Genomic DNA, 57,364 nt, shown 5'->3' on the forward strand with positions numbered 1-57,364 from the left:
GAATACCGAGCACTCAAATTGTGAAATATCGGGATTTTCTTCTTTCACCGCTTCAATCAAGTCATTGAGATCTTGGAAAATTAAGGCATCCGCTTTGATCAATTGGCAGATCTCATCCACTTCACGACCATGCGCAATCAACTCATTCACGCTCGGCATATCGATACCGTAGACGTTAGGGAAGCGGATTTCCGGTGCTGCAGAGGCTAAATAGACGCGTTTGGCTCCTGCTTCACGGGCCATTTCAATAATTTGCTCTGAAGTGGTTCCGCGAACGATAGAATCATCGACTAACAATACGTTCTTATCGCGGAACTCTGCGCGGTTAGCATTCAGTTTACGACGCACTGCGCTGCGACGTAGCTGCTGACCCGGCATGATAAAAGTTCGTCCCACATAGCGGTTTTTCACAAATCCTTGACGATAGGGCTTGTCTAAGATGCGGGCAATTTCCAGCGCGACATCCGTCGAGGTTTCAGGGATAGGAATTACCACGTCAATGTCGAGATCACTCCACTGACGAGCAATCTTTTCACCGAGCTTGGTGCCCATGCGAATTCTTGCATTATAGACGGAGATTTTATCGATAAAAGAGTCGGGGCGAGCGAAATAAACGTATTCAAATAAACAAGGATTATTCTTCGGCGCATCGGCGCATTGACGAGTAAAGAGTTCACCCTGTTCCGTGATATAGACCGCTTCACCCGCCACAACGTCACGGATAAATTCAAAACCGAGTGTATCCAAGGCGACGCTCTCTGATGCCACCATATACTCGGTGCGGCCATCTGGCAGTTGACGCTTACCTAAGACTAATGGACGGATGCCATTCGGGTCGCGAAAGGCAATCATGCCGTGGCCAATTAACATCGCCACGACAGCGTAAGCCCCACGGATCTGGCGGTGCATACACTCAATGGCGGTAAAGATATTATCTGCCGTCAGCGGATAATCTTGAAAACGGTCGAGCTCTTGCGCAAAGACATTGAGCAGGACTTCAGAGTCAGACGTCGTGTTGATATGGCGACGGCCCTGTTCGAATAGACGCGTTCTTAACTCATGCGCATTGGTTAGATTACCATTGTGTGCCAGCGTAATACCGTACGGAGAGTTCACATAGAAGGGCTGTGCTTCCGAGGCACTTGAGCTACCTGCAGTAGGGTAACGAACGTGGCCAATACCCATTGTTCCTTGAAGACGTTGCATATGGCGTGCTTCAAACACGTCGCTGACGAGTCCATTCGCTTTACGTAAGCGAAAGCAATTAAGCTGATCAATCGTACAGATGCCAGCGGCATCTTGACCACGGTGTTGTAGCACCGATAACGCATCATAAATTGCTTGGTTTACAGGTAAAAAACCGCTGATACCGACAATCCCACACATGGTGTCATTTCCTCATAGCCGCTTGTCCCGACTCATTATCGGGGTAAAAAACTCGATGTGCTCTGCAGATAGTCAAAAAACCATCTGATGACGATACTGAACTGTGGGATCAATTGTGATTGAGTCCAATCGACACTTTTGGAAAACCCCGTAAAGGTGTAGCGGGAATCGAATACGCTTTGAAGCCCGCGCCTCGCAGCTGTTCAACGACCTCAGTTACCCGTGAAGCATTCCGTAGAGCACCCAATTGGATCACATAAGCCTGGCCGGTTGGCGTTGACGAGGCGGTATTTTGAGTCGCAGTTTGTTGACGTTGCTGCGCCTCCGCCTGTTGCTGTGCGGCCAACTGTTGTTGCTTCGCTTGCGCTTGACGCTGAGCTTCTTGCTGTTGACGCGCTTGCTCTTTTAAACGTTGCGCTTCACGCTGTGCCAGCTGCTCTTGAGCCCGTTGCATCTGTAGCTGTGTTGGGTTTGTCCCTGCGTCATGAGGTTGTGTCGCGACACTGCCGCGTGACGCCTCTTGCGTGCTACCCTCATCCGGAATGTGCTGGGCGGCCTGCTGACGAATCGTTTTAGAAGGGATTGGCTGAGTGACGGGGGGAACCATCTCATCATTCAGTTGGTCACCCGGTTTAGGGACTAAAGGGATGGCAGCAAACTCTTCATGATAATGCTTTTTTTTACCATCCAGTAAACCGGGCAAAATAATCACGCCGAGTGCCACCAGAATGATGGTTCCCGCCATACGATTTTGAAATTTACTGGCCACGTTACTGCTCCTTATCGCTCAATGCCATCACCGCCGCAACGGTATGAAAAGATCCACAAACCAACACCAAGTCTTCTTTATCGGCCCGCGCCAAGGCTGCACGCCAAGCTTGCTCTACCGTCTCATAACATTCAGCTTCTGGCAAAGTTTGCTGTAACCGCTGTGCCGTGGCACCGCGAGGTCCCTCTAAGCTTGCGCAATACCATTGATTTACTGCTTCGGATAATATCGTTGCTGTCCCGTCGATATCTTTATCGTGGAGCATCCCTAATACGCCATGCACTGTTCCCACAGGAGCAAGCTGTTGGATTTTTTCCACTAAATAACGTGCCGCATGGGGATTATGCGCAACATCTAAGATAACCAAGGGTGAGTGTTGCAGGATTTGAAAGCGGCCGGGCAACGTTGCGGTCGCGATGGACTCTCTGAGCACCGATTCGCTTAGCGTTAATCCGGATACACGCAGTGCGGCAAGCGCGGTTGCCGCATTGGCCAGAGGGATCTGCGGTAGAGGTAATTCTGTCAATCTCCCTTGAATATCCTGGAACTGCCAGCTTTGCGATGAGGCGCTATAGGACCACTCCCTGCCGCGAGCGAATAAAATAGCCCCTTTGTCCTGTGCCACCTTACTGATGGTGGCGGGCATATCCGGTTCGCCGACCACTGCGGGTTTACCTTGACGGAAAATACCGGCCTTTTCACGGCCTATGCTTTCTCGGTCAGGACCGAGCCAATCGGTATGGTCAAGCGCAATCGAAGTGATCACCGCAACGTCCGCATCGATGATATTGGTCGCATCGAGTCGGCCACCCAACCCCACCTCAAGGATCACCACATCTAAATCAGATTGCTTAAACAGTTGTAACGCTGACAAGGTGCTAAATTCAAAAAAGGTTAACGAGGTCTCACCACGCCCTTGGTTGAGGCTGTGGAAACTGGAAATATGCTGTGAGTCACTCAGTTCTTGACCGTTGATCCGTACCCGCTCAGCATAGCGAATAAAGTGCGGCGAACTGTAAACACCCACCCGATACCCTGCTGCCATTAATAAGACTTCTAAGGTACGGCACGTTGTTCCCTTACCATTCGTGCCCCCTACCGTGAACACAAATGGCGCAGGCTTGAGAAGATTCAGTTCGGTCGCAACATCACGGATACGATCTAGGCCAAGTTCAATGGCTTGACCGTGCAACTGTTCAAGGTAAACCAACCATTCCTCAAGCGAGGAAGATGAGTGTGGGTGATGAGGCTTAGACATGGTATGAATTTTCGCTAAAACAATGATAAAAAAGACGCTACCAGAGCGTCTTTCAATGTGCAATATAGAATTAAGCGTCGCTAGGCGTTTGCTCAACCTTCTCAGGCTCTGGCGGCAGCTCTTCAGGAAGCGGTGCCGGAAGATTCATCATCTTCGCCAGTAGGCTTGCCAGCTTGAAGCGTAATTCCGGACGACGAATGATCATATCGATCGCCCCTTTTTCAATTAGGAATTCACTACGCTGGAAACCAGGAGGTAACTTCTCACGCACCGTCTGCTCGATGACTCGCGGACCCGCAAAACCAATCAGGGCTTTCGGTTCACCGATATTCAGATCACCTAGCATCGCAAAGCTTGCTGAAACACCGCCCATCGTTGGGTCAGTCAGTACCGAGATATAAGGTAGGCCACGCTCTCGCATTTTGGCTAGCGCCGCACTGGTTTTAGCCATCTGCATTAATGACGTTAATGCTTCTTGCATCCGTGCCCCGCCACTGGCGGAGAAACAGATGAGTGGGCAACCCTCTTCTAATGCTTGTTCTGCAGCTCTTACAAAACGCGCCCCGACGACTGCACCCATCGATCCGCCCATAAAGGAGAACTCGAATGCAACGGCCACTACTGGCATACCATGAAGTTGACCTTTCATTGCAATCAGAGCGTCTTTTTCACCGGTCTCTTTTTGCGCCGCGACAATACGGTCTTTATACTTTTTTGAATCGCGGAATTTCAGTAAATCACGCGGTTCTAATTCGCTTCCCAGCTCAAGAGTCGTACCTTGATCCAAGAAAGTATTCAGACGATCACGTCCATGCATACGCATGTGATGATCACATTTAGGACAGACTTCTAAGTTACGTTCCAGCTCAGCACGATAGAGTACCTGGCCACAACTTGTACACTTTGTCCAAATCCCTTCAGGAATACTCGCCTTACGGGCAGGGGCAACATTTGTTTTGTTAAGAATGCGTTCAATCCAGCTCATTGAGGACCTTTCTGTTTGAACCTGGTTTTACCAGTCACTGTGTTTCTGCTGAATGATTACTCAACAGCCAATAAATAGCGCTCATTAAACCACAATCGCGAGGATCTGTGGATAAAAATATGGAGCAATTATACAGATATCAGCATTATGCTAAAGGGTCTGTATTATTCTTCTTTGCACGATGGCGGATCACTTCAATCACGCCAGGCAGAACCGAGACCACGATAATCACCACGATCAACAGGTTGATATTACTTTTCACCACCGGTAAATCACCAAAAATGGCACCGGCATAACTGAATAATACGACCCAGCACACGCCTCCAACCAGATTATAAAACCCGAATTGGCGATAACTCATTCGCCCCATCCCTGCAACAAAGGGGGCAAAAGTCCTAATGATTGGAACGAAGCGCGCTAGGATAATGGTTTTACCCCCGTGCTTATCATAGAACTGGTGTGTTTTATCGAGATAGCTCTGACGAAAAATCCGTGAATTTGGCCGGCTAAACAGTTTTTCACCAAATAAACGCCCAATGGTGTAGTTCAGCGCATCACCCAGTACGGCAGCAATCACCAATAATCCCACCATCATATGCACATTTAACGCATTACTGGGTAACACGGCGAGCGCACCTGCAATAAACAGCAGGGAGTCACCGGGTAAAAATGGCGTCACCACCAGCCCAGTCTCACAAAAAATAATGAGAAAAAGGATGGCGTAGACCCATAATCCGTAATGTGCGATCAGTGCCGTTAAATGAACATCTATATGCAATATAAAATCAATAATCATTGATAGCATTGCATAACTCCTTATAAAGGAAAGTGATTTTCGTCTGCGAGGAATAGTGGTCCTAACGCAGGTGTGGGTAGTGCAAAATGTTCGGGATAGTCTACCGCCACAAGGTAAAGCCCTTCCGCTCTCGCCGTTGCCGCAGCTTTAGTACGATCCTTTAACGCCAACAGATCCGCAATCCACTTTTCAGGCTGGTTGCCCATCCCCACTTCCAGCAGACTGCCGACAATATTCCGCACCATATGGTGGACAAAGGCGTTCGCTTTGATATCGATAATGACAAAACTGCCTTGGCGCACGACATGAATATGTGAAATATTGCGCCATGGCGTTCGCGATTGACACTGCACTGCCCGGAACGACGTAAAATCGTTCTCTCCCAGCAGGCTTTGTGCGGCCCGATGCATTTTTTCGGTATCTAAGGGATGATAACAATGCGTGAGTCCCTTCCCTAAAATCGCTGGACGTAGGCGCTCATTATAGATCACATAGCGATAACGACGCGCAGTGGCGCTAAAACGTGCGTGAAATTCATCCGGCACCGCTTTAACCCAACGTACCGCAACATCGTCGGGTAAATTAGCATTTACCCCTAATGTCCACGCAGCATCCGCCCGTTTAGCTTGCGTTTCAAAATGGACGACTTGTCCCGTACCGTGTACCCCAGCATCCGTTCGCCCAGCACAAAACACATCAATCGGATGGTTGGCAACTTGGGTAAGGGCTTTTTCAAGCACCTGTTGGACACTGCGTACTTCGCGTTGGCGCTGCCAACCGTAATATCGGCTACCATCGTACTCAATCCCCAGTGCAATTTTGTACGGGGCTTCAGCTGTCGACATTACAGATAATCCTCAATTAGGCGCTCTGCCGTTTTCACCGCCATTAAGGCCCCTCCGTAACGGACGTTATCCGCGACTGACCAAAACTGTAACCCTTCCGGCTGACCGTAATCTTGACGGATGGCACCAATATACAACTGGTCTTGGCCTGTACCTTCGCTTACGGGCGTTGGGAAGTCGTGTTCCTCACTGACCGCCAAATCAGCTTGCCCAGTCAAGACTTGCTGTGCCTCGTCAACGTCCAGTGGACGCGCAGTAATCACACGAACACTTTGCGCATTGCCATAAAACACCGGCGCTTGCAGCGAGGTCACACTCAATGAGAAACTTTCGTCTTGTAAAATTTTACGTACCTGATCCACGACCCGGCGTTCGGCCGCGACACTTCCTTGATCATCGATTGCCAGCGGCATCATATTGAAAGCTAGCTGACGACCGAAGTGATAACTTTCGGGCGGGATACCATTGAGTAAGCGTGCGCTTTCACCCGCTAATGCATCGACCGCGGCTTTACCTTGGGCAGAAACAGATAATAGTTCGGTAAGCTGGATAGATTGAACGCTTGCTGCCTCGTTGAGCGGTGCAATAGCATTCATCAGTTGGCTCACTTGGCTATCGGCTACCGCAATAATATTACGGTTACGGTAATCGGCAAGGGTGCTGTCATTGACGCCAACCACCGCGAGGGGAACATCGTGGGCTAGCGCAAATAAACCGCTGCTATCGATGACAATGCATCCTGCCTCAGCAGCGAGATCCGCATAGTCAGCACTCGCTTGTTGTCCCGCGACAAAGAAGGCTAATTGGCTGTCGCTCCAGTCATGATTACGCGCAGCCTGAACAAGATAATTTTTCCCGGCAAAACGAATCGATTCACCCGCACCCTCTTCGCTGGCCAGCAGGGTGACGTCACCTACCGCAAACTGACGCTGTTCTAAACATTCAATTAATGCACGGCCAACGGCACCGGTCGCACCTAAAATAGCAATATTCCAACCCTGGGACATGGGGTACTCCACACTAAATTAACGGGATGAGTGATGCCCATCCCAACAACAACTGAGCCTAAGCACAGTACAAGGTATTGAATCCGAGTTGACGAAGTCGCTCGGCCGTCGAGACATCCGAACAGCTAACGGTTAATGAAGACCATTCGCGGCGCTCTTGATACTGTTTTCTTAGCCGATCGAATCCCCCTTCATCAGCGATATGCAACCTGAGCAACGCATCATCGCGGCGCACATCATACACCAGATGCGCTAAACGTTTTAGAAGTGACTGCGAAAACTCACCTGTTACGTCAACAGCACTAATATCAGGCTGAGGTAATAGCTCACTCAGGGCGATGCTTTCTGGTTGTCCAATAAACGCGGTCCACGCTTCATAAAGCTGAGTTGTCCCACGAACTTTACCTTCTAAGGTATAGCCCGCAATATGGGCGGTAGCGATGTCGACCTGTGCCAGTAGTTGTTGGTCTAGATGGGGTTCTGGCTCCCAAACATCCAATACCACACTCAAATCATGACGTTCAGTCAGTACCTGCTTAAGGGCTTGATTATCGACCACCGCTCCCCGACAAGCATTGATCAGTACACAGCCTAAAGGTAATTTTTCTAACAGATCGCGATCAACACAGTGCCATGTTGGGTAGGCCCCCTGTTTAATTAGCGGTGTATGGAACGTCAGGATATCGGCTTGCGTTGCGACACTTTCTAAGGAAAGGAAGTCTTCTTTTTCGCCACGATCTGCACGCGGGGGATCACATAATAAAACCTTCATCCCCAAGGCTTCACAACGCGCTTGAAGGCGACTCCCGACATTGCCGACACCGACGATACCAATGGTCTTATCACACAATGCATAGCCATCACGCTCAGCCAGCAGTAGCAACGCGGACAGTACATATTCCACCACCGCAATGGCATTGCACCCGGGTGCGGCTGAAAAGGCAACACCTGCCGCCTCCAGATCCGCCAGTTCCACATGATCGGTTCCCGCCGTCGCCGACCCCACAAATGCCAGTGGCGTGTTAGCAACCAGCTGCGTAGTGACTGGCGTGACCGAACGCACCATCAGTGCTTGGGCATCCTGTAATTCGTCTACCGGCAGGGGCCGACCAGGGACGCGTACCACCTCTCCTTTACGACTGAATAACTCTTGCGCATAAGGCATATTTTCATCGACAACGATTTTCATGATTAGGCCTAGAAGGAAAAAAAGAAGCGTTAAGATATTCTGTCATATTCTTAGGCTGAAAACACCTGAGATCGATTCTCATCAACAGGACAAATAATGCGGTGAAAAGCAGATTGCTGCTTGGGATTTTATTGGGGGGTTGCTATGATAGCCGGCTATTCTCCGGTCATCCGGTTCTAAGCTTTTGTAAGGATGTTGCCATGCAGCCACTTAGCGGCCCTCGCGGATTTACCGACGGACCCCACCGTCATGACTTAACCTCCCCGAATAGCCTAAAAGCTAAGCCGTTGCACAGTGAAGCGCTTACCTCCGCGCAACGCACTGCGTTAGAACGCATCATCGTTAAAATTTTGGCGATCAGTAGCCTCAAAGCACCCGCGCTGTGGGCAGGGATCCGTCACCACGTGAATGTAAGTGGGGAGGCTGAACTGCTTTCGTCTCATTTTCCTGAGGCAGAAAAGTGGTTACAAGGTGTCCTCAAGCAAGAACAGAATAACCATCTGGCGCGTCGTCAATTACAGCAGCTCACCGATTTACTTCCTCAAGGAAATAATCGGCAAGCCGTCAGCGAATATATTCGCCATCAATTTGGACAAACGGTGTTGAGTGCCCTGACTCAGGCACAACTTCAGCAAGTATTAACTTGCCTGCAGCAAGGGCAGATATCCATCCCCCAACCCGTGCAGACCACCTCCACTGCGCGGAGTTTACTGCCTGCCGAACATTCGACGCTTAGCCAGCAAGTGGTTAAATTGTCAGTCGCCAACGGCGAGTCGCTGATCAGTGTCTGGGAAACGCTGCACAGCTTAATCGGCATAAAGGACGGCGATCCTATCCCAGCTAAACATTACCCTTTATTAATCCAATATTTGCAGGCTCGCCAGCAGATAGTGGGACAACACAGCCTCTCACTGCCTCAGCTGTTACAAGGTTTGAAACACCCCGCTAGTGGCCAAGAACTGGAGCAAGCGGCAATGTACTGCCAACAACATTACCAATTGGCCGTGGACGCCTCGTTATCACGAGTGCAAGCACAAGATCTCCTTAACGTGCTTTTTTGCCACCGTGCGGGTTTTGGCTGGCACCCGCCTCATGGTGCATTAACCGCAGGTCCGATCCCGATTTATCATCCGGCACCACCACTTGCTGGGCAGACTGGGTTTTGGCCTCTCTCTCCACGGGTGACCGTAACGATTATTGGGATAGTACTGCTCTTCCTATTGTTCGTCTGGCTATAATCTAGCACCCACATTGCACTGTCTCTGCGGCAAGGGGCCAAGTGTCTGGCTCACTGCCTTCTATAATCGGGTGGCTATCTCGACGCCAAAAGTCTAAGCCGCCAATTAACTCCTTTACCTTAAATCCGGCTTGCGCGAGTTTAAACGCGCCCTTGGTTGAGCCGTTACATCCTATGCCATCGCAATAGGTGACGTAATTGGCCTGTTTCGATAACTGAGCCAAGGTCAGCGCAGTCATCTCGCGGTGCGGAAAGTTAATCGCGCCGGGAATATGGCCGAGGCGATAGTGTTCGGCGGAACGGACATCTAATACAATGCATTCTGCAGTATTACGCTGGCAGCTTTCTGCCAAGTCCCAAGCGTCAATATAATAAGCCAATTTAGCCGTTAAGTAGGCGGTGCTCTCAGCAGGGTCAGCGAAGTTAAACGTTAAGTCTGTCATAATGAATCTCCTTGAATTGTCATAGCAGAATATCGCACTATAGCGGTTCGAATCAGACCCATTTCCGATAAAGAATAAGACCACTATGTCGCAACGCTCTTCGATCTGGTTGTCCCTGACATTAGCTGAACGCGGGAATCGTGTCACACAGCTTTGCCGGGTGATAAGAACAGCAATTGAAAAGGGGCAGTTAAGCGCCGGAGAGCGTTTACCCTCTAGCCGCCAGTTAGCCAATGATTTACGCTGCTCACGCACCACTGTAGAGTCGGCTTATCAACGATTAACCACACAAGGCTATCTTACGCGCCTTCTCGGTCAAGGGAGTTTCGTGGCGCAACACGGCTTACCGACGACATCGCCACCTTACCACGGACTCCCCCCTACTTTATCTACCCGGGGACAAAAGCTGTTAGCTCAGCATCAGTGCCTCGATCCACGCACGATACAGCCATTCAGTGCCGGCGTTCCCGACGTTCAGGCCTTTCCATTGAAGCAGTGGGCGGATGTTACCCGTCAAGTTATGGCGACATTATCGCCTGAGCAGTTACTTTATGGTGACCCGCAGGGGATGGCTAACTGTCGTAAAGCCATCAGCCATTATTTAACGCTATCACGCCAAGTCAATTGTACCCCTTCACAACTCATCATAATGAACAGCTCACAACAGGCTCTACAATTACTTGCCCATCTTTTATTGGAAGAAGGTGATACCGTTCTGACCGAGGCATTATGCTATCAGGGCGCGGTCAATGCCTTCCGTCAGGCGGGTGCGGTGCTCGCCCCACAGCCTATGGATACGGAGGGTGCGCTCCCCCCGACCCATACCGCTAAATTGGCGTATCTTACGCCAGGACACCACTATCCATTGGGTATGACGATGAGCAAACCCAGACGTCAGCAGTGGCTGGACTGGGCAACTCGACAACAAAGCTGGATTATTGAGGATGATTATGATGGTGAATATCATTATGGCAATGATTCACCGCCCTCCTTGCAGCGGCTCGACCGTACCCAAAAGGTTATCTACCTCGGGACATTTTCTAAAACGCTGTTTCCGGGGATCCGGCTTGCCTATATGGTCGTGCCCCCTTCTCTGGTTCTCCAGATCGTGAACGCACGACAACGACTGGACAGTCATACCGCCGTATTATCACAAGCCGTGGTGGCGAGGTTTATTTCGGAAGGCTATTTTGCGAGTCACTTACGCTTGATGAAAAAACTCTATGCCGCCAGACGTCGTCTACTGATTGAATTACTGGAAAAGTGTCCCGAAGATACCTTGCGTTTATTTCCCTCTGAAGGCGGACTCCAACTGGCTGTCGAGTATCTTAAAGGAAGTACCTCAGCGATAACGGCCGCCGCGGGACGCAAAGGGTTGGTACTCACTGAGCTTGCGCCACTGTGCCTGACCTCTCCGCCCATCAATGGCTGGATACTCGGCTTCGCGGCGCTCACCCCACAGGCGATACGTCGGGCAGTTACGCTGTTGAACGAGGTGCTCCAGCATGCAGCATCGTCAGACTGACCCTATTAGATCAGACGACTCGCCAAGCGTTATCTCCTCTGTAATAATTTTATGGAGCTCAGTAAATTACCGGATTAAGGCTCAGAAATATTTATCTTCCCCCCTCAACGTCAAGGCTGAAACGAAAAGAAACGAAAAAAATCGTATTATACTTGATTCCTATTAAGCAAAAGGATGAATACACATGCTGTAGCGTAAAAAAGGGAAACTAATATTGAGAGCCGGAGGTAATAACTTTAGGGCAAGTAGGGAGTATTCAAGAAAATTACACTGTTGATGGAAATTTTTATCTTGTCAGAGAAACAATTCAGGGGCTACGATTGGAGGCTGTTGAAACAAACTATCTGGTGATAACTTCACTCGGGGAGTAAATTACTCTAAAAATTATATTTCTTTAACTAAAATCCTTTTTTCCAAGGGTAGCGCAGTACTGATTAAAATAGAAATGAATCATTAAAAGAGACCGATAATAAATTTAAAGAAAACAGAGTTACTCAAGAAAAATCTCAATCTCGTGTTGAAAGAAGAGATCGCTAGCCTGCTCACGGAAAAATAAATACCTAAAGTTGCATGAGCTATGAAAGACAGCAACTAAAAAGAAATATTGGTTTGCTCTACTGGAGTCATTAAACTCTGGTGCATAAATGGCACGTCAATAGGGTGACCTAGTGAATGTATTAACTTAATAGACGACTTTCTAACAGTACAGACTAATAACGGTTTAAAAAATTCTTTTTAGCGGTTGATAAAATATTAAAAGCCTCTAGCTTATGAACTAAACCTACCTATTGGTTTTAGCAGAAAAGTATGCAGTGATAACCCCCCCTTACTCACTCGGAAAGGACGTTGCCTCTATTTCACCTTGCAGCACCATTGCTTGTACCGGAAAAATATAGAGTAAAATAGGTAAAAATAGATCTAGAAGATTGTCGCAACACACCCCGTGATTATTATCCATTCCCCTCGGGGGATGATTTTTATAATGTGCACTTATCAAAAGTGTACTTGGAATGAAAAAAAGGAAAGGAATCAATGGATACGGTAGAAGAATTAAACGGTACATATTTCTATGCGGGAAGATCGAATCTCACCGCCACTGAACTTTTATTCATGATCTTTTGTGAGAATACAGCAGGGCAATTCGGTATCGGCGTGGCGGATTTTGGTGCAATTATCGCTATTGTTTCAGAGAGAAATAACTTGAGCACACGAGGCAAATTAGCCAACACGACTAAAGGTACATCTTATGCGTCCAAAGGAGCGAGAGCTGTATTCGGGTAAACAAAATTTCCCTTTGGACTATCATTACCTACTTGGCTTGGCGGTTACACACCTTGGACAGCTCGTCGCGTTAGGGTTCATAACATTGCGCCCTTCGTTGGTCGTTCGATTCCGTTGCTCGGTGTGATTATCCTTGCCTCTGATATCACTCAAATTACCTACAGAACCCTTCGAGACTATAACACCATAGCGAGAGGCAACGATAAAGTATGGTAGAAGAAAGTATTGAGCAAAGAATCTATGAACTTGTGCGCCCTTATGCTGGCACTTATCTATTCAACGTAAAGAAAGTTGAGCTAACGCCTGACACTGATTTAGATACAGATCTCAGTATTGACGAGCTTGAAGTCGAAGATCTGATGAATGACTTTTTTGAGAAGTTTGATGTCACACGGGGTAATTTCAAACTTCAAACTTACTATCCTTATGAACCTTTCTTATGGAACCCATTCAAAAAAAGTCCTCCGATACCTGTGCCTGACTTCACTCTGCGCATGCTGATCGAATCAGCGAAAGCCGGACGGTGGTTATACGACTAAACTTTTTCAAGCAGTTACGCTGTTGAACGAGGTGCTCCAGCATGCAGCATCGTCAGACTGACTACGACCCCGATAAGGGCGCAGCAGGCACCCGCTAAGTAAACTGCGCCATAGCCTGCGCTGTTTGCTAAAAATCCTGCCAGCGGGCCTGTTGCGCCATAGGCAATATCTTGAAAGGCTGAGAAACACCCTAAGGCAGTACCACGAACCTGCGCGTCGACACGCTTCATGATTTCGACGCCCATAGCCGGGAAGACCAATGAGCACCCTGCCCCTGTCAACGCCGCGCCGACTAAAGCATGCCATGCCTGCTGGCTAAAACAGAGCAGTAATAGTCCGGCGGTTTCCACCAATAAGGAGATAATTGTGACGTTGACGCCGCCCATTTTATCGGGGATCCCGCCAAACAAAACGCGTACTAAAACATAAGCCAGTCCGAAAATCGTTAAGGTATATCCTGCATTGCCCCAATGTTCAGCGGCAAAATAGAGTGAAATAAATGCGCCAATCACTGCAAAACCGACTCCCTGAAGCGCTAATACTGCACCGGGGGTCAAAATCTGTTTCAATACAGTCGAAAAGCGAGGACGATCGCCTCCACTAATGGGGACCGCCGGAATGTTCGCGTTACACAATAACGCCACAATAGGACAGACTATGCAGGCGATACTCACCCCGAGGAAATCGAAATGATGGTAGAGATACAGACCGATAGGTGCGCCCGCCGCCAGCGATCCGTAGATTGCCATGCCGTTCCAAGACATCACAATCCCCGAACGTGGCTGACCAATAAGGCCAAGTCCCCAGGTAAGGTTTCCCGTCAGCAGAAAGCTCTCACCCAGCCCCAGCAGAATACGGCCCAAAAGTAATAAACCAAATTGCAGCCAAAGAGAGTGGCTAGCAAAAACTGACAGTAAATAGGCCACACCCACTAAGACAATCACGCCCATGCCCAGTCGGGTAGTCTGCTTAGCACCTTGCTGATCGGCTTTTTTGCCGGCAAAGCCTCGATTGGCTAATGTTGCAAAAAATTGGATACCTACGGCAATGCCAACCATCACATTATTCATTCCAAGGCCATCATGAACGAATAAAGGGATGACCGGTAAGGCAATGCCTGCAGTAAGGTAGGTCAAAAATACAGCAAAAGATGTCATAGCTACGGGCTTTACAGAGCGGTCTTCAGGACGGCACTTATCCTCTGTCATTAACATAAGTCCTTATTACTACGAAAAATTTTATTTACTCCAATAAAAACGGCAGCCTAAGCTGCCGTTTTTTCTACGATAAATTGATTATGACGTAAATTTACGCATCGTCAATGTCGCATTAGTCCCACCAAAGCCGAAGCTGTTTGACATAACGGTAGTCAATGCGCGCTCGGTCGGCTGAGTGATGATGTTCATCCCTTCTGCCGCTGCATCCGCTTGTTCAATGTTAATGCTTGGCGCAATGAAGCCGTGCTCCAACATCAACAGGCTATAAATCGCTTCTTGAACACCGGCGGCACCCAAGGAGTGACCTGTCATCGCTTTGGTTGCAGAAAGCGCTGGCGTGTTGTCACCGAAGACTTCACGAATCGCGCCCAGCTCTTTCACATCACCCACTGGGGTAGAGGTACCATGCGTATTCAGGTAATCGATTGGCATGTCGAGACCTTCCATCGCCATCTTCATGCAACGTGCCGCGCCTTCACCAGAAGGAGCAACCATGTCGGCACCATCAGAGGTTGCGCCGTAGCCGACGATTTCTGCGTAGATGTGTGCACCGCGTGCTAAAGCATGCTCAAGTTCTTCGACCACGACCATGCCGCCACCGCCTGCGATGACAAAGCCATCACGCTCGGAATCGTAAGTACGAGAGGCTTTTTCTGGTGTGTCGTTATATTTAGTAGATAACGCACCCATTGCATCGAACTCGCAAGCCAGTTCCCAGCACAGCTCTTCGCCGCCACCCGCGAAAACGATGTCTTGTTTGCCCAGTTGTATTTGCTCAACAGCATTACCGATACAGTGCGCAGAGGTCGCACACGCTGAGCTGATTGAGTAGTTTACACCGTGGATTTTAAACGGCGTTGCTAAGCAAGCAGAGACGCCCGAAGCCATCGCTTTGGTCACGACATACGGACCGACCGCTTTCAAGCCACGTGGGCTACGCATTGCATCAGCACCGAAAACTTGGAAACGTGGAGAACCGCCGCCTGAACCCGCAATTAAGCCCACACGTGGGTTATTTTGATATTGCTCTTCAGTCAGCTTCGAATCTTTTACGGCTTCTGCCATAGACAGATAAGCATAGATTGATGCATCGCTCATAAAACGAACAACTTTGCGATCAATTAAGCCTGTGGTATCCATTTTAACGTTACCCCAGACGTGGCTGCGCATGCCTGCATCTTTCATTTCATCAGAAAAAGTGATTCCTGAACGCCCCTCACGAAGAGAAGCCAGCACTTCCTGCTGATTATTACCAATGCTGGAAACAATCCCCAAGCCAGTGATCACTGCACGTTTCATTCACATTCCTCATAACAACTATCATCTTATGGGGATCACTTTAGCGTACAGTTGTACGCCGAACAACCCCCAACACAAAAACTCTTTGTAAATTTGCCTATAAATTGTGATATCGCTAGACTATTCCTAAGTCTTCCGCAAAGAGCCCTCGACGTGAAATCACCCACAATTAACTATGCAGACCTCGTTTGGAACGAACAAGGTACACCTGTTTCACAATTTTTCGATGACGTCTATTTTTCTAACGATAACGGGTTGGAAGAGACACGTTATGTCTTTTTAGAGGGTAATCACCTCTCTACACGCCTACTCGACTCGCAGCAGGATACCTTCGTCCTCGCAGAGACCGGTTTTGGAACGGGCTTAAATTTTTTGACATTATGGCAACGCTACCAACCGCTAGGTTGCCAGAATAGCGCTAAAAAATTACCGCGATTACACTTTATCAGTTGCGAAAAATACCCGTTAACGCTGGTAGACCTTGAACTCGCCCATGCTCATTGGCCTGAACTGGCCACCTTCTCGCAGGCGCTCCGTCAGCAATGGCCTGACGCATTGCCCGGCTGCCATCGTCTGATTTTTGCGCAAGGACAGATTACTCTCGACCTGTGGTTCGGCGATATCAACGACATGTTAGAGGATCTCAAAGCCAATTTAGTTCAAAAGGTCGATGCATGGTTTTTAGATGGCTTCGCGCCGTCTAAGAATCCAGATATGTGGACCAACGCGCTGTTCTCGACATTAGCGGCCACAGTTAAGAAAACAGGCACCTTTGCGACCTTCACCGCCGCGGGCTTTGTACGGCGTGGACTCGAGCAAGCGGGCTTCAACGTGACACGTCGTAAAGGCTTTGCGCATAAGCGCGAGATGCTAGTCGGGCAACTCGCCACGCCTCCTGATTATCAGCACCCAACGACTTGGTATCCTCGCCCGGCGGCAAATAAAAAAGAGATCGCTATTGTTGGCGGCGGAATTGCCAGCGCCTGTCTTTGTCTCGCGTTGGTACGACGCGGTTGGCAGGTAACGCATTATTGTGCCGATGCCAAACCCGCTGAAAATGCGTCGGGGAATCGGCAAGGTGCAGTTTACCCACTATTGCACGCACAAGACCCTCATCTTGCGACCTTCTTTAGCGCGGCTTTCACTTTCGCAAAGCGATTCTATCAAGCCCTTCCCTTTTCCTTCGAACATCAGTGGTGTGGCGTATTACAACTAGGGTGGGATGAGAAGAGTCAAAAAAAAATCGACCAACTCGTAGCACTCTCGTTGCCGCCATCATTGGCAAAATATGTGAATGCTGATGAGGCGAGTCAGCTTGCGGGATTAGACATTGAACATACCGGTATTTTCTATCCCGAAGGGGGATGGTTATCGCCCGCCGAATTGACTGCGAAAATTTTTGACTGGGTAAGCTCGCAGGGTGTGGTGTGTCACTGGGGATGCGGTGTAGAAAATCTTCAACAACAACCCAATGGCGACTGGCAACTCGGTTTTGTCCAAGGCGGCTGCGCTCAGCATCATCAAGTGGTATTAGCCAATGGCCATCAGTTAAGCCACTTTACGCAGACTGAGTCCTTGCCAGTCTATCCGGTTGCCGGACAAGTGAGCCACGTTGACGAACAGCAGCCGTTAAGCAAGCTCTCTACGGTTCTTTGCTACGAGGGATACTTGACCCCCTTGAGTGCCACTCATCAAAGTCATTGTATAGGCGCGAGCTATCGCCGTGGTCAGACAGCGTGCCATTATTCGCACGATGAGCAACTGATCAATAAACAACGCTTAACACAATGCCTGCCTAACAGTGCCTGGGCATCATCGCTTATAATAGGCGATCTCGCACGCGTCGCCGTACGCTGTGCGACACGCGATCATCTTCCCATGGTCGGAGTATTGAGTCATTATCAGCAATTTGTAGCCGAGCCTGCTAAGCCTAAAGAAGAAATGCTAGAAAGCTACCACTCAGGTATCTATCTACTCGGTGGATTTGGATCACGAGGACTGTGTAGCGCGCCGCTCACAGCCGAAATACTCGCCTCGCAACTCGCAGGGGAAGCGTTACCGCTTGACCAATCCACCTTAAATGCGTTGCATCCCGGTCGATTCTGGATACGCAAACGCATTAAAGGCAAACCGATTACTTAGTGGTTAATAACGCTGCTACCGCGCGGTGGTAGAGATCTTCCCACAACTGGGTCACTAATTTTTGATCAGGAGGGGAGAGTTCGCCGGCTTTAATGGCCTGGGCGAGACTCTGTTCAACTTGAGCTTTCAAAGCCTCCGGCTCGGCGGATGATTGACTTTCCAACTCCGCCACCGCCAAGGTCAAATGCCCTCGTAGGTATCCTCCGGCAAAAAGCTCATCGTCAGAACCCTGTTCCACGGTCTTATCAATACTGTCGAGAATATGCTCTTCGAGATCTATAATCATTACTTTTCCTAAAAATATTGGCCTCACTTATCACGATTCGGGCCACGGAAATTGTCCGCTATGTAAGGGTTCCGTATGGTAAAAATCCCGTAATGCCGCAACGAGCCGAGCAGGACGTTCCGGTAAACCTTGCTCAAGATAGTGCATCACTTGCGCATGCACTTTTCGTTGAAAGGCAACGCGATCCGGTTCACAGGTGCCTTCGAGATTGTCGCAGCTGATAGTAAACCTAAACCCGGCAGCCACCGAAAATATCCATTCTAACGCTTGAGGTTTGATTTCAACCTGTTCAAATTGCGCCTGGGTCGCTTCATCGCGTCCGTCTGGGCAATACCAATAACCAAAATCGACTAATAGCCTGCGCTCAGCCCCCGCGATGCACCAATGCGAGATCTCATGAAGCGTGCTGGCATAATAACCATGAGCAAAGATAACTCGATGATAATCACACTTATCATCAGCAGGTAAGTAGAGTGGTTCATCCTCACCCTTTATTAGTCTTGTATTGAAATCATCATAGAAACAGTGATCAAATAGCCTGATCATGTCTTGATAATCGTGTTGCTGGGTCATAAAGTATTCTTCGTATAATTAGAAACCGATACTCTGCATTAGGGCAGCACCATGGCTGTCCCACAACAGTTTTGCACTCATCACCATCGAAACCACCACGACCATTGGCCTGATCAACTTTTGTCCGCGGCTTAACACCAAGCGAGCCCCTAACCTAGCACCACAGACTGCACCGATCAGCATGATGGCTCCCAGACCCCAGACCACTTTTCCCCCTACCATGAAAAACAGTAAGCTGGCGAAGTTAGAGGTGAAATTGAGCACCTTGGCATGAGCGGTGGCCTTGGCGAGGTTAAAGCCCGCTAAGGTGACAAACCCTAGTGCGTAAAAAGAACCCGCTCCCGGACCAAAAAAACCATCGTAGAAGCCAACGCACCCACCGCCTACACAGGCGTAGGCCAGTCCTTCGAGCCGGGCGACCTTATCCACCTCACCCAATTTAGGCATAAAGAGGAACCACAGCCCAATGCCGATCAGCAGTAATGGCAATACCTGACGGAGAATATCCGCCTTCAGATGCTGGATAGTAATGGTTCCAGCCACCGCACCGATAAAGGTGAGTAATATATTCAACCACTGACGACGAAGGTCAACAGCCTTACGTCGAACAAAATAGAGGCTCGCTGAAAACGAACCGCCTACGGATTGCAATTTATTGGTGGCTAACACTTGTGCGGGGGATAATCCCGCGGCTAATAAGGCCGGTACCGTTAATAATCCCCCACCCCCGGCGATCGAGTCGATAAAGGCGGCAAGTACCGCCACGAAAAACAGTATGACGACCAGTCCAGGCGTCACGACAAACCAATCCATGCGCATTCCTTACAGTAAGTGTTTATCCAATAATGCTTGGCAATTGGCAGGAAGGACCGGTGGTTTAGGTTTTACCGGATGCACGCCAGGCTTCGGCGGTTCGAACCAGCTTTGTAACTCAGCGCCACATCCATCACCTGCCGGAGGCGGAGCCTGTTCGATACATTGCGCATCATTAGTTGGGCAATGTAACCTCACGTGCATATGGGCGCGGTGGGCAAACCAAGGTCGGACTTTTTGTAACCACTGACGGTCACTGCCAGCATCCAAGCATAACTGCTGTTTGATCGCCGGATTAACAAAGATACGCGCAACCTGCGGATCCTCAGCGGCTTGACGCACCATCGTGTCAATATCCCGGCTCCAAAGTCGGTTCACTACCGACTTATCATCGGCGGTGACCAAATCGAGAGGCTGCGGATGTAACAACTGCTGCGGTGTCCAACGTTGGCGAGGAAGCTGTAGCCAAATGTCGACATCTAAGCCAATTTGATGGCTGGCATGACCGCTGCTAAAGCGTCCCCCCGCAGGCATGCCCATATCACCAATTAACACTGTGCCGGATGTCTGCTGAGCAATATCTTGGCTAAAACGCTGGATAAATTGAATTAACAGAGGATGACCGAAATAGCGGTGTTGATCTTGACGCATCACCTGATAATGCTCCGCCTCAAGCGGTAGCGCTTGCGCCCCGACAATACAGCCATTCGCGTAGCTACCAATCGGTTGCACAGGCCCCGCGATCGGTTGCTGAATTTTTTGCCAAGGCGTCTGCGCAAAGGCCGCACACGTCGAAGCAATAAACAGTGCACTGCCGGCCACCCAATGTTTCATCATAGTCGTCGCCTTATTTCTGAGAGTGGGATACATCGCCGCATTGCGCACGATGTCTTAGCAAATGATCCATTAACACAATGGCGGTCATCGCCTCGGCAATCGGCACGGCGCGGATCCCGACACAAGGATCGTGACGACCGCGAGTAATCATATCCACCTCTTCACCTTGGCGAGTAAGAGTTTTACCTGGCACGGTAATACTGGACGTCGGTTTTAGCGCGATGGAGGCGGTAATGGTTTGTCCGCTACTAATGCCGCCTAAAATACCCCCAGCGTGGTTACTTTGAAAGCCGTCTTTACGGATCTCATCACGGTGTTGACTGCCGCGCTGAGCCACCACATCAAAGCCATCGCCAATTTCAACACCTTTCACGGCATTAATACTCATTAAGGCATGAGCGAGGTCTGCATCGAGGCGGTCAAATACCGGCTCACCTAATCCGACGGGGACATTTTCAGCGACCACGCTGACTTTCGCACCGATTGAATCGCCCTCTTTTTTCAAGCCACGCAGTAACGCGTCCAGTGCCTCAAGTTGATCACTGTCCGGTGAGAAAAAGGGATTTTGTTCCACTTGCGACCAGTCTTTCAATTCGCAGCAAACATCACCCATTTGTGCCAAATAGCCGCGAACCACCACATTGTGCTGGAGTTGGAGGTACTTCTTCGCAATTGCACCGGCGGCGACACGCATCGCGGTTTCACGCGCCGAGGAGCGCCCGCCCCCACGGTAATCACGAAAGCCATATTTTTGGTCGTAGGTAAAATCAGCATGGCCCGGGCGGTATAAGTCTTTGATTTCACCATAATCTTGTGAACGTTGATCGGTATTTTCAATCAATAAACCAATCGAGGTTCCTGTCGTTTTGCCTTCAAAAACCCCCGATAAGATTTTGACTTGATCAGGTTCACGACGCTGCGTAGTGTAACGTGACGTACCCGGACGACGGCGATCTAAATCATGCTGTAAATCAGCTTCTGTTAACGGAATACCGGGCGGGACACCATCGACAATACAGCCGAGTGCGATACCGTGAGATTCACCAAATGTCGTCACACGGAAAAGTTGACCAATTGTATTTCCAGCCATGTTTTATCCTTATCGTTTATCTATGCTGAAAAATCGACTTATTTCGCCGAATGCTTTTCAAAGATAGGCTTACATTCGAGTAGTTGTTGATAGTCCAACATAAAGACCCCATCGCCCCCTTGTTCAAATTCCAACCAAGTGAAGGGTACCTCAGGGTACTGTTCAATCATATGCACCATGCTGTTACCGACTTCGCAAATCATCACGCCCTCTTCGCTCAGGAATTCAGTCGCTTGTGCCAGCATGCGGTTGACTAATATTAAGCCGTCATGGCCAGCCGCCAAGCCCAGTTCCGGTTCGTGACGATATTCATCGGGTAAGTCATCCATATCCTCTGCATCAACATAAGGAGGATTCGTGACGATCAGCTCGTATTTAATCGGCGGAATATTATTGAAGAGGTCTGAACACAGTGGCGTGACTTGATGCATCATGCCATGCGCGTCAATATTCTGCTCGGTAACCGCTAAGGCATCCGGCGAGATATCGGCCGCATCGACTTCCGCATCAGGGAAGGCATAAGCGCAGGCGATAGCAATACAACCGCTGCCCGTGCACAGATCAAGGATATGGCGCGGTGAACGATTGATTAATCCGGAGAATCCATGGTTAATTAATTCGCCAATCGGGGAGCGTGGGACTAAAACGCGTTCGTCGACATAGAACTCATGGCCGCAGAACCACGCTTTATTAGTCAAATAGGCCACTGGAATACGCTCAAATACACGACGCATCACACGCTCAACAATCATTTCACGCTCTGAACGCGTTAATCTTGCCGTGCGCATCTCTTCAGGGAGATCGAGAGGAAGATGTAGGGTAGGTAAAACGAGTTGGACCGCTTCGTCCCACGGGTTATCCGTCCCATGACCATACCAAATATCGGCGGCGGAAAAACGGCTAATTGTCCAACGTAACATATCCTGGATGGTATGCAGGTCGCTTACCACCTCTTCGGCAAAAAATTTATCCACATGCCCTCCAGGGCAACTAACAAAACTTTACCTAGTTTGCCACGAACTTATGCTAAATTCAGCTTCATTAGACGGCTATTTTCACCTATGCCTGGTAATTGATAAGAGAAATTTGATTTTTGAAGCATTGCCGTTAAAAATGTCAGGATGATAATTCAGTAGCTGGAACGACGATGAGCCGTAAAGACCCCCTCGATAATGACGATCTTGACCTATTTAGAACATTGATGGGTGACACTCGTCGTCTCAAGCAAGATACGGTTTTACACCCTCTAGCGAAAAAAATTGAACGCGCCCTCCCCCAAAAAAGACTCATTAGCGAACAAGTCGATAATAGCCACTATTTTTCAGATGAGTATCAGCCACTGCTAGCGGAAGACGGGCCAGTGCGCTATACCCGAGCAGATGTGAGTCCCTATGAGGTCAAAAAGTTACGTCGGGGAGACTATACCCCTGAAATTTTTTTAGATTTACACGGGTTGACTCAACAACAAGCGAAAAAAGAGTTGGGTGCCATGATCGCGGCATGCAGAAGAGAGCGACTTTTTTGTGCGTCTGTCATGCATGGACACGGCAAACATATCCTTAAACAACAAACGCCTTTGTGGTTAGCCCAACATCCTCATGTAATGGCCTTTCATCAGGCCCCGAAAATGTTCGGCGGCAATGCGGCAATTTTGATGCTGATCGAAGTTGACGAGCTGGCAATGCCGCTGTTTTAGCGATCAGCCCTAACGGTTACATTGCCGTGGCAAGGCGTGACGGGCTTTCCTGCCAGCAAAGGGTACCGCGAGCCGTCTTGGCATCGTAATCAATATGCGCAATACCTGCCGTGGCAAACATGGGTGGGCACTGCTCTGGGCACAAGGTCGATACCAAGTACCCCACCAGAGGCAGGTGGGAGATGATCATTACGGTCTCAACCCCTTCGCTGGCTAAGCCTTGTAAGTAGTCACCCACCGCTCGAGCATCGCCTGATGGCGTTAGCATCTCCAAGGTTTCAACGTGGCCACTGCGCGTGATATTTTCAGAGAAAGCGTTGTATGTCTGCTGCGCACGCAAGAAGGGGCTGACCAACGTCAGATCAAATGAAGGCTGTTGTGCTGCTAGCCAACGAGACATTTGTTGAGATTCAACAACGCCGCAATGTGTCAACGGGCGTTGCGCATCACTTGCCGCATCGAGAGCTGCGTCGCCATGACGCATTATATAAACATGCATAAAGCACCGTTACTGAAAGGGAAATTGATTCAGCGCCTGTCACTTCTTGCGCGTGAACCTGCTTTTTTACCTTAGCTCTTAAACACAGTCAACCCTAGTGCAAGCGAATACTGTGCAAACCGCTGTAATCGCGAGTAAAAAAAATACCCAAAAAAAGAAAAACGCCCACTTGGGGCGTTTTACATGGGCCGAATAAAGCCTAACGAGAACAGTATTATTCCGAGTCGATATCTTTTAAATCGCCCTGGATAGCTTGTGCGTTAGGGTTATCTTCTGGCTTCAATTTTCCGCCGTTGGCTAAGAAGTCATAACGTTGGAAGTATGCATTACGGATAAAGGAATAAGGATCGCTTTGCTGACGTAAAATACCATCAGAATCGAGTAACTGCGCACGGGTTTCTACGCCTTCGAGTACCCATTTTCCTGCTGACAACCAAATAGTTAACCAGCTGAGCGGTGCATAAAGATTATCGACATAGTCACCACCATCTTGACGAACAGTGAAACTGCCGTAGCCTGGTAGCTCAACATAAGGGCCATAACCTACCCCATAATGCCCCAGGGTACTTCCGAATCCGTGGGAATGTTCACGGGCGAGTTGTGGATTGGCTTTACCCGCCACATCGATCAGCCCGCCTAGACCTAGGGTCGAGTTGAGGAAGAACCGCGTAAAGTGAATAGCAGCGCGTTCAACGTCCCCTTCCAATAGATAGTTAACCATTGACGACGGCTCGTCCAAGTTACCCAGCACATTACTGATCCCAGTACGCGCCGGAACGGGAACGTAATCCCGCCATGCAACAGCAACCGGACGAACAATATACGGGTCCAGCACATCATAGTTGAAATTAAACATCTTACGGTTAAACCCTTGCAGAGGGTCAATGCGTTGTGCCGCCTGCTGAGTATCATCGGGTTTTGAACTCGCACATCCTGCTAAAATTAGCGTGGCTAGACTTAATGCTGCAAGCCGGTAAGAGAGGTTATTTGCCATGTTTCGCACCGTTATTATTTTAAGGTTCTTGCTGATCAATGATGACAGAAAGCGACTGCTTACCGGTGAAGCGAGCCACTGGATTCAAGCCAAACCAATCATCTTTTTGCGGTTTAGCGCTACCATCCCGAGAAATACGTGCACGTACCTGTAACTGATGTTGAGCAGAAAGGAGCCGCTCGGGCACCATTGCATTACTGTCATCCAGTACCAGACTCAATGGAAAATGGCTTAACGGAATGCGTTTAACCGCGACAGGAACGGGTGAGATACCATCGGTTACAGAAATATACAATACACCATTTTGCGGTAACATTCTTTTAGCAGAAGTGCTTAAATCGACATTAACGGTTAATTGGCTGGTTTGTAACCCGGCGTTAGTTTTCGCTTGCTCAATCCCCTTCTCGACCGCGTCTCTCTGTGCCGAACCCGGTGCGAGATTCGGTAACAATTGTTGCCAATAGCGAATTGCTTCAGGGTATTTCTGTTGTGCGAAGAAATCGGCCGCAAGTAACGTCAGTAGACGAGTATCCTCAGGCTGTTTTACTCGCATATCTTGTAATAACAGCTGGGCTTGACGATTATCTTGTGGATCTGGCGAGCGTACCAACACTTCGGCATAATCGCTTTTTAACCCGGTATCATCTGGGGCAAGGCGCAATGCTCTTTCGAACGCTTGGCTGGCCAATTGGCTATTATTTAATACCATTCCCAAACGGCCTAACATCGCCCAATCTTGCACATTAGCAGGGTCATTTTGTAACGATGCGCGTAACCCTAAGGAGAATTGCTGTAATTCACCCTGGGTTAAATGCTCAGCCTGTGGATTCATTAACCGGTCACGAAGCTGGGGATAATCTTGCTCGACTTGATTGAGCTCCATTTGTTGCATCAACCCGCCGGTTTTCAAATACATCGCCAGTGAGACACCAATCACCACCAGAATAATCGGTGCCATCACCCAAGATTTACCCAACCGCACGGTGCGTGACGCCTGTTCAGGGAGATCCGCTAATAGCGAATGCTGTAGCTCTGTCACCAACTCCGCTTTTTCGGTAACGATCCCTTGCGCATCGTCCTCTTCAATTTCTTTTAATCGTTGTTGATAAAAGAGCGTATTCAATTCATCGCGTAATTGTGCATAGTCTCGCGGTTTACGGCCAAGGGCGATAGCGATCCACACACAAGCTACTGCCAGTAAACCGAGCAGCACTAACCATAAATTCCCCATTACAGTTGCTCCTTATCGGCAATCACTTTGGCTAAACGTTGTTGCTCTTCACCCGACAGCTTGGCTGCTTGGGGTTGACGTTTAGCACGAAGAAAGATGACGACGCCGCCACCGATCACAAACAGTAAGGGCCCCAACCATAAGATGAGCGTTGAAGGGGTAACGGGGGGGTCGTAGGTCACGAAATTTCCGTAACGCGCGACCATATAATCGATTATTTGCTGGCGCGATTGCCCCTGCTCCATTAATTGATAGACTTTTTCGCGCATATCGGCGGCGATCATCGCCGAAGAATCAGCGATACTGTTATTTTGACATTTCGGGCAACGCAATGACTGGGTCAGCTCTCGGTAGTGCTCTTCTTGCTCTACCGACGAAAAGTGATAGGTATCGATCGCGGCCCAGACCGAGGTCGTCAGTAACATGCCGGCGATCAACATTAGATATTTTCTGAACATTAGTGCTGCCCCTGCTGTGAATATTTATCCCACAATGGCTTCACCTCTTGCTGCCAGACGCGATCATTGATATCTCCAGCATGGCGATAACGAATAATGCCTTGACCATCGATCAGGAAGGTTTCGGGTGCACCATACACCCCAAGATCCAGTCCCAACATCCCGTCGCCATCATATAAGCTCAGTGAGTAGGGGTTACCGAGCGTATTCAACCAGTTAATGGCTTTGGTCCGGTCGTCTTTATAATTGAGTCCCACCACCCTAACACCTTGTTCAGCCAGATGATTCAAGTATTGGTGTTCAGCGCGGCAGGTCGGACACCACGTTGCCCAGACATTAAGGAGTAATGGTTTCCCGTCGATCAAAACATGTTGATCAACGCGTTTGCCGGGTTCGAATAGCGATTCCAGTCGAAAAGTTGGCACAGGCCTGCCTATTAGGGCAGACTCCAAACGGGTAGGGTCATCGCCCTGTGCGTTACGGGTCAATTGCCAAAGCAGCGCGGCGGCAAGTAACAGAAAAAGGACTAGAGGAATAAAAAGAATTTTTTTATTCATACTTTATCTCCTTTCTTTTGTGCCTTTTTAACCGAGCGATAGCGCGGGTCTGCGATACAGAAAATGCCGCCTATGGCCATGAATACCCCTCCAAACCAGATCCAACGAACGAAAGGTTTATAATAGATACGGACTGCCCAAGAGCCATCGTCCAGCTCTTCACCCAACGCAGCATAAAGATCACGGGTCACTCCTCCGCTGATTGCCGCTTCGGTCATCATTGTGCGAGCAGCGGTATAGAACCGTTTTTCGGCATATAACACGGCCTCAATCTTACCCTGACGAGTGACATCGATCACACCGGCCCCCCCACTGTAGTTAGCGCCTTGCAAAGGTTTGACCCCGCGGAAGGTGAACCGATAATCGTGAATCGAGACGCTGTCACCGGCTTTCATCCGTACATCCCTTTCGACACTATATTGAGTACTGAAGGCAATGCCGATTACCGTGACGGCCACGCCCAGATGGCCTAATACCATCCCCCAGTGACTACGAGATAACTTTGTCAGCCCTTGCCAGAAACGGTGTCGGTGAGTGGCTCGCTCGTGTAATTCCATAATCGTCAGGATGATCACCCATAGCGACATCATTAACCCGACCACAGTCATACCTTGAATACGATCCTGCAACCACCATGGAATCAATATCGCGGCAATAAAGGTCGCCACCATAGCCAATACCAATCGCTTCACTAACTTTTGCGGTTCATCACGACGCCAGCGGACTAATGGACCAATACCTAGGAATAAGGCAAAGGGCGCCATAAGCCAACTAAACATAGTGTTAAAGAATGGCTCGCCAATAGAGATACTGCCCAGCCCTAATTGCTTATGGACCAGCGGCAGTAGCGTACCAAGCAAGACAACTAACATCGCGGCAATCAGTAAAACGTTGTTGCCGAGTAAAAACGATTCCCGGGACCAGAGTTGATTATCAACCCGGCTGCGGACTTTTCCACCTTTCAAGGCATACAGTAATAATGAGCTACCAATTACAATAACGAGGAAAATCAGAATAAACATACCGCGCGTCGGATCGGACGCGAAAGAGTGAACGGAAACCAGCACGCCAGAACGAACGAGGAATGTCCCTAATAGACTTAATGAGAAAGCGGTAATCGCGAGTAACACCGTCCAAGATTTAAAGGTTCCACGCTTTTCAGTTACCGCTAATGAGTGGATTAATGCAGTACCTGCCAACCAAGGCATCAGCGACGCATTTTCTACCGGATCCCAGAACCACCAGCCGCCCCAACCCAGTTCGTAGTAGGCCCATGCTGATCCTAAGACAATACCGATGGTTAAGAAAACCCATGCCGCGGTGGTCCAAGGCCGCGACCATCTTGCCCACGCCGTATCAAGACGTCCGGTCATCAGAGACGCGATAGCGAAGGCGAAGGCAACCGAGAATCCAACATAGCCCATATACAGTAACGGGGGATGAAAAATAAGCCCAATATCCTGTAGCATGGGATTTAAATCGCTGCCATCGACGGGGAAGTTGGGTAGCGTACGGATAAAGGGGTTAGAGGTTAAGGTGAGAAACAAAAGAAAGCCGAGGTTAATCATCCCCATCACAGCCAGTACACGTGCCACTGAGTCCAACGGCATTTTCCGACTAAAACAGGCTACGGCAAACGTCCAACCACTTAGCATCAATAGCCATAGGAGTAATGAACCTTCGTGAGCGCCCCACGTAGCCGCAACCCGGTACCAGACGGGTAGCAATGTATTCGAGTTCTCGGCCACATACGCAACGGTAAAATCATTTTCAACAAAGGCGTTCACCAAAATTAAGAACGCCGCAACAATGCATAAGAACAACGCATAACTTAGTGGACGCGCCAATGCCATTAATCGTAAGTTAAGGGTTCTTGCTCCCCACAGTGGCCATATACTCAGCACCAACGATAGCCCCGTGGCCAAGCATAATAGGAAGCTCCCAATCTCTGGCATCATTCGTTATTCCCCGCCTGGGCTACACCCGCTTGTTGGTGGTTCTTCTTCATCGCATCCTCAATTTCCGGTGGTGTATAGTTCTCATCGTGTTTCGCTAACACTTGTTGGGCATTAATCAGATGGTTTGGCGCTAAAACACCTTGCGCGACAACCCCCTGCCCTTCCCTAAACAAGTCAGGTAAGATCCCCACGTAGCTGACCGATACCACACCGTTTGCATCATACAATTTAAAGCTTACCGCTAAGGTAGTCGGGTCACGCTTAACACTGCCGGGCATTACCATGCCGCCCACACGCAGACGTTGTCCTGGCTGAGGGATCTGATGATCTTCCCCTTTACCATTGAGGATTTCGCTAGGGGTATAAAAGAGATCGATATTCGACCGCAAGGCATACATCACCAACGCTGTGGCAATCCCCAATCCGATCACGATGGCCAATACCGTGATCAACCGCTTACGACGACGAAGATTCATAGAGGCTCTTCCGCATTCTGCTTGCGTTTTTTCGCGGCCATCATCCGCTGCTCACGATCTTGCTTCGTCGCGATGCTCGCTAATAAGTAACGACGTTGATAAGTACTGTGCCCGATCAAAATAACCATCACCGATAAGGCAACGAATACCGACAACCACACATAAAAGCCGTAACCGCCCATCGCCCAAAATTGCGACCAAGAATGAAATGCAGGACTCATGTTTTTCTCTCCTGATGTGCCATTTCTCTCGCCCATGGCCGATGTTGCTCAGTTAACAGCAATAGATTTCGTAATCGACTTAGCGTCAAGGTGATAAAGAAAAGTAAATAGCCCAGAATCGACCAGCGTAGCGGGGTACGCATTTCAGGCGCGATCGCTTGTTGCAGCAGGCCAGAGGATCCCTGATGTAGAGTGTTCCACCACTGCACGGAATAATGGATGATCGGTAAGTTCACTACCCCGACTAAAATCAAGATACTGGCAGCCCGCCCAGCGGCCCGCCGATCGTCGAATGCATGATAAAGGGCGATAATGCCCATATAAAGAAACAGCAGAATGAGTTCTGAAGTTAGGCGAGCATCCCAAATCCACCAGGTCCCCCACATGGGTTTGCCCCAAGCGGAACCGGTGACTAAGGCTATGAAAGTAAATGCCGCACCGATAGGTGCCATGGCTCTAGCCACTAAGTCTGACATTTTCATCTGCCACACTAACCCAGTAAAGGCACTGACCGCCATTGCTGTATAAATTCCCATCGACCACATCGCAGCAGGAACATGTAAATACATGATGCGATAGCTCTCACCTTGCTGATAGTCCGGCGGCGCGAAGACAAAGCCCCATACCCAGCCTAAGGCAAGACTACTCACCGTGGCGACGGCAAGCCAAGGCAACCATTGGCCACAAAGCCGATACAGTCGATCGGGTTTTGCCAAGAGATGTAACCATTTCCACATAACAAAGCTCACTTTATAATTATGTTATATTTTTTTACTGCAAACTTACTCGTAGCGCGGCGGCAATCGCAAAGGGCGCCAAAACCACACTAGTGACTAACATGGCAGCTAAAATTGCCAGATAGCCTGAAATCGCTAACCCTTGACTGGCCGCGTCGACTGCACTACTCGCAAAAATAAGAATAGGAATCGCTAAAGGAAGAACTAAAAGACTGAGTAATACGCCCCCACGCCGCAGCCTGACCGTTAAGGCAACGCCAATTGCGCCCAGGAAGCTGAAAGTGAGAGTACCCAGTAATAAGGTTAAAACGAGTCCCCACCAGCCAGTAAAATTCAACGATAAAAATAACGAGGCTAAGGGTGACAGGATGATGAGGGGCAGACCGCTCGTCAGCCAATGCGCAAAGACTTTAACCAAAGCCACCATGGGTAAAGGTGTTGGGATCAACAGCAATTGTTCCAACGAGCCATCGAGAAAATCCTCCCGAAACATTCTTTCCAGCCCCAGTAGTGAGGCCAATAGCGCGGCTACCCACACAACTCCTGGTGCGATACGGGCTAATAATGCACTCTCGGGACCGATTCCTAGCGGGAAAAGCGTCACGATAATCAAAAAAAACCACAGCGGATTAATAATGTCCGCGCGATGGCGAAAGGCTATTTTAAGCTCACGAAGGAGTAACCGTTGCATTATTCACCGCCCCCACTCAGGCGGAGCTTTCGAATTGGCTGTGTCGAAGCAGGAAGGTCCTGATGAGTCGTCAACACGATTATGCCTTGATGCGCAAGATGTTCAGTGAATTTTTCATACAAAGTCCTTACACCCCACTTATCGATAGCGGTAAGCGGCTCGTCAAGGATCCAAAGTTTAGCCTCGGTTAACCATAAACGGGCCAAGGCTACTCGACGTTGCTGCCCTGCCGAAAAATTGGCGACAACTGTGTCTTCATAACCCGCTAACTCAACCTCTTCCAACGCTTGGTAGATAGCATCTCGTGTTGCCTGAGGATGATAAAAACGAAGATTCTCAAAGGCCGTCAATACTTGCTTAATCCCCGGCAGATGGGCCAAATAGATCATCTGTTCCGGCCACCCCTCGCACTGTTTAAGAATGGGGCGTTCATCCCAAGTGATCGTGCCTTCATCAGGTCGGCTCAAACCGGTAAGTAAACGCAGTAAGGTGGTTTTCCCCGCGCCATTCTCCCCTTCTATCTGCATGATTTCTCCAGCAGATAGCGTAAACGTTAAGTCTTTGAACAAGACACGTTCATCACGGTAACAACTGAGGTTTAGGGCTTGTAACATGATTAAATCAGTAATAGGCAATAATAATGGCCGAAACTATACCATAAGCCGCCTCATTGCCGAATCTTGTTTCAGGACAAATGTTACATAAAGGTTTAAAAAAAACGTTTTTTTGGCGATAAAAACGGCACTTTTAATGATTTGTTACGCAAACTCATACAATAGCGAAAACCTGCTTCACACATTTTGCGCAAGATAAAATTTCACACTACAATAACGGCTTGAAGCGAAGACTTTTGCACCTCAATATCTGATGAAATAAGGGTCTAAATTGTGTAACCTATTGTTTGGGTTTACCAATCATTATCTTATTCGCAGAATATTTGGTAGAGTGCTGACTCATTAACATCCTTCACTAGGATAATAAATGCTTACGACCATCATCTATAGAAGTCATATCGGTAAAAATACTTCCGAACCCGAAGTAGAAAAGTTTATTGAAAAGGCTAACCAACGCAACTCTGACGCAGCAGTAACAGGGATTTTACTGTTTGATGGTGATCATTTTTTACAATTGCTTGAAGGACCTGAAGAAGAAGTTGAAACTATTTATCGTGAGATCTGTGAAGATAATCGCCATTTTTCTCTGACAGAATTGTTGCGCGACTACTCAGTAGAACGTCATTTCGGTAACGCCGGAATGGAATTGTTCGATCTGCGTGATTATGAAAAATCTGCTGTGCTCGACGCAGTCCTCGCTCGCGCAACCTCTAAGTTCAAACTCACCTACGATGATCGGACACTACAGTTCCTTAAGACCTTTGTAGAGTGCGACAATAAAGACAGTTATCTCGAATTAGGCGAAAGTGAGCAATGGCGGTTCGAACTCAACGAACAACCCGAGTTGGTCGCGCAGCACAGCGAAGAATTGCCCTATACGTTCGGCTTTCAACCCGTTATCAACCCGACTTCTCGTAAGATTTTAAGTTATGAGGCCAAAATGCGTGCGGCCGATGGTCAGTCACCACTTAAGTTTTTCGCGAGTCTGCAGCGGGATGAGATTTACCATGTCGATCTTGTGTCGAAACAGACCGCATTAGAGATGGCAAAAAGCTTAGGGTTAAACGACTACACGCTGGTATTGAAACTACTGCCGATGACCTTAGTCAAAAATCCTGAAGCGGTAGATTTTCTGCTGAGCGCCATCGAGGCCAATGGTTTTATTCCGCAACAGATCGTTATATCGATCGCTGAAGACAGTGTTGTTAACGAACACGAGACCTTTAACGCCGAAGTGATGAAACTCAAGCGTGCCGGAATTCGTCTAGCTATCGATAATTTTGGGGCGGGCATGGCCGGGCTGTTACTGTTAACCCGTATCCAGCCAGAATTAGTGATGGTTGATAGCGATATGCTGCGTGATGTCCATAAAAATGGTCCTAAACAAGCGATCAATCAATCTATCATTAAAATTTGTTCGTCATTAGAAATCCAAGTCATTGCTTCAGGTATTACCCAGGTCGAAGAGTGGTCGTGGCTACGTTTAGCAGGCGTTAAAGCATTCCAAGGTGAACTGTTCGCGGGTGTACTTCCGCGTAAACTCCCGGCGATCAACTGGCCAGTTCAACATTGATAGACGAGTAATACATTATTCCCTTCGCACTGAGGGGAATAATGAACGGTTAACGTCAATTTCCCCCTCCCTCTCTCGCGGCAAATGTCTCAACGTCTACTAGTCTGATAATGTTTCCTCTATTACGCTAACACCAACTTCTTATGCTTGCCTTATCAAAGAGTCTTTTAAAAGGTGATTCTTATGGTCAAAGGTATCGAACATATTGGTATAACGGTTGAAGATCCCGATAAAGCAGAACTTTTTTTCAAACATACTTTTGGAGCAGAAGTCCTGCATCGTGTGATCCCGTTTGGGGAGGAAGATAAACATATTCCAGGTGAGAAATTAAGCTCCATTCAAGGCTTTCCGCCAGAACTGGCCATGACGTCCGTCACAATGTTACGTTTAGCTGATGGCCCAAATATCGAAATTATCGGCTTCAGTCCGGTTGTCACTAACCAGAAGCGGACCATCGGTAATTCCGGTTTTAACCATATCTCGATCTATACCGACGATATTACCGCGACGGGCGAGAGGATGAGACAGAATGGTGCCACGATGTTTGAAGGGCCTAACGACTGTTTCGGTTGTGAAGCAGGTCAAGGTAATCAAATCTGGTTTGGACTGACCCCGTTTGGCCTACTTATTGAGCTAGTTTCTTTCCTTCAGGAGTGGCAACGATCTCAACAACGCAACGCTGGATCCCAAGTGAGTAATCAACTCTAGAAAATTATCATTCGAGGGGATTGTCATAAATCCCCTCTTTGCTAACTAAGGTGCCTCAATAACAATCGCAACGCGTCTGTTCATCTCCCGACCTTGTGCCGTCTTGTTACTGGCGATAGGTTTGGACATACCGTAGCCCTTCACCGTGACATAACTAACCTTGTTGCCAGTGCTGTCCATCCATACCTGCGCGACACTTTTTGCACGTTGATAAGAAAGCTGTTGGTTGTAATCAGCCTTACCGTAGTTGTCAGTGTGGCCATTGATTGCCACGTGAGTAATACCGACTCGCTTTAAATTATTGGCGATGACATTAATTTTATGGCGACTCTCTGCGGTGAGTGAATATTGCTCAATCCCAAACAGAATCTTATCGTCAAGCCCCAATTCCCAATGTGAACCTAAATACTGAAATCCTTGCTGCTGCAACGTTCTTTTTTGTGCAGCATTAAAGGGGCCGTTAGTTTGGCATCCTGACAACAATAATGTCAGGACTACGGAAAAACCTACCAATATTAATCGCATGAAATTTACCTTTCCGTTTTCTTGTTCAAATACATATGAGAATCTGCTCTCAATAATATGTCACTCACTTCTTCATCCTTATCCGCCATGGTAAAACCAATTGTTAATGAAAAGGGGATAGCGTGGTCAGAGGCTATCTCAATAGGCTCTTCAAATTTACTATGAATAACGGATATAAACTCTTCTACCTGATGTTGATTTTCTGTCTTAGAAAGAATCATCGCAAACTCATCCCCGCCCAGACGGGCCACACAATCCTCTTCTTTCACCATAGTTTTTAATCTATTACCGACTTCTTGTAACACTTTATCGCCTGCGGCATGACCCCACGTATCATTAATGTGCTTAAACTTATCCCCGTCCATAAATAAGATGCAGAAAGTAGAATAAGGGCCATTTTCACTCAACATAAACTGCAACTGGTTGATGAAGGCCGCACGGTTATCGATCCCTGTTAACGAATCTTGGTAAGCTTTTATGGCTAATGTTTTATTTTCATGAACTAGATCATTATTAAGCCTTTCAATTTCACTGATAAGGCTATTTACATTATCAGAAAAATTCTGAAACTCCTTTAATGAATTGTCCGGTAACCGTTTTGTGAAATCCTTGGTATGAATGACATGATTTATTTTTGTTGTGATTTGGTTCATTGCGACCAAAATCTTTCTATACATGATAGAACTTAATACAAACGAAAAGATAAAAATCAGCACCATTCCAATCGTCAAGATTAATACTGAGTAAAGTATGAAGTTAAATAGATAACTATCATTCCCCACAATAAATAACCAACCCACCACTTGCTGATCATGAAATATTTCTACCTTCTTTTTATTGGGATAGAGCCAACTATGAAGATACTTCCAGAAGTAGGACGTCTGTTGGCTATGTTCCCAGCGAGCGATAACATGGCCATCTTTTGCATAAAGTACGGCTGAGTCAAACATTTGCTGCTGACCTAACGCATTAAATTTACGATTGGCATTGTAGCTATCATCAAAGACGGTTGCTGCGATTAAACTACTACTTAAACTGGTTGATAGCAGTTCCATATTACGCTGTTCATAGTCTTTGATAAAATAGATTGCCGTAGAAAATAGTAATACCCAACAAGCAAAAAGATTGAGAAGTGAATTGAGTAAACTCACTTTTCTAATTTTCTTCCTTATCGAGCTTTTCGCTTTTTTTTTCAGACGGAGCATTTTACTCATCCCCATCTTTAGATAATAGTAGTACATCTGCGTTTACTCTGACCCCTGATCGAGTGAGTGAGTCTAAGTTAACCGAAAATTTAAAAATGTGTTGTCGCCTATTAATACAAAATGATGCACCTGCAACACAATCGGCATTATTTTCAGTAATGGTGAGAATATTTCTTCCAGAAAGAGAATGTATAATATAATCCTGTTCTTTGACCGATTCTCGGCCAAAATATATTGCATTACATCCAGCAGAAAGGAATTCAGCAGGATCACTGATAGCAACCATTTTATAAATTTGGTTGCCCGCGGTCTTGGCCATATTAAAATAGTTTGCCTGCTGCGACACACAAAGCAATGGCTGCCCTTCTAAATTAGGCCAATAAGAAAAACTCAATATACCTTCAACTATTTTGTTGGTAGAGACTTGAGTTTCTCCATCGCCCGTCATCGATAAAGCATAGTGGGATAGAAAAATATAGATTAAAATCAAAGACCTACTAATAAGTTTCACTATCCCCTCTCTTAATAAGCCATTAAAATAACATAAAGTATTTTATCATTTAACTTGTACCAGTGCTATCTCTTGAGAGATTGACTCATTCTCACTATCCTGCTCACCATAATGAGGATGCCCTACCATACTCATCTAAACGCGACTTTCGTCACGGTTCCGCTGAGAGTATTATTATTTCGCTCTCCGTTGCCCCCCGCTGGAGAATGGAAAACTTTTATTACTCTATGGCCTTCCAATTTCTCTAATTCATCACCGGTAATATCAAAACTTTTCGCCAACCCTTCCTGATTTAGACTTTTTTTCCTTTTTCTTCTCTCTCGGCTAAAAAACAATTAATTGTATTTCGCCCACAAGATAAAGAGAAAAACATATATGAGTGCAAATAAAAAAATAATTAAGTAGTGTTGTCGCAGGTGAGACGCCTGAACGATATTGCTCAGAAAACAATAGCTGATATTCATGGAGAATAAGATAGAGAAATCCTCCCCACGCTATAATCGTCAGTAAACTGTCGACTATTCTTATCGAGAGACGAGGCTCAGTAATAAGGATCGGTTGCGAATTCATTTTAGTGTCCTCTCTATTCCACGACACGCCAATGATCATCGAAGTCGTGCCAGCCAGCGAGCTGAAAACCGGTATGCTCCGCCCCTGAAAATTGTTGATGGTTAACCTCCATTTCAGCCTGATAGTCTCGTCCCCGCCATTCAATACCCACCGAGCCGGTAGAGGCGTGTTTTTTACCCTCCTCAAAATGGCTCTGTTCGAATTGATAGCCACTAAAAAGTCGGTAATGAGTGGCGATCGGCGGTGTATAGAGACGACTTGTGGTCGTAACATCTCGGCTGCCCGTTACCGGACTATCGGAGTGCAGACCGTGACTCACCCCGACTTGAAGCTCCCAACTATGCTGTATTCGGCGAAAAGCGTCTAACTCTTGGATAGCGGGAGAGCTAGCCGAACGCGCGATAAGATCATCGGTTAATAGATCCATTTGTCGCCACTCTTGCAGGTTACCCGCCGTATAAGCTTGCTCCGTTTCCAGCGGAATATTATCGGGCATCAGGCCTTCGGCACGCTTAAGGACTTTCTCAGCATGACGAGCCGCCCCCGTGCAGAGAGAACTCTTGCGTATTGAATGGCAAGACCTTGATTACCCGGTGCAGTGGTGGCTAATCACTGGCTCAACTGCTGCGCGTCGATAAGATTCTGGGTATCGACGAGATAATCAGTTTTCAAAACCTGCAAGTTTAGCCAACTATCGTTAGGTTGTTGGAGAGGAAGCCCCCAGACAGCGGTTTTCCAAGGGGTATGCGCTGCGCTAAGTGCTCTCCTGCCTGGTGGTACTGATCACTCTCAAGTAATGCATAAAATTCGGTCGAGAAGCGATCATCATCTTGCTGCACAGGAGGGATTGGTATCGACGCTAACACCGTCAATGCTTGGCGTGGCTGTTTACGTGCCAACAAGGCGGTGGCGATCCAAGGTTTGGTGTAATCGGGTAACGGCCGATTTGCTTCTTGCAGCCGATGATATTCGTCAATGACTTGATCGTAATCTTCCCGCGCAACCAACGCCCTTAGGCGATCATAACGCAGACGCTGTAAATTTCGAGGATGACCTTCAAGATTTAAAAAGTGGGTATATAAGTAATCTGGCGGCTAATGATGTTGACCCACAAATTGATATTCCTATTCACCGTTTATATGCCGCCCCGCCAGTGCCGGAGATTAGTGACCTTGAAAATGATGTAAAAAATATCATTCAATTGCTATCAGACCGTGAATGGTCTGAGGTTGGCGCTGAAGGAGCTTCGCAAGCTGCGCGATGCGGATTCAATACCAGAAAGTTATGCACTGGTACCGATTGAGCCGACAGAGGACATGATTATTGCCGGGTTCGAATCCAAGCCATCGTCATTTAACTCAAGCCTCGAAGAAGTTGAAAAGTACGAAGCAATGAGTGGATGTGACCAGGCTGCTTATCGTACGAAGTTATGCTAGCAGGCGATGATTGATGTGGCATCGAAAGCAAAACCGGTAGGTGATTAATGATAGCAGTTGCCGGATATTTAGTTCTCGAGATAATCGGAAATAACCCCAAGCCCCTCACCGAAACAATCTTCCCCACCCAATCACAATGCGAGCATCAGATAGAGGCTATGAAAGATATTCAGCCTAAGTATGAGCTTGTGTGTGTGGAGAAGTGGTAAGGAAGGTGTAATTAATCCTAATCATTACCATATTAAAACTTACATGTACTCAAACTGTCAAACAATAGCTATTATCATCAACTTAAGTAGGCTCATGTAGCCTATCATTATTTACAATAAGGTAAGATTTTATGTTAGACGAGGCATTTTTCCATTCAGCACTAGGTGCTTGTGTAATCCAAATATCAAGCTTAGGTGAAGATGTGTCTTTCAGAAAAATAAGGGAATTATGGGGGGCAAGCGAATTTTTGAGTAATTCAGAGCGCGAATTCCTACTCCTCGAATTGACCAAGCTAGAGGCTAAAGCCTTTGAAAGCAACTATAATATTTTGACATTTAAAAAACCATTTGTTAAATAATTGTATTTAGTTGAAGATGATATTAGGATAGTTCTTTGCTAAATTTGAGACTCATGGTGATTTATAATAGGTTTTATAATGGAAATTAGATTACTAAAATCAGTTATTGGAAAAGCTACTCTTCAACTCCTAATTCATAAAGAGTCAGTCTCTAAGGAAGATATTTTATTTTACATATCAAGTAATCGCTTGAATCTTGGCGTTGATATTAAGCAAATAAAAAATATAAAAGCCATTCTTAATCGCAATCTCATAAATTGAATGTGAATACAGGGTATCTAATGAGTTTTGTATTACCCCAAGGGAACGACAATGTGCGCAGATATAGCAGACCAAGCTGACGCAGAAGCGGAACAGCACTTGAACGCAGCCCTTGCGAAAAGAGTTAGACCGGAGCCGGCATCTACAACTTGTTTAAACGGAGACTGCGGCGAACCATCGGTACCAAGCAAAAGTTATTGCTGTTGTGAATGCCGTGAAGATGCAGAGAAGATTGCCCGCGCTAAAGTTTTTAACCGTCACTAATCCCCACACTTAAATCAAACAACCCTATTCCCGCACCGATAATCGGCGGCATCGTCATGTCTGCGGGAAGGTAAAGGAGAATGCTATGAATATTAAATCAGGGGCTTTGGTAACGATGAATTTTATCGAGGCGAATACCGGCTATAAAAAAACATACATCTATGAGCAAATATCTAAAGGAAATCTCGCCCCCGCGATGAAGCGAGGACGGAAAAGCCTGTGACGCGTAGAAGACGTTCAACCGTTCCAGCGTTTTTTGTTAGAAACGGCATCACACCATTAAGCTTTACAGCAGTTATCAATCCAATCAGCCCACCATTGCATCATTTCCCTTCTCTTCTCACTGTACTGCGCATGGTTATAAATGCCACGGATGGCATTACCATCGGAGTGAGCAAGCTGCTTTTCTATTACCTCGGTAGGCCACCCGTTATCATGCAGTTTTGTACTGAACTGATGACGGAATCCGTGTCCTGACGCTATCCCCTCGTAACCTATCCTTTTTATCACCTGAAGCACCGCACCTTCACTTATCGGCTTTGAGCTATCGTTTCTACCGGGAAAAACTAGACCTGTGCTCTCGGTAATTGGCTGCAAGTTTTTTAAGTAGCTGATAAACTTGTTCGCTCATCGGGACAAAGTGAACCTTCCTGCCTTTCATGAATTCGGCATCTATGGTTATCATGCGGTTTTCGAAATCGACATTACTCCAACGCATCGAGCGCATTTCTAGAGTACGCATTGCAGTATATTGAAGCAGTCTTGTAGCGCTTATGGTAATCTGGCTGCCTGTGCGACTAGATAGCGCTCGGTTAAATCCCGGTATTTGGTCAGCGGTCAGATAGGGATAGTTCTTCTTTCGATACCCATGCATTGCATCCGCCAAGTCAGGTGAAGGGTTGTATTTTGCCCTGCCAGCTACGATCGCGAATTTGAATACCTCACCACATCGACGCCTAGCTTTATTTGCTCTTTCATGAGCGCCCCGGCTCTCAAATCTGCGAATAACCGAAAGAATATCCATTGGCTCAATAAGATTGATATCCTTACTCCCTATCATTGGCAGAATGTCATTGCGAAACATTCCAAATAGCTCGGTGGAATATCTTTCCGACCAGACCTGATTTTTATTCTGGTACCACTCATCGAAAATTGAGGAGAAGGAATTATCCATTTTGCTAAGCCTTTTCTCCTGCATAGGGTCATCACCTGCAGAGAGGTCTTTTTTGGCATCGAAAGCTTTTACCCTAGCATCTTGCAGAGTAACGAAGGGATATTTACCCAACGTCATCACCTTCTCTTTACCCGCGACTCTATAGCGCAGTTGCCATACCTTCTTTCCTGAAGCGGGTATGTATAGATAAAGTCCATCGGAATCTAGCAGTCGATACGGCTTATCTTTTGGCTTGGCTGCTTCTATCTGTTTGACCGTCAGCATGGGTCAAAAGTCTCGGCTGATTTATTTTACCCAACTTTTACCCAAAATAGAGTGCGGCTGTCAACGGAACTTGGCGGAGGTCAACGGAGGTTGGCGGAAGCGTGAGAAGTGTCCCCTGCAGGAATCGAACCTGCAACTAGCCCTTAGGAGGGGCTCGTTATATCCATTTAACTAAGGAGACCTTGCGCGTTAGTGTTTCACTTCGTTTCGAAGCGTTCCGATGATACCGCGTTTACAGCTATTCTTTCAATCGTTGACAGTACCATTTTGACCGCTAGCTGTGGTTAGGATAAGAAATCGCTTTGATTTGTATATTTTCTAACCACAAAAACAGAGTGTTGATATAAAACCCTGATAAAATGTATTCCTCCGCCAGCTCCGCAGCTCTGCTTGCTAAACCATCGACTAAGAGGAATTTCATGATAAATTATCGGGTTGTTGGGTATTCAATAAACTGGGATTAGCAATCACTTAGAAACTCTCCCTACCTATGATAGGTATAGTGAGGACAGCGAGAATATCAAATTAGCGGTGATAAAATTCAACCACTCCTACCTAGACTAAGTACTCTACCCCGACAGAATAAAATAGCGAAAAATTAAGAATGATTACCTAGTGGTTAATAAATTGAAGACAATCATTTATTAAATCACTCTCTGGAATACCGAACGAATTGAATAACTGACTTCATTCCCGCAAAAGAGACCGGGGACTAAAATTTACTCTTGACCGCAACTTTTTTTAATTCGGTAGGAAAAAGAGAAAGACTCACTGTCGTCGACAGCGCTCTGAACATTTTTTTACCTCACCCCAGCATTTTTCCCATTTTTTTCGCCATGTAAACGGCCGACCGCAGACGATACAGATCTTTGTTGGACGTTCGCTTTTTTTCATAAATAGACCTCTGTCAGAGTGAGTTTCCTTTTATTCTAGTGACTTAAATAATCGTTTTTTTTGCACAAATGGAAAAGTGTAGGCAGTACCAAGCTGTAATTGGTTCAATACTTTACAACGGGCCTAATAACATAGCGGTATAACGAAAACTGTTTACGATAACTGCTCATTATGTAATAGTTATTCTCTACGAAATATAACCAACATTGATAACTTGACTTATTGAAGGGTTATTCTATGCGCAGCAAAATAGAATCAATGCACTCATTGGATTAGCCACCGTTGAATTACTTAGCGATGCTAGCAGTATATCTAAAAATGATATTCTACATTTCCTCTCGCAACAACGTGATGCGGCCCGTATAAGCCACCACGACTTTTATACAATCCGAAATACGCTCGAACTGATTGATAAACAGTGGTCTATACTGAACCAGATGTATTAACCTCTGCATAGAATGTTTTTAATGAGCCATTTATTTTTGGCACAGATAAATGGCGACATGACTGCTAAGTAGGGACTTCACAAAAATACTCACTCGCCAGCTTCGACATCATAATCGTATCCTGGTAGCGCCCATTCTTTAAGGCGGCTTGTCGCTGAGTCCCTTCCACTACGAATCCTAAATGCTGATACAGTGCAATAGCGGCTTGATTGTCGGTGAATACACTTAATTCAACGCGTTGCGCGGCTAACCAATTAAAGGCGTAGTCTAAGCCAAAATCGATTAACTGCCGGGCAATCCCACGACGAGTATAATGGCTATCGACGGTAATGCCGAAGGACACCACGTGTCTAAGCCTAACGACTTTCTGCGTGAATAAGGTGATGTTCCCCACCACCAGCCCATCCAGTTCGGCGACGAAACCGATATGTCCAACATTGGGATAATTGATAATCTTTTGTTCCCAAAGCTCTACAGAGGGACAAGGCAATTGTAAGGTATTTTGTTGAGTAGCAGGTTGGCTATAGATTTCAGCTAAGCGTGCAGCATCTTCTCGAGTCACCGCACGAATGTTAACGCTCATGAGTCATCCTCTTAAGAAATACTAATCCATATCAGAGCGTCAGGCTTCGCACAAGCGTAGCTAGCATCCCACCTTTCAACGAGGTAATGCTAGCCAGTTTACCTATTGCCATTGATCTAGAGAGGTTTAGCGGCCGTTGGGCGTTTCGGGGTCAATTTCATAGGCTTTCTGTACCAATGGGTGACGCGAAGTCTCAGTCGTCACTTCCCGAGTCCATACCTCTTTCATCTGCTGTTGCGTCACTTCGATAATCTCAGCCGGCACGACATTGCGATACTGAGTGATCTCACCACTGACGACTCTTGCTATAACATCTGACACTTGGAAAGGATGGTATTGTTCATGAGGGAAGGCGATTTCCTCGTAATCAAATACTGTATCAATTTTGTCTTCTGGCCACCAGTGTGTCCAGGCTTCGAACATTCTGTCATTAAAGCCAGTAAGGATAGGACCCGGGTTGACTGTGGCAACTTGCACGCCAAACTCTTGTAACTCGCTGTTCAACGCCTCGGCGAACCCTTCCAAAGCATGTTTCGATGCGGAGTATGCGCCCGCGAAGGGGTCAGTAGTAATACCGGCTACTGAAGAGATAAAGACAATCTTCCCCTGTTTTTTCTCGACAAACTGACGAGCAAAATGTTGGGTCAACAGTATTGTCCCAAAGACGTTGACTTCAAATTGGCGACGAAGTTTATCTTCGGGTAAATCGACGACTGCACCGCCTTCCGAAATCCCGGCATTATTGACCAGCACATCGATCGACCACTGCGCAGCGCGGAGTCGATCGTTTTCATCACTAATATCGAGCTTTTCGACTTGAAGGGTCAATCCAAGTGCATGTGCCTCATTCTTCAGGGGTTGGATCTGCGCCACGATTTCTGTGGTCGCAATAACATCGTAACCTTGCTTAGCCAGAAGAAAGGCGCTTTCTCGGCCAAATCCACTCCCAGCTCCGGTGATCAATACCGTTTTCTTGCTCATGATGTCTCCTAACTAAAAGGTACTTTCGACTTGGCGCGGGTCAGCCATGACAGCCGCTCGATAGATATTTACGCTACCTTTAAGGCTAGTGTACCCATTGGTATTGCGCAACTTGCCGCACAAAGTGGCTTTGTCAGCTACACTTTCACGGTGGCAAAATATCACTTCAGTTATTCTGTCTAATTTTTGATACTTATCACCAAAATGGAAAAAGAGATGAAAATAAAAAGCTATGCTGCTCCTGCTGCCGGTAAACCTTTAGAATTTTACGAATACGATGCAGCACCACTCGGTGAAGAAGAAGTCGAAGTCACAGTTGATTATTGTGGTCTGTGCCACTCGGATTTATCGATGATCGACAACGAATGGGGGATTTCAAGCTACCCCCTGATTGCGGGTCATGAGGTCTCAGGCCGTGTCTCTGCCTTAGGTGAAAGTGCCAAAAATAAAGGTCTGAAAATTGGTCAAGCGGTTGGGATTGGTTGGTCAGCGAAGAGTTGTTTACACTGCGACGCATGTATCCGCGGTAATCACTCAAACTGTGAATCGGGTGCGACCCCAACCATCTTAAACCGTGGTGGTTTCGCTGAAAAAATTCGCGCGGACTGGCAGTGGGTAATCCCTTTACCTGAAGCATTAGATCCAACCCTCGCCGGTCCATTATTATGTGGCGGTATTACCGTGTTTAAACCACTGTTGATGAGCCAAATCAATGCCATGAGCCGTGTTGGGGTTATCGGTATTGGTGGATTGGGACATTTAGCGGTTAAATTACTTAAAGCGCTGGGTGCAGAGGTTGTCGCCTTTAGTTCAAATCCAAGTAAGAAAGAATCTATCCTAGAGTTAGGCGCTGACGAAGTCGTTAATAGCCGTGACGCAGAAGCGTTGAAAGCCCAAGCAGGCCGTTTCGATTTAATTATCAGCACCGTTGCGGTGGATCTGGATTGGAAACCTTACTTCGATGCGCTTGCCCCAGAAGGCAAATTCCATACCGTCGGCGCGGTGATGAAACCTATTCAGGTTGCTGCCTTTGATCTGATTGCCGGCGATAAATCAATTGGCGGATCGTCAACGGGTTCACCGGGCGAATTACGTTCACTACTGAAACTGGCAGCACGTAAAAAAATCACGCCAAAAATCGAAACCTTCCCGATGTCTAAAATCAATGATGCATTAGATCATCTTCGCGCCGGCAAAGCGAACTTTCGTGTTGTCCTGAAAGCGGATTTCTAATCTATATGACGGGGAGGCACCCTCCCCGTCTTACGATTACGCCCTGTTGGCTGCTACTCTCTCTCTCACTTCAATTAAATTTTCTTTTTCTCAGCATAAGTTACTTGAATTTTACATCACTTATGTCCACATTAGCCTGTGTCCTTAACTCTTTGCTAGTGGTAGATGACTGTGAAAATTGAGCCGATTACTCTTGAACAATGTTTAGATCTCCGCCAACACGTCCTATGGCCGGATCGCCCTCGTGAATCGTTACGCTTAGCGGAAGACAACGATGATACGGCTCGACATTTTGGCTTATTCGTTCAGGATAAGTTAATCAGCTGTGTTTCATTATTTATGACGAATAATGACTGCTGGGTCATTCGTAAATTCGCCACCTTAGAGGAATACCAGTCTCGCGGGTATGGTACTCAGCTGCTACAACAGACCTTAGCGATTGTTGACCAGGCTGGGATTAAAAAAGTGAGTCTTGATAGTCGTCGTACCGCGATCCGTTTCTATCAGAAGTCGGGCTTTCAGATCTGTAGCGAGCCGTTTATCAAAGACGGTGTGGAATTCGTTAAGATGCAGCGCTATACCGACCTAAGCTTACAATAAAATTATACTTATTTTTCGTCCGCTAAGTTTATTCATAACGTCGCAGCGGTTAACGCTGCGATTGCCACCCTAACGGACAACAATTTACCCCCTGCATTGTCTGTTAAAGTTGCTACGGCACTAATACAGGCGTATCAGCGCGTTGTTAGACGCCTGTTCAGGCTTCCACTGCTTGCAGTGAAAATCGATACTATCTGCCGTTCACGATACCGATGTGTTCTTTCTCATCAACGTTGCTGTTGGGCTGAATTCGATCCGCCCATACCCAAGTACAGGCTCTTTTTCATCAACTCATCAGACACTTTGCATAGTGATATTAGCCGGTACGTTTAGGTTCCTTATGCTAATCGCTCCTAAACAGATGATGTACAGACATCTTGTTTGATCGGTTTTTGACTCAGATCTTTAGCCTTGGTGATTCCAATGCCGCAACGTTTTGTCACTCCTCTAGGCCCCCTCTGCTATTCGTCACGCTATTTTCCTGCGCCAGCCTGAAAATTTGCGCCCGAAGGTGTTGCTCGACCTGCCGTACCTGCTGCTGACGCTGTAACGAGTCATTGGGCAACTGATTTAATAGACGAAGCTTTTCCTCCACTGGCACGGTCTGCCTGAAGCTTGTCATCATGCCAAAGACCTGCGATTTAAGTTCACTGACGGTAAGGTATTTTCCCTTCTGACCGTCAAGGGCATCCAATTTATCGGCCAGGGCCTGAAGCTGCATCATGCCTCGATGCCAGCCATTCAATGCATCCTTGGACAAGGCTAAGACCTGAAGCTGTTGCTGCCACTGCTGCATCAGGGGCTTAGCCTGCTCTGGGTACAACGCCTGAACCTGTTCGATCAGTTTTCTACTAAAGTCAATATTCCAGTCTGGCGGCAAGCTATCCATTCGGACAAGCTGCTGCTGTGTTTGAGCGATAAGGTCATACGGTAATGGAGTTTGCAGACGCAAGATAGCCAATTGTTCAGAGGTTAGAATGACAGGCAATGGGGCTAATGAAGCCGCTAGCTGAATCTGTAAGGGATCTTGCCGGTAAATAAACTTCCAGCTCCACGTGGCGGCAGTCGTGATTACCAGCATGGTAAACATCCCGGCAGCAAAGAATATCCATTTCTTTAGCGTAGTGGACACTGCTGCCTGCGTATCCACGTTAGGCTGCTGTTCCGGTTGCGCGACATATACCCACTTAACGGTATTGCCTGCTAGCGGAATAGCTTCACTCGGATCAACGGTAATCTCTCCCATGGAGGCGGAGACTGTCTCATCATTCATCGCAACGGCAGATAACACAATCTCTGGTTGAACTGTCGCCCCGGAATGGGGAATATCCTCACTGTTTTTCAACCGAATAGCACTATTCTGCAGCAGGATACGCAACGTCTCGAGCTGACTCAGAGGCTTAAGTTCTTGACGCTGTAACACCTCCCCCAGTGTGATAACCCGTTGCTCCGCCTGGTACAATTGACTGAGGTCACTATCGTTCAGCGTAAGCGATCGTATTCGTTGATGCAGCCGCTGAAACAGACTACAGAGAATTTCCATGCGCGCGTGGATTGGCTGAGGCCACAGGCTTGCCCATTGATGACTTATTAGTGCCACAAGTATTGCCAGCCCTTCATTAAGCCCGGTTAAGCCGGCCAATTGCGTACGTGCAAGCGTATACCAGGCCGCTGTCTGTAGCTCTACCCCATTTTGCTCAAACAATGAGAGACAGCGTTTTTCAACATACTGCCAGTTCACATCTGGACGAGCCGGATGCGTCAGCTTGCTCAGTTCATCGCGCAGGGCAGCATAATCCGGCAGCATGCGCGGGTCGCTGCCGGTGTGAATTTTACGTAGGGTGAGGTTATTCATGATCAGTGATCCCTCTGCTCGTGAAGTTGCATTATTGGCAGATAACATGCTGACCTCCCGGCCTAACTTATACGGGTAAACCTGTCCGCACGAGCTGTTTCGCCTTAGAGAGGTGTGGCAGTGTCGAGATAGTGGTGGTGTTTTAAATGTCGCAAGAGAACACGCCCCTCTGGGGCAAACTCAGTGCCATAGCGTACGAGGCCAATGCCCCAGAGTTCAGCATCTATCGCATAACGCAATTCTCCGGGGACATTCTGCTGCTGCAGAACAACCGATATTTTTTTTAGGCGTGGCTCATAATGAAGTAAAACCGCAGACAGCGTGCCTTGCAGATCATGGGCGGTACCCGGCATACCCTGCAGGATTTTTGTCATATCGGGCAGGCCATAGTCGGGCAAATGTGCCAGCGTTCCAGCACGACAGTTAAGGATGCGCTGCATGTTATCAAGCACGGATAGAATGACCTGATTTTGTTCACTGACCTGATGGAGAGCGAGACCGCCGGTGAAGTTTCCGGTCAGTATTTCATACAACGAAGGCGTGTTGTGTCCTTGAGTCATTAGTCGTCCTTGAGCGGTTGCAGTGTCAGATGGTTATTCCCCGCTTCCAGAATACGCGGCTTATCCGGGTCGAGGTCTTCGCGCCCAATCACCTGCTTCCAGGTGTTATTGACCATATCCGGGTGACGGAAAAGCCCCACCACCGCCACATACTTCGCCTCTTCTTCCATCGGCATATTCAGGTTCGCATCGCCGCCGGGCTTCACGACCACATCCCGGGTGGCCAGCAGGTCAGCTTTCAAAATGCTTTCTCCGCCTTTCAGCAGCTGCTGGTAGACCGTCTTATCGAAGGTTTTACAGTCTTTTAACTGGTAAACGCGAATTATAACCGGTTCAGACAGTGAGTTACTCTCGCGAGCATCGGTATTTAGCGCTTCACGGGCGGTGAAATCCAGGCGCAGCACCTTGATTTTTTTGTAGAACACGGCGTTAAACGCCGATTTAGTGCCATCGGTGACGCGCTGCGTCACCCCGCAGCCTGCCAGGCTGAATGCCAGCAGCGGTAGCAGCCAGCGCGTGGTTTTAGTTAAACTTGTATGTAACACATCGGTTTCCTTGTTGTGGTGTTGCCGGCTGCAGGCCGGTGTAATAGCCCAGTTCCGTCGTGAAGGTCTGCGGGATATCGTCCGGGAGGCCTTCGTCTTCCGCGCCCAGCACGCCATTCATCCCCAGCCAAAAGTGGCGTTCACCGAGTGGCGGCGCGGCCAGCAGACGGGTGGCGGTGGTCAGGGTGATTTTTGCCTTGAAGCGCCAGCCCAGATACACCCGCAGCATCACGAGAAAGTCCTGATACAGCAGGCCGTCCGGTTTCCAGCCCTGTGATTCCTGTTCGTTGGCTGTCGCAAGCGCAATCAGTAACTGGCTGTTAGCATCCATGGCTTCTTCACCCAGATGCGTGTTGCCATCTAGAAGAAAATCGTCATCACCGTAAAAGCCCAGTGGCTGACTGACCTCTACCGGGCGCAGACAGTATGGGCTGACCTTGACAGTGGTATCTGGAGCCAGTAGCGTCACCAGTGCCTGCATCCCCTCCTGGGTTTTACCTGGCTGCTGCAATACGCCCAGCAGTGACAGAAAACGGGATATCGGGGTGGCGATGTGCTCTGCAGTGCCCGGAATGCCCAGCCCCACTAGGCCAAGCAGCGACTGCGAAATACTGTCGGTACCGCCGGGCTCGAACGTGGCTGGGTAAGAGTATTTACGCCAGATGCGATAGAACTGCGTCAGGATGCGGTGGCTAAAGATATCTAGAAAGCCCTGAAGCGCCTCGTGCCCTTCGCGACGCTGGGTGATGTCATCCAGGTAGGCCGTTGGTAAGGGGGAATCGACACCGTACATCCCCATAAAGGTCGTGCGGATGAGCGGTGGCCTGCTGTCATCATCCTCGTCATATTCGATAGCCTTCAGCTCGCTCGCCGGGAAGCCCATCCCCGGATGCGGCGCAAATCGCACGGGATCATCCGCAGGGTGGCTGGTCGATCCCATTAGCGGACGGGCCGGATTACGTTTCTCCAGCAGCTGGCATAAACGATAAAAGTTGATACGATGAAGGTCGGCTTCCAGCCGCGGGGTCAGCCGGGAATGCGGCGGTTGTGCTTCTCTTCCCATTCTAGGCGCTCTCCGGTTGGTTGCAGGATGATAATCAAACGGTTAAACAGATAAATGTCGGTGTAGAGCGCGAAGAAGCGGCTCAGCATCTCGCCAAACAGGCAGATATCGCCACGTCCGGCAAAGCCGTGACTGTTCAGCGTCACCTCTATCTGCACGCCGCGAACCAGATAGCCCTGCTCGAAACGCTCGATCTCGCTGTGCTGCACGTCAATGATGGATTCTAGGCGGCGGCGGTTCATCTCGCTGTCGGTCCATTCGTACAGCGCCAGGGTGCCACGCAGCACATCGGCATTATCCATCATCGACAGGAATCCGCTGCCGAGGTGACTTAGCACCCGCCAGTGAAAACGGTCTTGCGCCGGCGGATAACAGGGCAGGGTCGGCGCACACAGGTTATGTACCGCAATACTGGCCGAGGTAGTTTTCATTACCATATCGAGCACCGTGCTCTGCAGTGCTCGTCGAGGCAACTGACCGTTAGTACCCGTGAGCGTCAGCGACAGGGTTTCGTCTTCCGGAACCGTGTGGTTATCAAAGGCTTCACCGCCAAGGATAAGCCAAGTGTTATGCAGACCCGACAGGCCACGGCGCACACGGCTGTGATAGTAATATTCCGGCGCTTCATGGCGCATCATTCCGCCTTTGTGGCGGAAGCTCGAAAATGGCACGTAGGTATGCTGGCTCGATGACATCACCGAATCCACCGCGTAAACCTCGGTATGGCCATCCTGCACGCGCATCGGTCGCAGCATATATTCTGTCTGCAGGGAGTTGAGCGTCAGCGGGTCGGATTCCAGCGGGAACAGATTAATGACCGGCACACAGTTCAGGCGCAGATGCTTTTCGGTAAAGCTGAAGTCATGCTCCCAGCGCTCCACCAGTACCACGTCGATTTCAAACCATGGGAGCTCAGCCGGAAAGACCACGGTCTCCAGTCCACGCAGCCCTGTGAACATGAATTTCTCACGGAAGGTGAAGTACTCTAGCAGCAGCTGGTAGCCGCTAAAGCTGCTGCTTCCCTTCGGCCACAGGTCATCATCATCGCCAAATCCCAGCGCGGTGAAATATCCGTCGAGCGGTCTTCTATCCATATCACCCGGCATCCGCAACCAGAGGTACGCCGTGTTCAGGGTAAAGGCCTCATGCATGGCGCAGGCCAACGGGGCGTCTGCGTTGAAGTAGAACGGGAGCTGGCTGAGGTCGACCCGGCTCCAGTCGGCGAGATGGCTGCAGTTAAAGCGTATCGTGATGACCGAACGGCCATCCGGATCAGTCGCCAGTCGGACACTCTCAAGCGACAATGGTTGAAGGGTAATCTCTTTGGTGGTGGTGTACCGGCAACGCGTACCCTTCTCACCGATCGGCCGTGAGTTCACCTCAAAGCCTTTAACGATGCGCATCTGCTCTTTCATCTCACGCCAGTCAGGGGTGAACTCCACCACCGACATTGACGGAATGGTACGCAGATAATGCGGCCACAGTAGGCTGACCAGCCCTTCGGTCAGTTCAGGCAGGTCGTCGTCAAGCTTCTCACGCAGGCGGCCCATCAAGAAGGCAAAGCCCTCGAAAAGTCGCTCTACGTAAGGGTCGCGCGCGCCCGCTTTATCGAGATTAAGCATTGCCGCCTGCTCGGGATGAGCGCGGGCAAACTCTTCACCGGCTTCCAGCAGGTAGCGCATTTCAGCGTCATAATAACGCAGGGTTAAATCATCCATATTTATTCTGCTTAGTTAATTGATGCATGGTAAACACTGAAGCAGACTCCAGGAGTCTGGCACGGGTAATCATAGAGTTAAGAGAACCATCAATGCTGAATACAGAGGGATGGTGCTTTCAGAATCTTGCGAATTCCTGGATATCCACTTATCGCCCTGCACCAGGTAAAAGCCTTCTGCTGCCATACGTTTCCTTCCTTTCGCTTAATTCAGTCTAGGTTAACCGCAAAGCACCGCACTGCTGGCCGGATCGAGCGCAATCAAACCGGACAGAAGCAAATCCATCTCGGGCTGAAGCCGTGATTTATCGGTTTCACTGCGTGTGGCTTTCATACGCAGCAGTCGGAGGCGACGCGATTTCACTTCAAACAACAGTGCCGGTGTCCACTGCGTGAGGGTAATTGACTGTGCGGCACTGTCGAGCTCACCCAGCAGATGCAGGGCCAGTTCATTTTTGCCCTTCTGCTCGGCTACGCGGGCCATCAGTAGACGCAGCAGCCATTTGTCTTTCGCAGAGTCCGCACCTGGGCGTGTCTGCAGCCAGTGAAGTGTGGCATCCAGACCGTCAGTGTCAGCTTTCTCCAGCACTTCCGGCTCGAGGGCCAGGATATCATTATCCGCCTCACTGCCAGCACTGACCGGCTCATCCCGCCAGCCGGACATGTCGTCCAGTACACTCTGGTTTATCCAGTTTAACGTGATCTCATCGGCAAACGGCGTACCGTCATTAAAGGCTAGGGTTTCAAGCCCGGTTAGGCGACGCAGTAGCCCTTTCAGGTCAGCGGCGATGATATCAGCCAGCACATCCTGCCCCGATTTCATCAAGGCCTGATGGATATACCACTGTAAATCCAGCCAGAGGTGGTTGGCGCCACGCGAAAAGGCACTGTCTGCCTGCTCCACAATTTCGGACCAACTCTGCTGCAGATATAGGCGTTTAAGTATCGCTCGCAGGTCTGCACGGGGCGGTTCGATTCGGGTTTTCCCCTGTACATCCGGGGCAGGAATACTGTGCAACGTGTCATGACGCAAGCTTTTCATCAGTCGGTGAGCGGATAGCCAACCATTGGGCTGCTCACGCAGATATTCCGTGAGTGTACGGGCCTGGGCCAGTAAATCCTGACCGGAGGTAATGCGGCTCAGGACCGGTGCGTCTGATTCGGTTGTGTGCGTCGAGGTTTGTGACTTAGCCTTATTACCGGAATTACCGGCGTTCTGAGGTACCACGGCATCCACGCCACCGGCCGTCATTAGGCGAGATTCCAGCGCGCTGTACAGGGCATTGAGTTCTGGTCGTGACGCTTCCGGTTCGGTCTCCAGACTGTCGCGAATAAGCAGCAGCGCACCGGCAGTGCGTAGGGCATCGTCGCGTACCACTTCCGGCCAGAGTGACAGACTGTCAAGAACCCGGGTGCCTGCGAGCCATTCCAGCGCCAGTTTACGGCTCCGCTCACGCCGAGGATGAAGCTGTGTTCCATAGCGTTGTACCAATCCCGCCAGCAGTTCAAGCCCTTCGGCAAATCCGGTTTCTCCGTCCTGGTGCAAACGCGCCCAGCAGTAATAGGCGGCAATCCGGATATCTTTTGCCGTAGTGGTGAGCAGTTTTTCGGTAAGCGTGTAAATCAGTCCGGTATCAATACCAGAGAGTTTGTTTACCTCCTCCCGGATACGCTGAAAATCATCGTCATAACCAGGGGCTTCCCCGGTCGGACTGACGTCACTTACCGGAGCAAGCCAGGGCTGCCAGTTTTCCGTACGTGTCTGCGCCTGTTGCCGCAGCTTCGTGTCGTCAGCCTGACAAGCCACGACCAGATTCTGCAGTGTGCTCATTATTCGACTCCATCCATGTCATTGTTTCCGGTGTTGCCCATCAGTGCCTGTGCCGAGGCTGCGCTGTCGACACTGAATATCTGATCAGGCAGCGTGAATCCGCGCAGATCCAGCACCGCTAGCGGACCTTTTCCGAGTTGTGAGCGCAATACCCACTGTAGGGTTTGACCGTCCGGGGCGGTGAAGCTCATCATCCACTGGCTGCGGTCAAGCTGCTGGCGCTTACCCTGCTCCAGCCAGCGAATAAAGCCCCAGGTCCCGCTGTAATCTCCGAACAGGCGCGCGCCGGCGTTGACCGTAGTCCAGGTCAGCATCGTCCCCGGCTTGTAAGTCTCTCCCGGCCAGCGGAAGCTCTGCCAGTCGGCCATTTGATTGAAGTAGTGCAGCGGCTGGCCATCGATGGTCAGCTGTGTTTCGACCACCTGCGGTACAGGGCGCGCCTGCAGCTCAAAGCTGATGCCCTGGCTGCCATCGGTGAACAGAATGTCTGACAGCTGGCTCAGCTGATTAATCGCCCGCAGGAAAGCCGGGTTAAAGCTCAGCCCCTGGCTATTGACCTTATCTGGCACCCACTGACTGCCCTCTTTATGCAGCACTCCGCTGAGCTCTGTCGTCAGGAAGCGCTCAATACGCCCGCTGTCCTTGCGTAAAAACTCAGCCAGCATTGGCAGGGAGGCATCACTTTTACTCGCCGAAAACGGGAAACGTCCGTCAAAGGCGGTGTGCCAGTTCGCCACCACGGAGCGGCCCCATTTGTCATTCAGGCTCGCCGCAGAAGGCTGAAGTACGGTTTCCCAGGCCTGGGTCAACGGCTGCACAAACATCGTGCTGCCAAAACCGCTCCACTCTTCGCCAAGACTTGCTGAAATCAGACTGCCGTACTGCTGGGTGTCGGTCAGATCCACGCTTTTGCCCTGGAATACGGTCTGCGCCAGGGTCTGCATCATCCCCTGCGGATCAGAGGCGCTAGCCACCTGTTGCAGACGCAGACGCACGCGAGTGATGCGAGTCAGATATGTCTGCAGGCTCAGCGAGTTATCAGCCGACATCACATTGCTGCCTTTATTTTCCCCCAGAAGCTGAAGCAACGGGCCAAAGGTGTCATCGAGCGGCCCTTGCGGCCCTGCGGCCGACTGATCAATCGCAGGTTTATCTTTCCCGCTTATCAGGTCTTTAGCTGATTTGATGATGGAGTCTGAAAGACCTTCGCTTTGCTGGCCGGTCTGCCCCTGCCAGGCGAGGGTATTCATTAGGGCTATCAGTGGCGACTGACGGACATCACTCATCAGTGTCAGCTGGTCGGTCACGTCAGCAATGTTGCTTACCGGATTCCAGTTCAAGCTATTGAGGAAGCTTAGCCAGCTGCTAGCAAAGTCGGTGAAGTAACGTTGCGTCAGACGTGCTTTCAGGGCTTCCGCCGACAGGTCTGAGGAAACCGCTTTCCGGCTGTCGCTCAACACCCAGTCAATTTCATCGCGGCGAGAGTTTGCCGCTTTTTCGATAGCCTGCTGAATGCCCCCTTCCCACGCCTGGCGGGTAAACATGCCCGGCACCACTTCCTCGGTGGTGAACAGTCGCCGCGCATCAGTACCGCTGGTCATATCTTCCAGAGAGACATCGGCGAAGTTACGACGCACGGATTTGAGCATGTTCTCATACAGAGTGCTTTCAGCGTTACGTCGTCCAATTTGCTGCAACAATACCTGACGGCTCTGGCTCACCAGCTGTGCATCCGGCGTAATTTTCCACTGAGGCTGCGTTGGCAGTTCGGTGATATAGAAAGCCCACAAATCCGGAGATAAGCTTTGCCACAGGCCGGTTGAAATGCCCTGCCGCGTCGGCTGTACGGCTTTCATGATCTGAGCGTAATACGCGCCATCGGCCTTATCCGGGCGGGCCATCATCAGCCAGACTTTCAGCTGTCCATAGCCCGGCTTCGCCAGCTGAGCCCGCTGGTCACTGCCGGGGGCAGAGCTTGCCAGCAGGCTGAGTTTCTGCGTCAGGGCGGCATTTGCCGGGTCGCGGATCAGGCGGTTATTCGCCACGCCGTACCAGGGCAGCATCGCGTCGAGCAGCTGCTGATTATGGTCCAGACCGAAGCGCTGGTACCATGGCGCGCCTTCCTGAATACGGTGCTGCAGGCGGCCAGCGTCATTACGTAGCGTATACAGGGCCGTCAGCTGGGTATCCGAAACAGAAGGATGCTCCACTAGGGTATGGGCCAGCTGCGCTACAGAGGCTATCTGCAGGCGGTTGACCGCAAACGACAGCAGCATTCCCGCGCCCCAGGCAGCGATTATGGCCATCAGCGTCCAGGCCAGCGTCTGTTCCCAGGCCATACCAACACGGCGGCCACGCACGCGGGTGCAGTCATCCACAATGCCCTGCCAGGTTACCGGCAGAGTTAGCCCATGGCGTTGTAAACCCGGGATATATTTCTCAGCATCGGCAGGTGCAGCACCGGCTGTTTCTCCTGCAATAGCAGCGGCCGTATTCTCCGGCAGGCTAAACATCAGGCCTCGCAGCGGAACGCGCTGCTGGGAGACAGACAGCCATGGCACCAGTTGCTGAACCCAGCGGGCGATACCGCCGTCTTTGAGATGCTGGCCCAGGCGCAGCAGGAAGTCGTGGCCGTTGTTCTCAACGACCTGACTTACCCCCTGCGTTCGCAGGGTCGGCAGCATCAGCTCGAGCTGCCGAGTAATATCGTCAGGCTTAGCACGCAGCGGGAAACGGGCCCCTACCGGCTGTTCAGTGCGTGTTGCCTGCGACCACTTGCTGTCGCACAGTTGCCACAGCCAGACCGGGGCGGAGTAACGGAGCAGTTCACTGATTTGTTCCAGTCCGCGTAAATCGCTATCACTGATCTGAGGGGTGAGGTTAAATGACGGTGGCATGACACGTACAATACCGTCCAGGGGGCGTCCGCGACGCAGCTTGCGCAGCGCGGCGTATTTTTCCTTATCGGGCTCTGCCGTCAGACTGCCACCATAAATCAGAACGGTACGGTTGCCTTCAAGCCACTGCTTCTGCTGCAGGCCGGGAAGGAGTTGGTCAATCGCGGCATCGTCGCCAGTGATGAGTAACAGACGAACTTTGCTGTGCCAGAAAAATCTGTAACGAATTCGAAGATGATTTTTAAGTTTGGAGAATAATTGACTGCTGTCACTGCCCACAACTAAGGGAGAAACGGACTTCTCGCCTGATACCTGAGGCTTATAGACCACCTGATTTTTTCTCTGCTTCCATCGCCACCAGACAGGTGCCCCAATCAGGCCAACAAGCAAGACAGCAAAAACGGCTCCCCATATCGCCCAGATTTTATGAATTGAAACCCCGAGGTTATTCAAACTCTCCTGATTGATAAAAATTAAAAATGCACTGATGCCCGCCAGACCGACAATAAGAAGGAAGTATCCCCATAAGCCGTAGCGTGCATTTGGCATTATTTTTTGTTCGGTCATGCGTAAAGCTCCCTGGAAATCAAGCAAAGTGTCCCTGTTTGCTGCGGCGTCTGATGCATCAACAGCTGGTCCTTATCCGTTTTGCTCACGGCTTCGGCCAGCATAGCTAAGGAAAGTGGCAAAGCCATCTCTCCTGGAGGTCCAAAGGAGAGGTCGATAGAATACAGAGGTCTATCCTCCGGTAGCGTCCAGTGATGGGAAGTGGCGTATTGCATTATTTCTGCGGCCATTTTTTCAGCAGCTCCCAACAGCCAAACGTATTCCAGATTCTGCTTATTAGGCTGTACGTATTCAAATAACATATCTAACTCCTTATTAAGCTTCCCCGCTTCCAATGGCATCATACGAGTTATACCCGCGATAACAGGCAATAAATGCTGACGAGCATAAGCAGGTGAAGCAATAAGCTGAGCAGAAATAAATTCACTTGACTGCCCGGTATTTCGAGGATGCCAGTCCTGAAGACAAAGTATTAATACCAGCCCATCAACGATCTTTGCATCATAGAAAGAATCTACGATTTCCATGGAATGGATTGAATTGGGTATGAGATCCCATTGTTGAAAAATCAACTCATCGCGATCTTTATCGACGCTATCTGACGACTGATAAACATAAATAGAGTGGAGAAAGTGACGATAGCCCGGGAACTGCTGTTCCAGTTTTCGGTCTATTTCTTTCATTAATGTTGGAAAACTATGTGGTGAGTTGAATAAAGGGCGCGCTTTTTTAGGAAACACCGGGACCTTGTCCAGCTCATCCAATAGAGCCTCCATGCCTTTTTCTTCCGGAGAAAAAAATACATTGCCAACTACGGCAAGCTGTTGTCGACTCCAGCTTCGCCATTCGGCTTTGGTTCGTTCTGTTTCGAAATCCCAAGCCCG

55 protein-coding genes, 1 tRNA gene and 3 pseudogenes (2 of these 59 only partly in view) are annotated in these 57,364 nt (G+C 48.9%); 12 read left to right on the forward strand and 47 right to left on the reverse strand.

The window, feature by feature from the left end; translation table 11 throughout:
• From purF to pdxB, 9 genes and pseudogenes are all read right to left on the reverse strand, one after another.
• Nucleotides 1-1,386, reverse strand: the 5' portion of a protein-coding gene (gene purF, locus BMX14_RS13095) for an amidophosphoribosyltransferase (protein WP_092677493.1). It extends 132 nt beyond the left edge of the window; only the first 1,386 of its 1,518 coding nucleotides appear in the window; the start codon lies at nucleotides 1,384-1,386; its stop codon lies off the left edge, out of view.
• A gap of 35 nt (nucleotides 1,387-1,421) precedes the next feature.
• Nucleotides 1,422-1,544 (reverse strand): annotated as a pseudogene (locus tag BMX14_RS13100) (colicin V production protein); the annotation flags it as partial.
• On the reverse strand, nucleotides 1,496-2,155 hold the full coding sequence (dedD, locus tag BMX14_RS13105) for a cell division protein DedD (protein WP_092677495.1): 660 nt from the start codon (nucleotides 2,153-2,155) through the stop codon (nucleotides 1,496-1,498). The gene dedD and the pseudogene BMX14_RS13100, both read right to left, overlap by 49 nt.
• 1 nt (nucleotide 2,156) lies before the next feature.
• Complete coding sequence (gene folC, locus BMX14_RS13110; RefSeq protein WP_092677616.1) at nucleotides 2,157-3,413, reverse strand: bifunctional tetrahydrofolate synthase/dihydrofolate synthase; 1,257 nt, start codon at nucleotides 3,411-3,413, stop codon at nucleotides 2,157-2,159.
• Between the two features lie 70 nt (nucleotides 3,414-3,483).
• The gene (gene accD / locus BMX14_RS13115; RefSeq protein WP_092677497.1) at nucleotides 3,484-4,398 is read right to left on the reverse strand and encodes an acetyl-CoA carboxylase, carboxyltransferase subunit beta; all 915 of its coding nucleotides are present in this window, start codon (nucleotides 4,396-4,398) and stop codon (nucleotides 3,484-3,486) included.
• 145 nt (nucleotides 4,399-4,543) lie between these two features.
• Entirely contained in the window at nucleotides 4,544-5,203 is a 660-nt protein-coding gene (locus BMX14_RS13120) for a DedA family protein (RefSeq protein WP_092677499.1), read from the reverse strand.
• 11 nt (nucleotides 5,204-5,214) lie between these two features.
• Nucleotides 5,215-6,039 carry a tRNA pseudouridine(38-40) synthase TruA gene (gene truA / locus BMX14_RS13125; protein ID WP_092677501.1) on the reverse strand — a complete coding sequence of 275 codons (825 nt, stop codon included), beginning with the start codon at nucleotides 6,037-6,039 and terminating at the stop codon, nucleotides 5,215-5,217.
• The gene (locus tag BMX14_RS13130; RefSeq protein WP_092677503.1) at nucleotides 6,039-7,046 is read right to left on the reverse strand and encodes an aspartate-semialdehyde dehydrogenase; all 1,008 of its coding nucleotides are present in this window, start codon (nucleotides 7,044-7,046) and stop codon (nucleotides 6,039-6,041) included. Before BMX14_RS13130 ends, truA begins: the two co-directional genes overlap by 1 nt.
• 58 nt (nucleotides 7,047-7,104) lie before the next feature.
• Complete coding sequence (gene pdxB / locus BMX14_RS13135) at nucleotides 7,105-8,235, reverse strand: 4-phosphoerythronate dehydrogenase PdxB (RefSeq protein WP_092677504.1); 1,131 nt, start codon at nucleotides 8,233-8,235, stop codon at nucleotides 7,105-7,107.
• 200 nt (nucleotides 8,236-8,435) lie between these two features.
• Here pdxB and flk point away from each other — a divergent pair, with 200 nt between their 5' ends.
• Nucleotides 8,436-9,473, forward strand: a complete 1,038-nt coding sequence (gene flk, locus BMX14_RS13140) for a flagella biosynthesis regulator Flk (protein WP_143056421.1) — start codon at nucleotides 8,436-8,438, stop codon at nucleotides 9,471-9,473.
• 1 nt (nucleotide 9,474) lies between these two features.
• Here the strand turns inward: flk and BMX14_RS13145 are convergent, their stop codons facing one another.
• On the reverse strand, nucleotides 9,475-9,915 hold the full coding sequence (locus BMX14_RS13145; protein ID WP_092677506.1) for a rhodanese-like domain-containing protein: 441 nt from the start codon (nucleotides 9,913-9,915) through the stop codon (nucleotides 9,475-9,477).
• Between the two features lie 85 nt (nucleotides 9,916-10,000).
• Between BMX14_RS13145 and pdxR the strand changes: the two genes are divergently transcribed.
• The 3 genes and pseudogenes from pdxR (at nucleotide 10,001) to BMX14_RS13160 (ending at nucleotide 13,260) form a co-directional block, all read left to right on the forward strand.
• Nucleotides 10,001-11,440 carry a MocR-like pyridoxine biosynthesis transcription factor PdxR gene (pdxR, locus tag BMX14_RS13150; protein ID WP_092677508.1) on the forward strand — a complete coding sequence of 480 codons (1,440 nt, stop codon included), beginning with the start codon at nucleotides 10,001-10,003 and terminating at the stop codon, nucleotides 11,438-11,440.
• 1,032 nt (nucleotides 11,441-12,472) lie between these two features.
• A pseudogene (locus BMX14_RS13155) lies at nucleotides 12,473-12,937 on the forward strand (STM2901 family protein).
• Nucleotides 12,931-13,260, forward strand: a complete 330-nt coding sequence (locus tag BMX14_RS13160; RefSeq protein WP_092677509.1) for a DUF1493 family protein — start codon at nucleotides 12,931-12,933, stop codon at nucleotides 13,258-13,260. The pseudogene BMX14_RS13155 and the gene BMX14_RS13160 overlap by 7 nt, the downstream one beginning before the upstream one ends.
• Nucleotides 13,261-13,274: 14 nt before the next feature.
• On the opposite strand, the gene BMX14_RS13165 is transcribed toward BMX14_RS13160, so the two are convergent.
• Entirely contained in the window at nucleotides 13,275-14,468 is a 1,194-nt protein-coding gene (locus BMX14_RS13165) for an arabinose transporter (protein WP_092677511.1), read from the reverse strand.
• Nucleotides 14,469-14,555: 87 nt separating this feature from the next.
• Nucleotides 14,556-15,776, reverse strand: a complete 1,221-nt coding sequence (fabB, locus tag BMX14_RS13170; protein WP_092677513.1) for a beta-ketoacyl-ACP synthase I — start codon at nucleotides 15,774-15,776, stop codon at nucleotides 14,556-14,558.
• Nucleotides 15,777-15,929: 153 nt separating this feature from the next.
• Between fabB and mnmC the strand changes: the two genes are divergently transcribed.
• Nucleotides 15,930-17,918 (forward strand): bifunctional tRNA (5-methylaminomethyl-2-thiouridine)(34)-methyltransferase MnmD/FAD-dependent 5-carboxymethylaminomethyl-2-thiouridine(34) oxidoreductase MnmC, encoded by a 1,989-nt coding sequence (mnmC, locus tag BMX14_RS13175; protein ID WP_092677515.1) that lies wholly within the window; start codon nucleotides 15,930-15,932, stop codon nucleotides 17,916-17,918.
• Here the strand turns inward: mnmC and BMX14_RS13180 are convergent.
• Genes BMX14_RS13180 through prmB form a run of 6 tightly spaced genes read right to left on the reverse strand, consistent with a single transcriptional unit; the run spans nucleotide 17,911 to nucleotide 22,491 of the window.
• Nucleotides 17,911-18,204: a YfcL family protein gene (locus BMX14_RS13180; RefSeq protein WP_092677516.1), complete on the reverse strand. Its 294-nt coding sequence runs from the start codon at nucleotides 18,202-18,204 to the stop codon at nucleotides 17,911-17,913. The genes mnmC and BMX14_RS13180 overlap by 8 nt on opposite strands.
• A 30-nt stretch (nucleotides 18,205-18,234) precedes the next feature.
• A complete protein-coding gene (locus BMX14_RS13185) occupies nucleotides 18,235-18,777 on the reverse strand; it encodes an elongation factor P hydroxylase (RefSeq protein WP_092677517.1) in 543 nt (180 codons plus the stop codon).
• An 18-nt stretch (nucleotides 18,778-18,795) separates the two neighbouring features.
• Nucleotides 18,796-19,590, reverse strand: coding sequence for a TSUP family transporter (locus BMX14_RS13190; protein WP_092677519.1), 795 nt, complete (start codon nucleotides 19,588-19,590; stop codon nucleotides 18,796-18,798).
• 9 nt (nucleotides 19,591-19,599) lie between these two features.
• Entirely contained in the window at nucleotides 19,600-20,424 is an 825-nt protein-coding gene (mepA, locus tag BMX14_RS13195) for a penicillin-insensitive murein endopeptidase (protein ID WP_092677619.1), read from the reverse strand.
• A gap of 13 nt (nucleotides 20,425-20,437) precedes the next feature.
• Complete coding sequence (gene aroC / locus BMX14_RS13200; RefSeq protein WP_092677521.1) at nucleotides 20,438-21,517, reverse strand: chorismate synthase; 1,080 nt, start codon at nucleotides 21,515-21,517, stop codon at nucleotides 20,438-20,440.
• 38 nt (nucleotides 21,518-21,555) lie between these two features.
• A complete protein-coding gene (gene prmB / locus BMX14_RS13205; protein ID WP_092677523.1) occupies nucleotides 21,556-22,491 on the reverse strand; it encodes a 50S ribosomal protein L3 N(5)-glutamine methyltransferase in 936 nt (311 codons plus the stop codon).
• Nucleotides 22,492-22,664: 173 nt separating this feature from the next.
• Here prmB and smrB point away from each other — a divergent pair, with 173 nt between their 5' ends.
• Nucleotides 22,665-23,213: an endonuclease SmrB gene (gene smrB / locus BMX14_RS13210; protein WP_092677525.1), complete on the forward strand. Its 549-nt coding sequence runs from the start codon at nucleotides 22,665-22,667 to the stop codon at nucleotides 23,211-23,213.
• Between the two features lie 16 nt (nucleotides 23,214-23,229).
• Here the strand turns inward: smrB and sixA are convergent, their stop codons facing one another.
• From sixA to ccmA, 11 genes are all read right to left on the reverse strand, one after another.
• A complete protein-coding gene (gene sixA, locus BMX14_RS13215) occupies nucleotides 23,230-23,712 on the reverse strand; it encodes a phosphohistidine phosphatase SixA (RefSeq protein WP_092677527.1) in 483 nt (160 codons plus the stop codon).
• Nucleotides 23,713-23,926: 214 nt separating this feature from the next.
• Complete coding sequence (mlaA, locus tag BMX14_RS13220; RefSeq protein WP_092677529.1) at nucleotides 23,927-24,706, reverse strand: phospholipid-binding lipoprotein MlaA; 780 nt, start codon at nucleotides 24,704-24,706, stop codon at nucleotides 23,927-23,929.
• Between the two features lie 19 nt (nucleotides 24,707-24,725).
• A complete protein-coding gene (gene ccmI / locus BMX14_RS13225; RefSeq protein ID WP_092677531.1) occupies nucleotides 24,726-25,937 on the reverse strand; it encodes a c-type cytochrome biogenesis protein CcmI in 1,212 nt (403 codons plus the stop codon).
• On the reverse strand, nucleotides 25,937-26,395 hold the full coding sequence (locus BMX14_RS13230; protein WP_092677533.1) for a cytochrome c-type biogenesis protein: 459 nt from the start codon (nucleotides 26,393-26,395) through the stop codon (nucleotides 25,937-25,939). Before BMX14_RS13230 ends, ccmI begins: the two co-directional genes overlap by 1 nt.
• On the reverse strand, nucleotides 26,395-26,952 hold the full coding sequence (locus BMX14_RS13235) for a DsbE family thiol:disulfide interchange protein (RefSeq protein ID WP_092677535.1): 558 nt from the start codon (nucleotides 26,950-26,952) through the stop codon (nucleotides 26,395-26,397). The genes BMX14_RS13230 and BMX14_RS13235 overlap by 1 nt, the downstream gene beginning before the upstream one ends.
• Nucleotides 26,949-28,910, reverse strand: a complete 1,962-nt coding sequence (locus tag BMX14_RS13240; RefSeq protein ID WP_092677537.1) for a heme lyase CcmF/NrfE family subunit — start codon at nucleotides 28,908-28,910, stop codon at nucleotides 26,949-26,951. The genes BMX14_RS13235 and BMX14_RS13240 overlap by 4 nt, the downstream gene beginning before the upstream one ends.
• Entirely contained in the window at nucleotides 28,907-29,386 is a 480-nt protein-coding gene (gene ccmE, locus BMX14_RS13245; RefSeq protein ID WP_092677539.1) for a cytochrome c maturation protein CcmE, read from the reverse strand. Before ccmE ends, BMX14_RS13240 begins: the two co-directional genes overlap by 4 nt.
• Nucleotides 29,383-29,607 (reverse strand): heme exporter protein CcmD, encoded by a 225-nt coding sequence (gene ccmD, locus BMX14_RS13250; RefSeq protein ID WP_092677541.1) that lies wholly within the window; start codon nucleotides 29,605-29,607, stop codon nucleotides 29,383-29,385. The genes ccmE and ccmD overlap by 4 nt, the downstream gene beginning before the upstream one ends.
• Nucleotides 29,604-30,344, reverse strand: coding sequence for a heme ABC transporter permease (locus BMX14_RS13255; RefSeq protein ID WP_092677543.1), 741 nt, complete (start codon nucleotides 30,342-30,344; stop codon nucleotides 29,604-29,606). The genes ccmD and BMX14_RS13255 overlap by 4 nt, the downstream gene beginning before the upstream one ends.
• A gap of 34 nt (nucleotides 30,345-30,378) precedes the next feature.
• Nucleotides 30,379-31,035 carry a heme exporter protein CcmB gene (ccmB, locus tag BMX14_RS13260; protein WP_408011877.1) on the reverse strand — a complete coding sequence of 219 codons (657 nt, stop codon included), beginning with the start codon at nucleotides 31,033-31,035 and terminating at the stop codon, nucleotides 30,379-30,381.
• The gene (ccmA, locus tag BMX14_RS13265) at nucleotides 31,035-31,649 is read right to left on the reverse strand and encodes a cytochrome c biogenesis heme-transporting ATPase CcmA (RefSeq protein ID WP_092677547.1); all 615 of its coding nucleotides are present in this window, start codon (nucleotides 31,647-31,649) and stop codon (nucleotides 31,035-31,037) included. Before ccmA ends, ccmB begins: the two co-directional genes overlap by 1 nt.
• 367 nt (nucleotides 31,650-32,016) lie before the next feature.
• Between ccmA and BMX14_RS13270 the strand changes: the two genes are divergently transcribed.
• Both BMX14_RS13270 and BMX14_RS13275 read left to right on the forward strand, forming a co-directional pair.
• A complete protein-coding gene (locus tag BMX14_RS13270; RefSeq protein WP_092677549.1) occupies nucleotides 32,017-33,222 on the forward strand; it encodes a diguanylate phosphodiesterase in 1,206 nt (401 codons plus the stop codon).
• Nucleotides 33,223-33,405: 183 nt separating this feature from the next.
• On the forward strand, nucleotides 33,406-33,930 hold the full coding sequence (locus tag BMX14_RS13275; protein WP_092677551.1) for a VOC family protein: 525 nt from the start codon (nucleotides 33,406-33,408) through the stop codon (nucleotides 33,928-33,930).
• Between the two features lie 45 nt (nucleotides 33,931-33,975).
• On the opposite strand, the gene BMX14_RS13280 is transcribed toward BMX14_RS13275, so the two are convergent.
• From BMX14_RS13280 to BMX14_RS13300, 5 genes are all read right to left on the reverse strand, one after another.
• Nucleotides 33,976-34,455, reverse strand: coding sequence for an OmpA family protein (locus BMX14_RS13280; RefSeq protein ID WP_092677553.1), 480 nt, complete (start codon nucleotides 34,453-34,455; stop codon nucleotides 33,976-33,978).
• 5 nt (nucleotides 34,456-34,460) lie between these two features.
• Nucleotides 34,461-35,660, reverse strand: coding sequence for a diguanylate cyclase domain-containing protein (locus tag BMX14_RS13285; protein WP_177173156.1), 1,200 nt, complete (start codon nucleotides 35,658-35,660; stop codon nucleotides 34,461-34,463).
• Between the two features lies 1 nt (nucleotide 35,661).
• On the reverse strand, nucleotides 35,662-36,171 hold the full coding sequence (locus tag BMX14_RS13290; RefSeq protein ID WP_092677557.1) for a YfiR family protein: 510 nt from the start codon (nucleotides 36,169-36,171) through the stop codon (nucleotides 35,662-35,664).
• Between the two features lie 583 nt (nucleotides 36,172-36,754).
• Nucleotides 36,755-37,237 carry a hypothetical protein gene (locus BMX14_RS13295; RefSeq protein WP_092677559.1) on the reverse strand — a complete coding sequence of 161 codons (483 nt, stop codon included), beginning with the start codon at nucleotides 37,235-37,237 and terminating at the stop codon, nucleotides 36,755-36,757.
• A 187-nt stretch (nucleotides 37,238-37,424) separates the two neighbouring features.
• A complete protein-coding gene (locus BMX14_RS13300; protein ID WP_092677561.1) occupies nucleotides 37,425-37,748 on the reverse strand; it encodes a hypothetical protein in 324 nt (107 codons plus the stop codon).
• Nucleotides 37,749-38,517: 769 nt separating this feature from the next.
• Between BMX14_RS13300 and BMX14_RS13310 the strand changes: the two genes are divergently transcribed.
• Nucleotides 38,518-38,745 (forward strand): hypothetical protein, encoded by a 228-nt coding sequence (locus BMX14_RS13310; protein WP_092677565.1) that lies wholly within the window; start codon nucleotides 38,518-38,520, stop codon nucleotides 38,743-38,745.
• A gap of 610 nt (nucleotides 38,746-39,355) precedes the next feature.
• Entirely contained in the window at nucleotides 39,356-39,493 is a 138-nt protein-coding gene (locus BMX14_RS16600; RefSeq protein ID WP_177173157.1) for a hypothetical protein, read from the forward strand.
• Nucleotides 39,494-39,549: 56 nt separating this feature from the next.
• On the opposite strand, the pseudogene BMX14_RS13325 reads toward BMX14_RS16600, so the two are convergent.
• From BMX14_RS13325 to BMX14_RS13345, 5 genes and pseudogenes are all read right to left on the reverse strand, one after another.
• Nucleotides 39,550-40,708, reverse strand: a pseudogene (locus BMX14_RS13325) (tyrosine-type recombinase/integrase).
• Between the two features lie 109 nt (nucleotides 40,709-40,817).
• Nucleotides 40,818-40,889 (reverse strand) — tRNA-Arg (locus BMX14_RS13330).
• 587 nt (nucleotides 40,890-41,476) lie between these two features.
• Nucleotides 41,477-41,602, reverse strand: a complete 126-nt coding sequence (locus BMX14_RS13335; RefSeq protein ID WP_092677571.1) for a DUF2256 domain-containing protein — start codon at nucleotides 41,600-41,602, stop codon at nucleotides 41,477-41,479.
• A gap of 510 nt (nucleotides 41,603-42,112) precedes the next feature.
• Nucleotides 42,113-42,631, reverse strand: coding sequence for a GNAT family N-acetyltransferase (locus tag BMX14_RS13340; RefSeq protein WP_092677573.1), 519 nt, complete (start codon nucleotides 42,629-42,631; stop codon nucleotides 42,113-42,115).
• Between the two features lie 126 nt (nucleotides 42,632-42,757).
• The gene (locus tag BMX14_RS13345; RefSeq protein ID WP_092677575.1) at nucleotides 42,758-43,612 is read right to left on the reverse strand and encodes an SDR family oxidoreductase; all 855 of its coding nucleotides are present in this window, start codon (nucleotides 43,610-43,612) and stop codon (nucleotides 42,758-42,760) included.
• A 216-nt stretch (nucleotides 43,613-43,828) separates the two neighbouring features.
• Here BMX14_RS13345 and ahr point away from each other — a divergent pair, with 216 nt between their 5' ends.
• Together ahr and BMX14_RS13355 are read left to right on the forward strand one after the other, a co-directional pair.
• On the forward strand, nucleotides 43,829-44,845 hold the full coding sequence (gene ahr, locus BMX14_RS13350; RefSeq protein ID WP_092677577.1) for an NADPH-dependent aldehyde reductase Ahr: 1,017 nt from the start codon (nucleotides 43,829-43,831) through the stop codon (nucleotides 44,843-44,845).
• A 165-nt stretch (nucleotides 44,846-45,010) separates the two neighbouring features.
• Entirely contained in the window at nucleotides 45,011-45,445 is a 435-nt protein-coding gene (locus tag BMX14_RS13355; RefSeq protein ID WP_092677578.1) for a GNAT family N-acetyltransferase, read from the forward strand.
• A 439-nt stretch (nucleotides 45,446-45,884) separates the two neighbouring features.
• Here the strand turns inward: BMX14_RS13355 and BMX14_RS13360 are convergent, their stop codons facing one another.
• From BMX14_RS13360 to BMX14_RS13395, 8 genes are all read right to left on the reverse strand, one after another.
• Nucleotides 45,885-47,300, reverse strand: a complete 1,416-nt coding sequence (locus BMX14_RS13360) for a VasL domain-containing protein (protein WP_092677621.1) — start codon at nucleotides 47,298-47,300, stop codon at nucleotides 45,885-45,887.
• Nucleotides 47,301-47,404: 104 nt separating this feature from the next.
• Nucleotides 47,405-47,860: a type VI secretion system baseplate subunit TssE gene (gene tssE / locus BMX14_RS13365; RefSeq protein ID WP_092677580.1), complete on the reverse strand. Its 456-nt coding sequence runs from the start codon at nucleotides 47,858-47,860 to the stop codon at nucleotides 47,405-47,407.
• Entirely contained in the window at nucleotides 47,860-48,405 is a 546-nt protein-coding gene (gene tssJ, locus BMX14_RS13370; RefSeq protein ID WP_092677582.1) for a type VI secretion system lipoprotein TssJ, read from the reverse strand. The genes tssE and tssJ overlap by 1 nt, the downstream gene beginning before the upstream one ends.
• A complete protein-coding gene (tssG, locus tag BMX14_RS13375; protein ID WP_092677584.1) occupies nucleotides 48,383-49,468 on the reverse strand; it encodes a type VI secretion system baseplate subunit TssG in 1,086 nt (361 codons plus the stop codon). Before tssG ends, tssJ begins: the two co-directional genes overlap by 23 nt.
• Nucleotides 49,432-51,186, reverse strand: a complete 1,755-nt coding sequence (gene tssF, locus BMX14_RS13380; protein ID WP_092677586.1) for a type VI secretion system baseplate subunit TssF — start codon at nucleotides 51,184-51,186, stop codon at nucleotides 49,432-49,434. The genes tssG and tssF overlap by 37 nt, the downstream gene beginning before the upstream one ends.
• Before the next feature lie 219 nt (nucleotides 51,187-51,405).
• Nucleotides 51,406-53,016, reverse strand: coding sequence for a type VI secretion system protein TssA (tssA, locus tag BMX14_RS13385; RefSeq protein WP_092677588.1), 1,611 nt, complete (start codon nucleotides 53,014-53,016; stop codon nucleotides 51,406-51,408).
• Nucleotides 53,016-56,480 carry an ImcF-related family protein gene (locus tag BMX14_RS13390; protein WP_092677590.1) on the reverse strand — a complete coding sequence of 1,155 codons (3,465 nt, stop codon included), beginning with the start codon at nucleotides 56,478-56,480 and terminating at the stop codon, nucleotides 53,016-53,018. The genes tssA and BMX14_RS13390 overlap by 1 nt, the downstream gene beginning before the upstream one ends.
• Nucleotides 56,477-57,364 carry the 3' portion of a hypothetical protein gene (locus tag BMX14_RS13395; protein WP_092677592.1) on the reverse strand. 237 nt of this gene lie beyond the right edge of the window, so the window shows 888 of its 1,125 coding nt (coding positions 238-1,125); its start codon lies off the right edge, out of view; its stop codon occupies nucleotides 56,477-56,479. The genes BMX14_RS13390 and BMX14_RS13395 overlap by 4 nt, the downstream gene beginning before the upstream one ends.

The sequence above is a fragment of the Rosenbergiella nectarea genome (assembly GCF_900111105.1).
Taxonomy (GTDB): domain Bacteria; phylum Pseudomonadota; class Gammaproteobacteria; order Enterobacterales; family Enterobacteriaceae; genus Rosenbergiella; species Rosenbergiella nectarea.

What these genes read in the sequence shown, in the direction of transcription:
- folC (WP_092677616.1), bottom strand. Translation starts at nt 3,413, where the DNA reads ATGTCTAAGCCTCATCACCCACACTCATCTTCCTCGCTTGAGGAATGG.
- accD (WP_092677497.1), bottom strand. Translation starts at nt 4,398, where the DNA reads ATGAGCTGGATTGAACGCATTCTTAACAAAACAAATGTTGCCCCTGCC.
- BMX14_RS13120 (WP_092677499.1), bottom strand. Translation starts at nt 5,203, where the DNA reads ATGCTATCAATGATTATTGATTTTATATTGCATATAGATGTTCATTTA.
- truA (WP_092677501.1), bottom strand. Translation starts at nt 6,039, where the DNA reads ATGTCGACAGCTGAAGCCCCGTACAAAATTGCACTGGGGATTGAGTAC.
- BMX14_RS13130 (WP_092677503.1), bottom strand. Translation starts at nt 7,046, where the DNA reads ATGTCCCAGGGTTGGAATATTGCTATTTTAGGTGCGACCGGTGCCGTT.
- pdxB (WP_092677504.1), bottom strand. Translation starts at nt 8,235, where the DNA reads ATGAAAATCGTTGTCGATGAAAATATGCCTTATGCGCAAGAGTTATTC.
- flk (WP_143056421.1), top strand. Translation starts at nt 8,436, where the DNA reads ATGCAGCCACTTAGCGGCCCTCGCGGATTTACCGACGGACCCCACCGT.
- BMX14_RS13145 (WP_092677506.1), bottom strand. Translation starts at nt 9,915, where the DNA reads ATGACAGACTTAACGTTTAACTTCGCTGACCCTGCTGAGAGCACCGCC.
- pdxR (WP_092677508.1), top strand. Translation starts at nt 10,001, where the DNA reads ATGTCGCAACGCTCTTCGATCTGGTTGTCCCTGACATTAGCTGAACGC.
- BMX14_RS13160 (WP_092677509.1), top strand. Translation starts at nt 12,931, where the DNA reads ATGGTAGAAGAAAGTATTGAGCAAAGAATCTATGAACTTGTGCGCCCT.
- BMX14_RS13165 (WP_092677511.1), bottom strand. Translation starts at nt 14,468, where the DNA reads ATGACAGAGGATAAGTGCCGTCCTGAAGACCGCTCTGTAAAGCCCGTA.
- fabB (WP_092677513.1), bottom strand. Translation starts at nt 15,776, where the DNA reads ATGAAACGTGCAGTGATCACTGGCTTGGGGATTGTTTCCAGCATTGGT.
- BMX14_RS13180 (WP_092677516.1), bottom strand. Translation starts at nt 18,204, where the DNA reads ATGATTATAGATCTCGAAGAGCATATTCTCGACAGTATTGATAAGACC.
- BMX14_RS13185 (WP_092677517.1), bottom strand. Translation starts at nt 18,777, where the DNA reads ATGACCCAGCAACACGATTATCAAGACATGATCAGGCTATTTGATCAC.
- BMX14_RS13190 (WP_092677519.1), bottom strand. Translation starts at nt 19,590, where the DNA reads ATGGATTGGTTTGTCGTGACGCCTGGACTGGTCGTCATACTGTTTTTC.
- mepA (WP_092677619.1), bottom strand. Translation starts at nt 20,424, where the DNA reads ATGAAACATTGGGTGGCCGGCAGTGCACTGTTTATTGCTTCGACGTGT.
- aroC (WP_092677521.1), bottom strand. Translation starts at nt 21,517, where the DNA reads ATGGCTGGAAATACAATTGGTCAACTTTTCCGTGTGACGACATTTGGT.
- smrB (WP_092677525.1), top strand. Translation starts at nt 22,665, where the DNA reads ATGAGCCGTAAAGACCCCCTCGATAATGACGATCTTGACCTATTTAGA.
- sixA (WP_092677527.1), bottom strand. Translation starts at nt 23,712, where the DNA reads ATGCATGTTTATATAATGCGTCATGGCGACGCAGCTCTCGATGCGGCA.
- mlaA (WP_092677529.1), bottom strand. Translation starts at nt 24,706, where the DNA reads ATGGCAAATAACCTCTCTTACCGGCTTGCAGCATTAAGTCTAGCCACG.
- ccmI (WP_092677531.1), bottom strand. Translation starts at nt 25,937, where the DNA reads ATGGGGAATTTATGGTTAGTGCTGCTCGGTTTACTGGCAGTAGCTTGT.
- BMX14_RS13230 (WP_092677533.1), bottom strand. Translation starts at nt 26,395, where the DNA reads ATGTTCAGAAAATATCTAATGTTGATCGCCGGCATGTTACTGACGACC.
- BMX14_RS13235 (WP_092677535.1), bottom strand. Translation starts at nt 26,952, where the DNA reads ATGAATAAAAAAATTCTTTTTATTCCTCTAGTCCTTTTTCTGTTACTT.
- BMX14_RS13240 (WP_092677537.1), bottom strand. Translation starts at nt 28,910, where the DNA reads ATGATGCCAGAGATTGGGAGCTTCCTATTATGCTTGGCCACGGGGCTA.
- ccmE (WP_092677539.1), bottom strand. Translation starts at nt 29,386, where the DNA reads ATGAATCTTCGTCGTCGTAAGCGGTTGATCACGGTATTGGCCATCGTG.
- ccmD (WP_092677541.1), bottom strand. Translation starts at nt 29,607, where the DNA reads ATGAGTCCTGCATTTCATTCTTGGTCGCAATTTTGGGCGATGGGCGGT.
- BMX14_RS13255 (WP_092677543.1), bottom strand. Translation starts at nt 30,344, where the DNA reads ATGTGGAAATGGTTACATCTCTTGGCAAAACCCGATCGACTGTATCGG.
- ccmB (WP_408011877.1), bottom strand. Translation starts at nt 31,035, where the DNA reads ATGCAACGGTTACTCCTTCGTGAGCTTAAAATAGCCTTTCGCCATCGC.
- ccmA (WP_092677547.1), bottom strand. Translation starts at nt 31,649, where the DNA reads ATGTTACAAGCCCTAAACCTCAGTTGTTACCGTGATGAACGTGTCTTG.
- BMX14_RS13270 (WP_092677549.1), top strand. Translation starts at nt 32,017, where the DNA reads ATGCTTACGACCATCATCTATAGAAGTCATATCGGTAAAAATACTTCC.
- BMX14_RS13275 (WP_092677551.1), top strand. Translation starts at nt 33,406, where the DNA reads ATGGTCAAAGGTATCGAACATATTGGTATAACGGTTGAAGATCCCGAT.
- BMX14_RS13280 (WP_092677553.1), bottom strand. Translation starts at nt 34,455, where the DNA reads ATGCGATTAATATTGGTAGGTTTTTCCGTAGTCCTGACATTATTGTTG.
- BMX14_RS13285 (WP_177173156.1), bottom strand. Translation starts at nt 35,660, where the DNA reads ATGCTCCGTCTGAAAAAAAAAGCGAAAAGCTCGATAAGGAAGAAAATT.
- BMX14_RS13295 (WP_092677559.1), bottom strand. Translation starts at nt 37,237, where the DNA reads ATGCCCGATAATATTCCGCTGGAAACGGAGCAAGCTTATACGGCGGGT.
- BMX14_RS13310 (WP_092677565.1), top strand. Translation starts at nt 38,518, where the DNA reads ATGTTAGACGAGGCATTTTTCCATTCAGCACTAGGTGCTTGTGTAATC.
- BMX14_RS16600 (WP_177173157.1), top strand. Translation starts at nt 39,356, where the DNA reads ATGAATATTAAATCAGGGGCTTTGGTAACGATGAATTTTATCGAGGCG.
- BMX14_RS13335 (WP_092677571.1), bottom strand. Translation starts at nt 41,602, where the DNA reads ATGAAAAAAAGCGAACGTCCAACAAAGATCTGTATCGTCTGCGGTCGG.
- BMX14_RS13340 (WP_092677573.1), bottom strand. Translation starts at nt 42,631, where the DNA reads ATGAGCGTTAACATTCGTGCGGTGACTCGAGAAGATGCTGCACGCTTA.
- BMX14_RS13345 (WP_092677575.1), bottom strand. Translation starts at nt 43,612, where the DNA reads ATGAGCAAGAAAACGGTATTGATCACCGGAGCTGGGAGTGGATTTGGC.
- ahr (WP_092677577.1), top strand. Translation starts at nt 43,829, where the DNA reads ATGAAAATAAAAAGCTATGCTGCTCCTGCTGCCGGTAAACCTTTAGAA.
- BMX14_RS13355 (WP_092677578.1), top strand. Translation starts at nt 45,011, where the DNA reads ATGACTGTGAAAATTGAGCCGATTACTCTTGAACAATGTTTAGATCTC.
- BMX14_RS13360 (WP_092677621.1), bottom strand. Translation starts at nt 47,300, where the DNA reads ATGAATAACCTCACCCTACGTAAAATTCACACCGGCAGCGACCCGCGC.
- tssE (WP_092677580.1), bottom strand. Translation starts at nt 47,860, where the DNA reads ATGACTCAAGGACACAACACGCCTTCGTTGTATGAAATACTGACCGGA.
- tssG (WP_092677584.1), bottom strand. Translation starts at nt 49,468, where the DNA reads ATGGGAAGAGAAGCACAACCGCCGCATTCCCGGCTGACCCCGCGGCTG.
- tssF (WP_092677586.1), bottom strand. Translation starts at nt 51,186, where the DNA reads ATGGATGATTTAACCCTGCGTTATTATGACGCTGAAATGCGCTACCTG.
- tssA (WP_092677588.1), bottom strand. Translation starts at nt 53,016, where the DNA reads ATGAGCACACTGCAGAATCTGGTCGTGGCTTGTCAGGCTGACGACACG.
- BMX14_RS13390 (WP_092677590.1), bottom strand. Translation starts at nt 56,480, where the DNA reads ATGACCGAACAAAAAATAATGCCAAATGCACGCTACGGCTTATGGGGA.